General features: G+C 69.2%; 47 protein-coding genes, 1 pseudogene and 1 riboswitch (2 of these 49 only partly in view). Of the genes and pseudogenes, 27 read left to right on the top strand and 21 right to left on the bottom strand.

Annotation, left to right across the window (positions count from 1 at the left end):
• On the bottom strand, positions 1-334 hold the beginning of the coding sequence (locus J2851_RS13395) for a uroporphyrinogen-III synthase (RefSeq protein ID WP_209766772.1). Its footprint begins 485 nt before the window's first position; 334 of the gene's 819 nt are visible here — the first part of the coding sequence; it begins with the start codon at positions 332-334; its stop codon lies off the left edge, out of view.
• A 219-nt stretch (positions 335-553) separates the two neighbouring features.
• Here J2851_RS13395 and J2851_RS13390 point away from each other — a divergent pair, with 219 nt between their 5' ends.
• The 3 genes from J2851_RS13390 to J2851_RS13380 all read left to right on the top strand — a co-directional run bounded on the left by J2851_RS13390 (position 554) and on the right by J2851_RS13380 (position 4,914).
• A complete protein-coding gene (locus J2851_RS13390) occupies positions 554-856 on the top strand; it encodes a hypothetical protein (RefSeq protein WP_209766771.1) in 303 nt (100 codons plus the stop codon).
• A gap of 403 nt (positions 857-1,259) precedes the next feature.
• Positions 1,260-3,092 carry a DEAD/DEAH box helicase gene (locus J2851_RS13385; RefSeq protein WP_209766770.1) on the top strand — a complete coding sequence of 611 codons (1,833 nt, stop codon included), beginning with the start codon at positions 1,260-1,262 and terminating at the stop codon, positions 3,090-3,092.
• Between the two features lie 265 nt (positions 3,093-3,357).
• Entirely contained in the window at positions 3,358-4,914 is a 1,557-nt protein-coding gene (locus J2851_RS13380) for a methyl-accepting chemotaxis protein (protein WP_307420472.1), read from the top strand.
• A gap of 7 nt (positions 4,915-4,921) precedes the next feature.
• On the opposite strand, the gene J2851_RS13375 is transcribed toward J2851_RS13380, so the two are convergent.
• Positions 4,922-5,677, bottom strand: a complete 756-nt coding sequence (locus J2851_RS13375; protein ID WP_209766768.1) for an SDR family NAD(P)-dependent oxidoreductase — start codon at positions 5,675-5,677, stop codon at positions 4,922-4,924.
• 150 nt (positions 5,678-5,827) lie between these two features.
• Here J2851_RS13375 and J2851_RS13370 point away from each other — a divergent pair, with 150 nt between their 5' ends.
• The 10 genes and pseudogenes from J2851_RS13370 (at position 5,828) to J2851_RS13325 (ending at position 14,944) form a co-directional block, all read left to right on the top strand.
• Positions 5,828-6,688: a GntR family transcriptional regulator gene (locus J2851_RS13370; protein ID WP_209766767.1), complete on the top strand. Its 861-nt coding sequence runs from the start codon at positions 5,828-5,830 to the stop codon at positions 6,686-6,688.
• A gap of 61 nt (positions 6,689-6,749) precedes the next feature.
• Complete coding sequence (locus tag J2851_RS13365) at positions 6,750-7,913, top strand: ABC transporter substrate-binding protein (RefSeq protein ID WP_209766766.1); 1,164 nt, start codon at positions 6,750-6,752, stop codon at positions 7,911-7,913.
• 44 nt (positions 7,914-7,957) lie between these two features.
• Positions 7,958-8,911, top strand: coding sequence for a ferritin-like domain-containing protein (locus tag J2851_RS13360; protein ID WP_209766765.1), 954 nt, complete (start codon positions 7,958-7,960; stop codon positions 8,909-8,911).
• A 14-nt stretch (positions 8,912-8,925) separates the two neighbouring features.
• Positions 8,926-9,861 (top strand): hypothetical protein, encoded by a 936-nt coding sequence (locus tag J2851_RS13355; RefSeq protein ID WP_209766764.1) that lies wholly within the window; start codon positions 8,926-8,928, stop codon positions 9,859-9,861.
• 47 nt (positions 9,862-9,908) lie between these two features.
• The gene (locus tag J2851_RS13350; RefSeq protein ID WP_209766763.1) at positions 9,909-10,793 is read left to right on the top strand and encodes a branched-chain amino acid ABC transporter permease; all 885 of its coding nucleotides are present in this window, start codon (positions 9,909-9,911) and stop codon (positions 10,791-10,793) included.
• A 12-nt stretch (positions 10,794-10,805) separates the two neighbouring features.
• Positions 10,806-11,846 (top strand): branched-chain amino acid ABC transporter permease, encoded by a 1,041-nt coding sequence (locus J2851_RS13345; RefSeq protein ID WP_209766762.1) that lies wholly within the window; start codon positions 10,806-10,808, stop codon positions 11,844-11,846.
• Complete coding sequence (locus J2851_RS13340; RefSeq protein ID WP_209766761.1) at positions 11,843-12,613, top strand: ABC transporter ATP-binding protein; 771 nt, start codon at positions 11,843-11,845, stop codon at positions 12,611-12,613. The genes J2851_RS13345 and J2851_RS13340 overlap by 4 nt, the downstream gene beginning before the upstream one ends.
• A 386-nt stretch (positions 12,614-12,999) precedes the next feature.
• Positions 13,000-13,653, top strand: a pseudogene (locus tag J2851_RS13335) (ABC transporter ATP-binding protein); the annotation flags it as partial.
• Entirely contained in the window at positions 13,643-14,548 is a 906-nt protein-coding gene (locus tag J2851_RS13330; RefSeq protein WP_209766759.1) for an alpha/beta hydrolase, read from the top strand. The pseudogene J2851_RS13335 and the gene J2851_RS13330, both read left to right, overlap by 11 nt.
• Before the next feature lie 3 nt (positions 14,549-14,551).
• Positions 14,552-14,944, top strand: a complete 393-nt coding sequence (locus J2851_RS13325) for a RidA family protein (RefSeq protein WP_209766758.1) — start codon at positions 14,552-14,554, stop codon at positions 14,942-14,944.
• A 9-nt stretch (positions 14,945-14,953) separates the two neighbouring features.
• On the opposite strand, the gene J2851_RS13320 is transcribed toward J2851_RS13325, so the two are convergent.
• On the bottom strand, positions 14,954-17,353 hold the full coding sequence (locus J2851_RS13320; RefSeq protein ID WP_209766757.1) for an EAL domain-containing protein: 2,400 nt from the start codon (positions 17,351-17,353) through the stop codon (positions 14,954-14,956).
• Positions 17,354-17,559: 206 nt separating this feature from the next.
• On the opposite strand from J2851_RS13320, the gene J2851_RS13315 reads away from it, so the two are divergent.
• The 6 genes from J2851_RS13315 (at position 17,560) to J2851_RS13290 (ending at position 21,962) form a co-directional block, all read left to right on the top strand.
• Entirely contained in the window at positions 17,560-17,787 is a 228-nt protein-coding gene (locus J2851_RS13315; RefSeq protein ID WP_209766756.1) for a hypothetical protein, read from the top strand.
• A 182-nt stretch (positions 17,788-17,969) separates the two neighbouring features.
• Positions 17,970-18,452, top strand: coding sequence for an SRPBCC family protein (locus tag J2851_RS13310; RefSeq protein WP_209766755.1), 483 nt, complete (start codon positions 17,970-17,972; stop codon positions 18,450-18,452).
• A 14-nt stretch (positions 18,453-18,466) separates the two neighbouring features.
• Positions 18,467-19,858, top strand: a complete 1,392-nt coding sequence (locus J2851_RS13305; protein ID WP_209766754.1) for a GntP family permease — start codon at positions 18,467-18,469, stop codon at positions 19,856-19,858.
• Position 19,859: 1 nt separating this feature from the next.
• Positions 19,860-20,522 (top strand): CoA transferase subunit A, encoded by a 663-nt coding sequence (locus J2851_RS13300; RefSeq protein WP_209766753.1) that lies wholly within the window; start codon positions 19,860-19,862, stop codon positions 20,520-20,522.
• Positions 20,515-21,162, top strand: a complete 648-nt coding sequence (locus J2851_RS13295; RefSeq protein ID WP_209766752.1) for a 3-oxoacid CoA-transferase subunit B — start codon at positions 20,515-20,517, stop codon at positions 21,160-21,162. The genes J2851_RS13300 and J2851_RS13295 overlap by 8 nt, the downstream gene beginning before the upstream one ends.
• Before the next feature lie 17 nt (positions 21,163-21,179).
• Positions 21,180-21,962 (top strand): 3-hydroxybutyrate dehydrogenase, encoded by a 783-nt coding sequence (locus J2851_RS13290; RefSeq protein WP_209766751.1) that lies wholly within the window; start codon positions 21,180-21,182, stop codon positions 21,960-21,962.
• Positions 21,963-22,202: 240 nt separating this feature from the next.
• Here the strand turns inward: J2851_RS13290 and phbB are convergent, their stop codons facing one another.
• The 10 genes from phbB to J2851_RS13240 form a co-directional block, all read right to left on the bottom strand.
• A complete protein-coding gene (gene phbB / locus J2851_RS13285; protein ID WP_209766750.1) occupies positions 22,203-22,943 on the bottom strand; it encodes a beta-ketoacyl-ACP reductase in 741 nt (246 codons plus the stop codon).
• A gap of 276 nt (positions 22,944-23,219) precedes the next feature.
• Entirely contained in the window at positions 23,220-24,683 is a 1,464-nt protein-coding gene (locus tag J2851_RS13280; protein WP_246500628.1) for a sigma-54 interaction domain-containing protein, read from the bottom strand.
• A 68-nt stretch (positions 24,684-24,751) separates the two neighbouring features.
• On the bottom strand, positions 24,752-25,561 hold the full coding sequence (locus tag J2851_RS13275; protein ID WP_209766749.1) for a quinoprotein dehydrogenase-associated putative ABC transporter substrate-binding protein: 810 nt from the start codon (positions 25,559-25,561) through the stop codon (positions 24,752-24,754).
• A 1-nt stretch (position 25,562) separates the two neighbouring features.
• Complete coding sequence (locus J2851_RS13270) at positions 25,563-25,988, bottom strand: c-type cytochrome (protein ID WP_209766748.1); 426 nt, start codon at positions 25,986-25,988, stop codon at positions 25,563-25,565.
• A 19-nt stretch (positions 25,989-26,007) separates the two neighbouring features.
• On the bottom strand, positions 26,008-26,352 hold the full coding sequence (locus J2851_RS13265) for a hypothetical protein (RefSeq protein WP_209766747.1): 345 nt from the start codon (positions 26,350-26,352) through the stop codon (positions 26,008-26,010).
• Positions 26,353-26,369: 17 nt separating this feature from the next.
• The gene (locus J2851_RS13260) at positions 26,370-26,981 is read right to left on the bottom strand and encodes a cytochrome c oxidase subunit 3 (protein WP_209766746.1); all 612 of its coding nucleotides are present in this window, start codon (positions 26,979-26,981) and stop codon (positions 26,370-26,372) included.
• A gap of 10 nt (positions 26,982-26,991) precedes the next feature.
• Complete coding sequence (gene ctaD, locus J2851_RS13255) at positions 26,992-28,923, bottom strand: cytochrome c oxidase subunit I (RefSeq protein WP_209766745.1); 1,932 nt, start codon at positions 28,921-28,923, stop codon at positions 26,992-26,994.
• Positions 28,920-30,143: a cytochrome c oxidase subunit II gene (gene coxB, locus J2851_RS13250; protein WP_281416025.1), complete on the bottom strand. Its 1,224-nt coding sequence runs from the start codon at positions 30,141-30,143 to the stop codon at positions 28,920-28,922. Before coxB ends, ctaD begins: the two co-directional genes overlap by 4 nt.
• Positions 30,140-30,658, bottom strand: coding sequence for a c-type cytochrome (locus tag J2851_RS13245; RefSeq protein WP_246500627.1), 519 nt, complete (start codon positions 30,656-30,658; stop codon positions 30,140-30,142). Before J2851_RS13245 ends, coxB begins: the two co-directional genes overlap by 4 nt.
• A 19-nt stretch (positions 30,659-30,677) precedes the next feature.
• The gene (locus J2851_RS13240) at positions 30,678-32,507 is read right to left on the bottom strand and encodes a methanol/ethanol family PQQ-dependent dehydrogenase (protein ID WP_209766742.1); all 1,830 of its coding nucleotides are present in this window, start codon (positions 32,505-32,507) and stop codon (positions 30,678-30,680) included.
• A gap of 378 nt (positions 32,508-32,885) precedes the next feature.
• Between J2851_RS13240 and J2851_RS13235 the strand changes: the two genes are divergently transcribed.
• Positions 32,886-34,568 (top strand): tol-pal system YbgF family protein, encoded by a 1,683-nt coding sequence (locus J2851_RS13235; RefSeq protein WP_209766741.1) that lies wholly within the window; start codon positions 32,886-32,888, stop codon positions 34,566-34,568.
• 61 nt (positions 34,569-34,629) lie between these two features.
• On the top strand, positions 34,630-35,334 hold the full coding sequence (locus tag J2851_RS13230) for a class I SAM-dependent methyltransferase (protein WP_209766740.1): 705 nt from the start codon (positions 34,630-34,632) through the stop codon (positions 35,332-35,334).
• Positions 35,335-35,429: 95 nt separating this feature from the next.
• On the opposite strand, the gene J2851_RS13225 is transcribed toward J2851_RS13230, so the two are convergent.
• From J2851_RS13225 to J2851_RS13195, 7 genes are all read right to left on the bottom strand, one after another.
• Positions 35,430-36,293, bottom strand: a complete 864-nt coding sequence (locus J2851_RS13225; RefSeq protein ID WP_209766739.1) for a ParB/RepB/Spo0J family partition protein — start codon at positions 36,291-36,293, stop codon at positions 35,430-35,432.
• Positions 36,283-37,293, bottom strand: coding sequence for an AAA family ATPase (locus tag J2851_RS13220; RefSeq protein ID WP_209766738.1), 1,011 nt, complete (start codon positions 37,291-37,293; stop codon positions 36,283-36,285). Before J2851_RS13220 ends, J2851_RS13225 begins: the two co-directional genes overlap by 11 nt.
• A 254-nt stretch (positions 37,294-37,547) precedes the next feature.
• Positions 37,548-39,038, bottom strand: coding sequence for an efflux transporter outer membrane subunit (locus J2851_RS13215; RefSeq protein ID WP_209766737.1), 1,491 nt, complete (start codon positions 39,036-39,038; stop codon positions 37,548-37,550).
• A gap of 48 nt (positions 39,039-39,086) precedes the next feature.
• Entirely contained in the window at positions 39,087-42,341 is a 3,255-nt protein-coding gene (locus J2851_RS13210) for an efflux RND transporter permease subunit (protein WP_209766736.1), read from the bottom strand.
• On the bottom strand, positions 42,338-45,442 hold the full coding sequence (locus tag J2851_RS13205) for an MdtB/MuxB family multidrug efflux RND transporter permease subunit (RefSeq protein WP_209766735.1): 3,105 nt from the start codon (positions 45,440-45,442) through the stop codon (positions 42,338-42,340). The genes J2851_RS13210 and J2851_RS13205 overlap by 4 nt, the downstream gene beginning before the upstream one ends.
• 15 nt (positions 45,443-45,457) lie before the next feature.
• The gene (locus J2851_RS13200) at positions 45,458-46,873 is read right to left on the bottom strand and encodes an MdtA/MuxA family multidrug efflux RND transporter periplasmic adaptor subunit (protein WP_246500626.1); all 1,416 of its coding nucleotides are present in this window, start codon (positions 46,871-46,873) and stop codon (positions 45,458-45,460) included.
• Between the two features lie 172 nt (positions 46,874-47,045).
• The gene (locus tag J2851_RS13195; protein ID WP_209766734.1) at positions 47,046-47,417 is read right to left on the bottom strand and encodes a hypothetical protein; all 372 of its coding nucleotides are present in this window, start codon (positions 47,415-47,417) and stop codon (positions 47,046-47,048) included.
• Positions 47,418-47,573: 156 nt separating this feature from the next.
• Positions 47,574-47,700, top strand: a riboswitch (TPP riboswitch).
• Positions 47,701-47,772: 72 nt separating this feature from the next.
• On the opposite strand from J2851_RS13195, the gene J2851_RS13190 reads away from it, so the two are divergent.
• From J2851_RS13190 to J2851_RS13165, 6 genes are read left to right on the top strand one after another with little or no spacing between them, the layout of a single operon-like run.
• Entirely contained in the window at positions 47,773-48,858 is a 1,086-nt protein-coding gene (locus J2851_RS13190; RefSeq protein ID WP_307420480.1) for a LuxE/PaaK family acyltransferase, read from the top strand.
• A 4-nt stretch (positions 48,859-48,862) separates the two neighbouring features.
• On the top strand, positions 48,863-50,317 hold the full coding sequence (locus J2851_RS13185) for an acyl-CoA reductase (RefSeq protein WP_209766732.1): 1,455 nt from the start codon (positions 48,863-48,865) through the stop codon (positions 50,315-50,317).
• A 13-nt stretch (positions 50,318-50,330) separates the two neighbouring features.
• Complete coding sequence (locus J2851_RS13180; protein ID WP_209766731.1) at positions 50,331-51,104, top strand: ABC transporter ATP-binding protein; 774 nt, start codon at positions 50,331-50,333, stop codon at positions 51,102-51,104.
• The gene (locus J2851_RS13175) at positions 51,101-51,850 is read left to right on the top strand and encodes an ABC transporter permease (RefSeq protein ID WP_209766730.1); all 750 of its coding nucleotides are present in this window, start codon (positions 51,101-51,103) and stop codon (positions 51,848-51,850) included. Before J2851_RS13180 ends, J2851_RS13175 begins: the two co-directional genes overlap by 4 nt.
• 22 nt (positions 51,851-51,872) lie before the next feature.
• Entirely contained in the window at positions 51,873-52,871 is a 999-nt protein-coding gene (locus J2851_RS13170) for an ABC transporter substrate-binding protein (RefSeq protein WP_209766729.1), read from the top strand.
• An 18-nt stretch (positions 52,872-52,889) separates the two neighbouring features.
• Positions 52,890-53,657, top strand: a complete 768-nt coding sequence (locus tag J2851_RS13165; RefSeq protein ID WP_209766728.1) for a 3-oxoacyl-ACP reductase — start codon at positions 52,890-52,892, stop codon at positions 53,655-53,657.
• Here J2851_RS13165 and J2851_RS13160 read toward each other — a convergent pair.
• Positions 53,627-57,093, bottom strand: the 3' portion of a protein-coding gene (locus tag J2851_RS13160) for a hybrid sensor histidine kinase/response regulator (protein ID WP_209766727.1). It continues 598 nt past the right edge of the window; 3,467 of the gene's 4,065 nt are visible here — the last part of the coding sequence; its start codon lies beyond the right edge, outside the window; it ends in the stop codon at positions 53,627-53,629. The two genes, J2851_RS13165 and J2851_RS13160, sit on opposite strands and share 31 nt — an antisense overlap.

Here is a 57,093-nt window from a genome sequence, read left to right as displayed (position 1 = left end):
CCAGCTCCCGCAGGGCGCGGACCGGCTTCGGCCCGCGCGTCACGGTCCGCAGGCGCCCGATCGCCTCCACCACCCTGCCGTCGATCCCCATCCGCTTGGCGATGGGCATCAGGCGGCGCAGCCCTTCGCCCGTCAACAGGATCAGGTCGTCGAACCGACCCTCGGCCAGCCGCCGCAGCCAGGCTTCCACCGGGGCCGGGTCCTCCACGTCGCGCATGGCGACCAGCGGGCAGCGCACGGCTTCCGCCCCGTGCGCTTCCAGCATGGAGGCGAAGAGATCGAGTTCACGGCTTTCCGGCACCAGAACGCGTCGTCCGGCAAGGTCCCCGCTCATCACAACCCTCCTCGTTGATTGGCCGCCCAAGGTAACACAGCGGCGCGGGCGAATGGCCTGCGGACCTTCACGACGTCCATCACAGGATGGCACCACGTCCGGGCGGGGCGATTGGAAAATTCGGCTGAGCGCGATCCAATCCGGAACCCTTGGCATCGCGTTTGCTGCGCCCCGATGAAGTCTCGGGCCATCGCCCGAAGGACTGGAATGGAGGGCACCATGGCCGCACCCGGAATCAATGCTGGTTTGGTGATCACGGTCGCGCAGACCGCCGTCGATTTTCTATGGTCCCATTGGGACGGCTCCTCCAAGAGCGTCCGGTCGGCCCTGCTGGCGTCGGAATTCTGGACGATGCAGGCCTTCGGCCTCCATGGCTCCTGGGTTCAGGCCGTGACCCGCGACACCCTCGTGGAATTTCTCGGCAACTACATCGACCGGCGGCTGGACGTCGGCCAGAGCGAGGATCTCGCGGTGGCGACCGCCGTGTACCGCCTCACCGGGCAGCGGGTGGGCGCCGCCTGACCTGTTGGTCCAACAACAGGAGTGGTGGCCGGTCGCCGCACCTCTAACCATTTGCCCAAAATGTGTGCAGATGCGGATTGCCAACTGGTAACCAACCACCCTCCTCCCCGTCATCCCAGCGAAGGCTGGGATCCAGAACGTTCCCCATCGACGTGGTTGAGGAGCCCTGGATCCCAGCCTTCGCTGGGATGACGGGAAAGATACGGCTCCGCGTTCAAACGCATTCCTCGAAACAACCCGGCCACTATCCCAAATTGCGCATCGGTGCCGTACCGGAGCGGTGCCGCCTTCGGCTCAGCCATAACCCCAATGCCGGTAACAAACCTACGATTGAGTCCGTGATCCCGGGACTCCCGCCCATTTAGGCTTGCTCCTCCTTTGCGCTTGGGCATGACGGGGTGGGATGCCGCAGTTGAGAAGCCACCAGCGGTTGGTCGCGGGCATCGCCCAGGCCATCGCAAGGCAGGAGACCGGCGTCCGCGACGTGCTCGCGGCCGTCACGCCCGGCGGGGGCAAGTCGCTGCTGCCGGTCCTCATGGGGGCGAGGCTGTTCGACGCCGGGGTGATCGACCGGGTCTGCTGGATCGTTCCCCGCGACAGCTTGCGCCGGCAGGCGGAGGAGGCCTTCGTCGACCCGCTGTGGCGCGACGCGCTCGGCCACTCCATGGCCCTGCGCGCGGCGGAGAACGGGGCGGACCTGTGCCGCGGGCTCCAGGGCTACATCACCACCTATCAGGCCGTCGCTGCGGCGCCCGACCTCCACCTTCAGGAGTTCCAGCGGCACCGCTACCTGATCGCCATCGACGAGCTGCACCACCTGCCGGCGGTGGGCGACACCGACCAGCTGACCACCGGGCCTGAGGAAACCAGCTGGAGCCGGTCCATCCTGCCGCTCCTGGAAAGCGCGGCGGCGCGCCTGCTGATGAGCGGCACGCTGGAACGGGCCGACGGCCGCCCGATCCTCTGGCTGCCCTATCGGGCGCCGCACGGCGTGCGCAAGATGCGGGAGATCGACTTCAAGGCGCCGGGCTGGGCCATCGTCGGCTATTCCCGCCGGCAGGCGCTGGCCGAAAAGGCCATCCTGCCGGTGACCTTCGGCGCCATGGACGGCTCCGCCACATGGCTGGACGCGGAGCGCACCACCCGCTCCGTCGAGGCGCTGTCGCGGGCGGGGGAGAACAGCCGCGACGCCCTGTTCACCGCGCTGCGCACCGGCTTCGCCACAGCCATGCTGCGCGAGGCCTTCCGTTCCTGCCGGGAGCACCGGGCCAAGCGGCGGGCGGAGCTGAAACTGCCCGGTGGGTCGGACGGCAAGGGGCTGGGCAAGCTTCTGGTCATCGCCCCCGACCAGGACACGGCGCGTTCCTACTTGGACACGCTGCGCGGCTGGATGCCGGCGGAGCAGGCCGGGCGCATGGTCCGGCTCGCCATTTCCGAGAGCCGCGACGCCCACGAGGTGGTGGCCTCGTTCCGGCTGCGGCCCGTGCCGTCGATCCTGGTGTCGGTCGCCATGGCCTACGAGGGGCTGGACGCCCCCGCCATCACCCATGTGGCCTGCCTGACGCACATCCGCTCGCGCCCCTGGCTGGAGCAGGCCATCGCGCGGGCGACGCGGGTTGACCCGCATGCCGGCCCCTACGACCAGCAGCGGGCGCTGATCTACCACCCGGCCGACGAGCTGTTCGACCGGTTCCGCACGATGGTCGAGACCCAGCAGGGCATCCGCGCACTGGTGAAGACCCGGCGCCCGCAGCACGAACTGCCGCTGGAGCGCGCCACCGACCGCGAGCCGGAGGTGATCCCCCTGGAATCCAACGCGACGGCGCTCAGCTTCGCGGTGGTCGCCCCCGGGCCCGACTTCGGCGGTCCGGCGCGCGACCATGGGGAACCGCCGGTGACGCCGAGCGCCGCCGAACATTACCTGCGCCAGCGCATCGGCCAGCTCGTCGCCGCCCAGGTCATCGAGGACGAGGACAACAACCTCGTCGCCGACGGGCCGGTCGGCTACCACACCTACAACGCCGTCCTGAAGCGCCTGATGAACAAGGCGCGCTCGGCCATGAGCCTGTCGGAGCTTGAGGCGACCATCGGCTGGCTGGAGCGCAACCGGCTGTCGGACCACCTGCATCTGGTCGCCGAAGACCCGCAGTACCGCTGGTCGAGCCGGCGCCGCGGCTACGCCCCGCAGCGGCCGGCGCCGATGCCCGGAACGCCGCGGCGGCCTACTACACCTTAAGGTGGTGAATCCAGGGTCGGCGAAGAGCAGCTTGCGTCATAGTCCGTTCGGACAGTGGCAAACCTTATCAAAAGTCATGGGGCGTCTCAGATTGTAGTGAATGGCGATCATCGGTGTTAAGACTTCACAAGTCGTCGAGGTGAGGTCGTCCGTGAAGATCGCGCACAAGCTTGGCGTTGGCTTTGGAGTTCTGTGTCTGCTTGTCCTCCTGCCCTTGGTCTATCAAGCGCATCGCGTCGACACCGTTCTGGGCATTGCCGAAGAGGTGGCAAGCCACGATGTCGAGGCCACGGACCTGCTGAAGGAGATCGCCGGACTGCAGGCGGACATGCGCAGCCAGCGCGACCGCGCCATGGCGGAGGCGGTGGCCGCGAAGATGGAGGGGCGCCCCCCCAACGTCATCCCGATGCAGCAGCGCTACCTCGCGGAGGTGGACCAGGTCCAGGTGTTCGTCGACCAGCTGCGCACCCTTGCGGTGGACAGCGCCATCGATCCGATCTCGGCGGAGCGCGAGCGGCTCTGGAAGGATCTGGTGACGCGCGCGGACGGTTTGCGCGACGCCTTCCAGAACATCCGGCGGGAGGCCGGCGCGCAGTTCGAGCTGCTCCTGCAAGGGCGGGACGGCGACGCGCGCGCCCTGGAACCGCAGATCGAAGCGATTCGCGTCGCCATCGAAACGAACGTGCGGAACGGGGGCTACATCAGCCGCGCCCTGTCCCAGGCGGGGCAGGAGCGTGTCCGGCAATTGCGCCAGGACGTCATCTGGTCGGCGCTGATCGCCGGCGTCGTCGCCATCGCGGCGGCGGTCCTGATCGCGTTGTCGATCAGCCGGTCGATCACCGTCCGGCTCCGCAACGCCGTCGCGCTCACCGGCCGGGTGAGCGAGGGCGACCTGACGCAGCGGGTCGCGACGGAGGGCTCCGACGAGCTGGCGACGCTCGGCCGCTATCTCAACGACATGATCGCGAAGCTGCGCACCGTCGCCTCCTCCACCCGCGCGACGGCGGAGAACCTGCACGCGGCGACAGCGCAGATCCGCGCCTCCACCCAGCAGCAGGCGGCCAGCGTGGCGCAGCAGCTGGCCGCGGTGGAGGAAACCACGGCGACGCTGAGCGAGATCACCGAATCCGGCGCCCAGATCAACCGCCGCGCCCAGGACGTCGCGGAAAGCGCGCAGGCCGCGGCGGCGACCAGCGAGACTGGGCTGAAGGCGGTGGAGGACACCAACCATGCGATGGACGCGATCCGCGAGCAGGCCGAGGCGGTGGCGGAAAACATCGTCCTGCTGTCGGAGCGCACCCAGGCGATCGGCGAGATCATCCTGACCGTCAACGACATCGCCGAGCGTTCCCACCTGCTGGCGCTCAACGCCGCCATCGAGGCGGCGGCGGCCGGCGAGCACGGCCGCACCTTCGCGGTGGTGGCCAGCGAGATCAAGAGCCTGGCCGACCAGGCCAAGGAAGCCACATCCCAGGTCCGCTCCAACCTCAGCGAGATCCAGCACGGCATCAACGCGTCCGTCATGCTGACCGAGGAGGCGGTCAAGCGCGTCGGGGCCGGCAAGCGGCAGACCGACGCCACCCAGGCGACCATCCGCGACCTCGCCGAGAGCGTCCGCGAGAGCCTGCTCGCCTTCCAGCAGATCGTCGCCGGCACCAACCAGCAGCAGATCGGCCTGGAGCAGGTCACCCGCGCCATGCAGAACATCCGCGACGCCGGCACCCAGACCGCCGCCGGCACCCGCCAATTGGAAGGTGCCGCCGCCAACCTCAACGACCTGGGCCAAAGCCTGCTGGAGACGGTGCGCTTCTACCAGGTGTGAGGCCGGTTCAACTGGTCTGGCGGTGGATCTGGAAGCCGGCGAAGGACTGGCTGACCGGCATCAGCTCCAGCCGGTTGATGTTCAGGTGCGGCGGCAGCGTCGCGACCCAGTGCAGCGTCTCGGCGATGTCCTCCGCGGTCATCGGGTTGGCGCCGCGGTACATGGCGTCGGAGGCGTCCCGGTTGCCGTGGGTGCGCACCAGCGTGAACTCCGTCTCCACCATGCCCGGCTCGATGTTGGTGACGCGCACGCCCTTGCCGTGCAGGTCCGACCGCAGCCCCAGCGAGAACTGCTTCACGAAGGCCTTGGTCCCGCCATAGACGTTGCCGCCCGCGTAGGGGTAGGTGCCGGCGACCGATCCGATGTTGATGATGACCCCGCGCCGCTCGATCAGCACCGGCAGCAGCCGGTGGGTGATGGTGACGAGTGCGGTGATGTTCGTGTCGATCATCGTGCGCCAGTCCTCCAGCGAGGCCTCGGCCGCCGGCTTGGTGCCCAGCGCCAGCCCGGCGTTGTTGACCAGCACGTCGATGCCGCGGAACGGTTCCGGCAGCGCCGCCAGCGCCTCCTCCATCGCGGCCTCGTCGCGGACGTCGAAGACGGCGGCGTGGACGCGCTCCGCCCCGAAGGAATCCACCAGCCGCTCCAGCCGGTCGGCGCGGCGTCCGGTAACGACGACCCTCCAGCCCGCGCCGGCGAAACGGCGGGCGGTGGCCTCGCCCAGCCCGGCGGTGGCGCCGGTGACGAGAATGACCTTGTCCATGCTTCCTCCTTCATCGCGGTTCTGTCGATGCAGTGATGTAGGCCGCCGCCCCCGATGAATCATAGGAGCACAAAGTTTCGCCTTGCGGCCGTCCTCGATGAGTCATAATATCTAGCTTACTAGACAACTAGATGACTGGCGGACGGAGCGATGCACAAGCCTCAGCCGGCCGACCCTGGGACGGACAGCGTCGACGTCATCGACCGTTCCTCGCCGCTGCCCTTGTACGTGCAGATCAAGCGGCGGCTGTTGCAGATGATCGCGTCGTGGGACCGGGCCGACCAGCGGTTCCACACCGACGACGAGCTGTGCCAGCTCTTCAAGGTCAGCCGCATGACCGTGCGGCAGGCGGTCCAGGCGCTGGTCAACGAGGGGCACCTGACGCGCATCCGCGGCGTCGGCACCTTCGTCGGCACGGGCAAGGTGGACGAACGCTTCACACCCGACATGGACTTCATCGACCAATGGGCCGACAGCGGCCGGCCGCTGGTGATGACTCTGCGCCGCCTGGAACGGATGCCCTGCCCCGCCGCCTACCAGTCGGCCCTCGGCGTCGCGCCGGGCACCCCGGTCCTGTATCTGGAACGGCTGCGGTCGAGCGGCGGCATCCCGATCTCCATCGACTACCGCTACATCCTCGCCGATTACGCCTCCGTGTTCGACCGGGAGACGGTGGAGCGCTGCTCCCTGCTCGACCTGCTGAAGACCTGCGTCGAGCTGGACCGCGGCGTCATGCGCATCGAAGCGACCGCAGCGAACGCGGACGTCGCCGAAATCCTCCAGGTGCTGCCCAACGACCCGGTGCTGGGCCGCCATCTCGTCTATCTGGACGCCAACGAGCGGCCGGTCATGGCCGGCTATTCGATCTACCGCGCCGACCAGGCCCGCTATGTGGTGACGGTGCCGGTGTCCAAGGTCGAACCCACTGGGGCCGTTCCCGCCGGGCCGGCCAACATCGTCAGCTTTTCATCGGAACTGCGCGCCGACGGCGCCAAGACGACAAAGACGTAGGAAAACCAAAAACAAGAAAGTGCGCGGACGGATTCGCCCCGAAGAACAAGGAGGTGAGACAATGTCTGGTGCCTTTGCGAAGATCGCCGGCGCGGCCCTGGCCATCATGGCCGCCACGGGCGTTAGCGCTGCGAGTGCGCAGGAGACGATCAAGATCGGCTCCATCCTGTCGGTGACCGGCCCCGCCGCCTTCCTGGGCGAGGACATGAAGGCCGGGATGGAAATCGCGGTCGAGGAGATCAACGCGGCCGGCGGGATCAACGGCCGCAAGGTCGACTGGGTCTTCTACGACGCGGAGAGCCAGACCCAGAAGGCCATGAGCGCCACCCGCCGCCTGCTGACGCAGGACCGCGTGGACATGATCGTCGGCGGCGGCAGCATGAGCGGCATCGCGCTGGCCATGGCGCCGATGGCCGAGCAGGCCAAGGTCCCCTTCATCTCCACCGAAGGGGCCATGAACATCGTCCAGCCGGTCAGCGAGCGGAAATGGACCTTCAAGAGCACGGTCGACGACGACAGCGTGCTCGACCGCATCGCGGACTATCTCGCCAAGAAGGACATCAGGAAGGTCGCCCTTCTCGCCGATTCCAGCGGCTTCGGGCAGAGCGCCACCGAGCAGATGAAGCTTCTGGCGCCCAAGCGGCAGCTCGACGTCACGTATGAGGCCTTCAACCCCGCCGACACCGACATGACCGCCCAGCTCACCCGCATCCGCGACAGCGGGGCGCAGGCGATCATCTGCTGGACGGTGACCCCCGCGGGCGTGGTGTTCCTGAAGCAGGCGCAGCAACTCGGCCTCGGCGACCGGACTCTGGTCCACAGCTACGGCTTCGTGTCCCAGCGCTACATGGATCTGGCCGGCGACGCCGCGAAGAACCTGCTGCTGGTCAGCGTGAAGTTCCCGGTCGGCGACCAGCTTCCCGACAGCGACCCGCTGAAGCCGCGCGTGCAGGAGCTGATCCAGAAGTTCCAGAAGCGCTACGGCCGCCCGCCCAACCAGTATGTGGCGCAGACCTACGACGCCATCCAGCTCGCCCGCCTCGCCGTCGAGAAGGGCGGCAAGGACAAGGCCAAGCTGCGCGACGCGCTGGAGGCCATCGCCGGCTACAACGGCACCGGCGGCACCTTCACCTTCACGCCCGCGCGCCATTCCGGGCTGTCGAAGGACGACATCGTGATGCTGGACTGGAAGAACGGCCGCTTCAACCTGGCCGACTACCGCTGATTTTTGGCGCCCCATTCCGTCATTCTGAATCGCAGGAGCACGCGATGCCCCTCCACCGCGACATGACGCCCGAGCAGGCCGTGATGGCCGTCAACACGCTTCTCGACCTGCCGGAAGACAATTTCCCCCTGACCTTCGACAGCCAGATCCCGCGCATCCGCGAGCTGTTCCACAGCGCGACGAAGAACCAATGGGATCCGCGCACCGACATCGACTGGGACAAGCTGGACCTCTCCCCCTACAGCGAGGAGCAGATCTTCGCGGCCCGGCAATATTGGAGCCGCCGCGCCTGGAGCGAGTACGGCGCCATCTCCGAAAGCCCGGCGCTGCAAATCCGCTTCTGCGAGGAAAAGCGGCCGCCGGACATGCAGCTGTTCTTCACCATCCGCTCGCAGGAGGAGGCCCGCCATGCCGAGGTCTGCTTCATGATGGCGGAAAAGCTCGGCGGCTATCTGGAAAAGCCGGTGCAGGAGCTGTTCCAGGGCTCCGTCGCCACCCACGGCGTGCGCAAGGCCGCGCTCGATCCCGAGGTGCCGCTGGAGGCGATCATCGCCGCACTCGTCTGCGCGGCGGAGGAGATCGCCTTCGACGTCTTCCGGCATCTGGTGGAGATCACCCGCGACCCCGTGGCCCGGCAGATCTGCCGCGCCATCATGCGCGACGAGGTCCGGCACTGCGCCTTCGGCTGGCATTTCCTGGAGCATCAGGTGACCGGCATGACGCCGGAGCAGCGGAAGGTCGTCGAGACCGCGGTCATCACCATGATCGAGAAGGTCGAGCTGAACGGCTACCACAGCGCTTGGCTCGCCCCGGAGAATCCGGCGTCGCGCGCCGAGGTGGAGGCCGACCGCCTGACCTGGGAAGCCGGCCTCGGCGCCACGGTCGAGGAGGTGGAGAAGCCGGTCTTCGTCGCCTCCATCGTCCGCATCCGCGAGCGCATGCAGGCCCTGGGCATCACCCTGCCGACCTTCCACCACGACAAGATCGGCGCCTTCTGATCATGGAGCCCATCATGGACACCGCCACGCAGGCTCCGCCCAAGCCCACTCCGGCGCCGACGCCACTGTTCGTCGAGAAGCGCTTCCCGCTGCGCCTGTCGCCCAGCATCACCGGCATCCGCGACCTGTACCAGAACGGCAAGGCAAACCGCTGGGATCCGCAGCGGGACATTCCCTGGGCCGACCTCGACGCCGACCGGTACGATCCGGCCGTGCGGCTGGCGGCGCGCTGGACCTGGAGCCGGCGGCTGTGGATCGAGGCCATGGGGCTGAAGGAGACACCCTCCCTGCTCGTCCGCTTCTGCGTCGAGGACCAGCGGGAGTCCGACCCGAAGTTCTTCCTGACCGTGCGCGGCACGGAGGAGGCGTGGCACGTCGACTGCTTCGATCGCATCGCCGGCCGCTTCGGCGGGCGCATGGATCGGCCGGTCACCGCGGCCTACGAGGCGCTGTTCAACCGCAGCCTCCACCGCCGCGCGCTGAACGCGGAACGGTCGCTGGACGCCTACGTCGTCACCCACTGCGCCTTCGAGGACGGGCTGGAGCTGGAGCTGTTCCGTGCCTATCGCCGCAACGCCGCGGACCCGGTGATCGCCGCGGTGCTCGACCGCTGCATCGCCGACAAGGAGCGGCACGCCTCCTTCGGCTGGCTCTACGCGGAGGAACGCGCGCCGGGCTGGACCGACGAGGAACGCCGGACCATCACCGGCGAACTGGTGGACCACATGCGGACGGTGGAGCTGGCCGGCTATCACTGCCCCTGGCTGTCCAACGCCGCGGGGACGGAGGCTGCGGCCGACATGGTCTGCGCCACGGCCGGCCTGGGTGCGGCCACGGCCGACGGCGAAGCGGCGGTCCTGCGCGGCTATCTCGCGGCGGCGCGGCAGAAGCTGCGGTCGCTCGGCATCGAGCTGCCGGAGTTCCAGCACACGCTTCTCGGCACCGCCTGAATCGGCAGCCTCTGAACGCGTCCCGCGACTTTGCGGAGGACCCAACGATGGACAGCGCATCCACCGTTCTGCAGCTTCTCTTTTCCGGCATCGGGACGGGGGCCATCTACGCCCTGGTCGCCGTCGGCTTCAACGTCATCTTCAAGAGCACCGACGCGATCAACTTCTCCCAGGGCGAATGGGTCATGATGGGCGGCATGGTGGCCGCCGCGACGGTCACCGCGTCGTCATCGCCGGTGTGGCTCGCCTGCCTGTTCGCCGTGCTGGTGGTGACCGCGGTCGGGCTGGTGTCGGAACGGCTGGTGATCCTGCCCATCGCCAAGCCGACCCCGCTCCTGATCACGCTGATCAGCATCGGGCTCGCCATCTGCACCAAGAGTGCCGTGATGCTGACGCTGGGCAAGAACCCGGCGGGCTACCCGGGTTTCGCCGGCGACGCGCTGGTCACCGTGGCGGGCGCCACCGTCCATTCGCAGACCCTGTGGATCCTGGCGATCACCGCCGCCTTCATGGTGCTGGCGCATCTGTTCTTCGAGAAGACGGTGCTTGGCAAGGCGCTGCGCGCCGCCGCCGCGGACCGCGACGCGGCGGCGCTGGTCGGCATCAAGGCGCGCAGCACCGTCATGTGGTCCTTCGCCATCGCCGCCATGGCCGGCGCCATCGCCGGCACCATCATCACGCCGCTGACGCTGACCTCCTACGACGCCGGCACGATGCTGGGCTTCAAGGGCTTCAGCGCGGCCATGCTCGGCGGGCTCGGCAACCTCTACGGCTCGCTCCTCGGCGGGCTGCTGCTGGGTGTGCTGGAGGCCTTCGCCAGCGGCTACATCTCCTCGCACTTCAAGGACGCCATCGCCTTTGTCGTGCTTCTGCTCATCCTCTTCTGGCGCCCGGTCGGCCTCATCGGCAAGCCGGTCGTCGAGAAGGTCTGAGGGAGCGGACCGATGACTGGAATGAACGACGTCATGGACCGAAGCCGCGGCCGCGCCAAAGCCGCAGCACCCTCACGACGGGCGGTGCGCCGCTTCACCGGCGACCACGCGCTTCTGGGCGGAGTCTGGCTGCTGCTGGCCGCCTTCCCCTTCGTGGCGCCGAACGACTTCATGGTCTCGCTCGGCGTGCTGTTCTTCATCAACCTGATCCTGATCGCCAGCCTGAACACGCTGATGGGCTTCTGCGGGCAGATCTCGCTCAGCCACGGCGCCTTCTACGGGCTGGGCGCCTACACCAGCGGCATCCTGTCGGTGAAGCTGGGCGTCGATCCCTGGATCGGCGTGCCGGCCGGTATGTTGGTCGCGGCGCTGTCGGCCCTGATCATCGGGCTGCCGGCCCTGCGGCTGCGCGGGCATTACCTCGCCATGGCGACGCTGGGCTTCAACGCCATCCTGACCGTGCTGTTCAACGAGCTGGTCGGTCTGACCGGCGGGCCGAACGGGCTGCTGGGCGTGGCCCCCTTCAGCATCGGCGGCCTGGACATCGCCACCGACGACCGCGTCTTCTGGCTGGTCTGGGCCTGCGGCGGGCTGGTCATGCTGGCGATCCTGAACCTGGTCAAGTCCCGCGTCGGCCGGGCGCTGAGCGCGCTGGCGACCAGCGAGATCGGGGCCGACGCGCTGGGCGTGAACTGCTTCCGCTACAAGCTGGTGGTCTTCGTGTTGACGGCCGCCATGGCCGGCCTCGCCGGCGGGCTCTACGTGCATTACAACCAGTACGCCTCGCCGGAGACCTTCGGCTACTTCACCTCGGTGATGCTGGTGGTGATGGTGGCGCTCGGCGGCTGGGGCCGCTATTGGGGGCCGCTGTTCGGCGCCCTGCTCTACACCGCGGTGCCGGAGGCGCTGCGCTCGCTCGGCGACTTCGAGCTGTTCCTGTTCGGCCTGTGCATGATCCTGGTGCTGCTGTTCTTCCCCGGCGGCATAGCCGCGGCGGTCTCCACGCTCGGCAACCGCCTGTTCGGCAAGACCAAGGCGGGAGGCCGGGCATGAGCTTCCTCCACATCGCCGACCTCCAGCGCAATTTCGGCGGCCTGCGGGCGGTCAGCGACCTGACCTTCTCGGTCGCGCAAGGCGAGATCAAGGCGGTCATCGGCCCGAACGGCGCCGGCAAGACGACGCTGTTCAACCTGATCGCCGGCGTGACGCCGCCATCATCCGGCCAAATCACCCTGGACGGCGCCCGCATCGACCAACTGAAGCCCTACCAGCGGGTCGAGCGCGGCATCGCCCGCACCTTCCAGAACCTCCAGATCTTCAAGGACATGACGGTGCTGGAGAACGTCATGGTCGGCCGCCACGCGCGCACCCGCTGCGACGTGCTGCACGGGCTGCTCCGCACCCGCGCCGCCTTGCGGGAGGAGGAAGCGATCCGCGACTCCGCCACGCAGCAGCTGGAACGGCTGGGCCTCGCTCACCGCGCCGACGACCGCGCGGGCTCCCTCAGCTTCGGCGAATGCAAGGTGCTGGAGATCGCCCGCGCGCTGGCCGCCGAACCGAAGCTCCTGCTGCTCGACGAACCCACGGCCGGCCTGCCCCACGCGGAGACGGAGCGCATCACCGACACCATCCGCGCCCTGAACGCCGAAGGCGTCACCGTGCTGCTGGTGGAGCACAACATGCGCATGGTCATGCGGCTGAGCCACAGCATCCTGGTCCTGAACTACGGGCGCCGCATCGCCGAGGGCCCGGCCGAGGCCGTGCGCCGCGACCCCGCCGTCCTGGAAGCCTATCTCGGCGAGGAGGACGACGATGCGTGACGACGAGCAGTCGCCCGGCGGTCGCCGTTTAACCCTCTCCCCTCTGGGGAGAGGGCAGGGTGAGGGGGCTCCTCCACCTTGGCACGTCCAGCAACAGCGTAACCCCCTCACCCTAACCCTCTCCCCAGAGGGGAGAGGGGATTTCTAACGCAATCGCCCAGCTGTCCCCGCCCTGTTGCCTCATTTCCCCGGATCTTATAGGATAAAGATCCTACACCCCCGGGAGGGAGCCACCATGAAACACCATCGTCGTTCATGTTTCATGACGTTTCACAACGTTTCATTCGCTGGCACCCCACGTCCGATGGCCCTGATGGATGGCTCCGATGCTTGACGTCACCGGCCTCGACGCCGGCTACGGCGAAATCCAGATCCTGCGGGGCCTCTCCCTGACCGTGGAGCCCGGGGAGTGCGTCTGCCTCGTCGGCGCGAACGGGGCGGGCAAGACCACGCTGATGCGCAGCCTGTCCGGCCTGCTGCGTCCGGTCGGCGGCTCGATCCGCTTCGACGGGCAGGAGCTGGCGCGCCTGTCCGCGCACGACGTGGTCACCCGGGGTGTCGCCCTGGTGCCGGAGGGGCGCCGGGTCTTCGGCCCGCTGACCGTGCGCGACAACCTGGAGATGGGCGCCTTCCGCCACCTGTGGCCGCGCCGGAATGACGGCTTCGGCCGCGACCTGGACTTCGTCCTGACCCTGTTCCCGCGCCTGCGCGAACGGCTCCAGCAACCGGCGGGCACGCTGTCGGGCGGCGAACAGCAGATGCTCGCCATCGGGCGTGCCCTGATGACCCGGCCCAAGCTGCTGCTGCTCGACGAGCCGTCCATGGGCCTCGCCCCGCTCGTCGTGAAGGAGATCTTCGCCACCATCCGCGCCCTCAACGCCGAGGGGATGGCGATCCTGCTGGCCGAGCAGAACGCGCGCATGGCCCTGCGCACCGCCTCGCGCGGCTACGTGATCGCCGAGGGGCGCATCGTCAACAGCGCGGACACCGCCGCCCTCCAGCGCGATCCCGCCGTTCAGGAGGCCTATCTTGGCTTTTGACTTTCCCGCCGGCCATACCTGGGCGGACGGAGACCCCGCGCCCATCGACGAGGCCATGGAGCGGGAGTTCAACCTGCGCCCCCGCCATCCCGAACGCGAGGCCGTCTACGCCGACTTCGCCCGGCGCAGCGCGGCATTCCGGGAGGCGCACCCTGCCCTGTTGGACCAGCGTTACGGCCCCGGCCCGCGTGCCCGGCTGGACGTGTTCCCGGCCGGCGACGGCGCGCCTGTCTTCCTGTTCATCCACGGCGGCTACTGGCGCACGCTGGACAAGGACGTGTTCTCCTTCCTGGCCGCGTCCTTCGTGGACGCCGGGATCTCCGTGGTGATGCCGAATTACGACCTGGTCCCGTCGGTGCCGCTGGCGGACATCGTGGAGCAGATGCGCCAGGCGCTTGCCTGGGTTCGGGCGGAAGCCGCGTCCTTCGGGGCCGACGCGTCGCGCATCGTGCTGTCCGGCCATTCCGCGGGCGGGCACCTCGCCGCATATACGGCGCTCACGGACAGTATCGGCATCCGGGGAGTTCTTCCGGTCAGCGGGGTGTTCGAACTGGCGCGCCTGCTGCGGACCAGCATCAACCGCGACGCCCGGATGACCCCCGCCGTGGCCGACGCCCTTAGCCCGCACCGTCTGGCGGCGGAGATGACAAGCCTTCCGGCCGTGCCGCTGCTGTTGCTGGTTGGCGGGGAGGAGACGGCCGGCTTCCAGCAGCAGAGCCGCGACTTCCTGGAGGTGTGGCGGGGCCGCGGGCGGCCGGGCGCGATGGTGCTGGCGCCGGGACGGACGCACTTCACGGTTCTGGAAACGCTCGCCGACCCCCATGGCCCCGTCTTCAACGAGGTGCGGAGGATCCTCGGCACCCAACCGCAGCCATCCGAACACAAAGGACACTGAAGCATGGAAGCCATCAACCCGCCGGACATGGCCGGCCCGCTCGGCCACTACACCCAGGGGATCCTGGTGCCCCGGGACCATGACTGGCTCTGCATCTCCGGGCAGGTCGGCGTGTCGCCCGACGGGATCGTCCCCGACCGCTTCGACGAGCAGGCGCGGCTGTGCTGGGAGAACATCGGCGCGGTCCTGCGCGCCGCCGGGATGGGCGTCGAGCATCTGGTCAAGACGACGGTGTTCCTGACCGACGCCGCCGACCTGCCCGCCTTCGGTCCGGTCCGCACCGCCTTCCTCGGCACGCACAAGCCCGCCTCGACGCTGCTGATCGTCAAGGGGCTGGCGCGGCCCGAATGGAGGGTGGAAATCGAGGCCGTCGCCGCGCGCCCGGCCTCCCGCTGACCGGCTGCATCACCCGACCAATTCCGGAGCCGGCTCGGCGAGGCGGGCGCTGACATCGTCCGCCGGGGCCGGACGGCCGAGCAGGTAGCCCTGCACCTGGTTGCAGGACTCCGACCGCAGCAGGCGCAGCTGCTCCTCCGTTTCCACGCCTTCCGCGGTCACCGTGATGCGCAGGCTGCGGGCGAGCGCGATGATGGCGCGGACGATGGCGCGCGAGTCCTCGTTCGTCGGCATGTTGCCGATGAAGGACCGGTCGATCTTGATCTTGTCGAAGGGAAAGCTCTGCAAATAGCTGAGGCTGGAATAGCCGGTCCCGAAGTCGTCGAGCGAGATCCGGATGCCGGCGTCCTTCAGCGCCTTCAGGGTGGACAGCGCCCGGGCGCTGTCGTCGATCAGCACGCCTTCGGTGACCTCCAGCTCCAGCCGTTCCGGCGGCAGCCCCGTGTCCTTGAGGATGCCGATGACGCGCTCCGCCAAATCGGCGTGGCGGAACTGCACCGGCGACAGGTTCACGGCGACCCGGATGGAGGACGGCCAGCGCACGGCCTCCCGGCAGGCTTCCCGCAGGACCCACTCGCCCAGCGGCACGATCAGCCCGGTTTCCTCGGCCATCGGGATGAAGTCCGACGGCGCGACCAAGCCGCGCTCCGGGTGGTTCCAGCGCACCAGCGCCTCGAAGCCGACGATCTGTTGGGTGGTGCAGTCGCCCAGCGGCTGGAAATGCACGGTCAGCTGCTCGCCCAGCAGGGCCTGCTGCAGGTCGCGCTCCAGCCGGCGGCGTTCCTGAAGGCGCGCGTCCATCTCCGCCTCGAAGAAGCGGTAGGTGCCGCGGCCATCCGCCTTCGCGCGGTACAGCGCCGTGTCCGCATTGCGCAGAAGGGCTTCCCCGGCGCGGGCGTCCTGCGGATAAAGAGCGATGCCGATGCTGGTGCCGATCCGCACCGGCTGGCCGTCCAGGTCGAAGGGCGCGCCGAGTGCTGCCACCATGCGCTTGGCCACCGCCTCCGCGCCGGCCGGCTGGGCGACGCGCGTCTGGAGCACGACGAACTCGTCCCCGCTGAAGCGGGCGACGGTGTCCTGGTCGTTCGCCGCCCGGAGCAGGCGCTGCGCCACCTGCTGGAGCAGTGCGTCGCCCCCGTGATGGCCGAGCAGGTCGTTGACCGCCTTGAAGCGGTCGAGGTCCAGGCAGAGGACGGCCACCGCGCCGCCGTCCCGTTCGGCCAGCGCCAGCGCCTGTTCCAGCCGGTCGTTGAACAGGGCGCGGTTGGGCAACTGCGTCAGCAGGTCGTGGTGCGCCATGTGGCGCAGCCGTTCCTCGGCCTGCTTGCGCTCGCGCAGGTCGCGCACCGCGACGACCCAGGCGGGCCGCCCGTCATGCTCGATGGCTTCGCCCAGAACCTCGACGTCCACAAGGCTGCCGTCGGCGTGGAGCAGGGCGATCTCCCGCGGTTCGTGCGGGGTCGCGGCGGCGTGCACCAGACCCTCGCGGTGGCTCGGCGCGACGAAATCCAGCACCGGGAGGCCGATGAAATCCTCCGGCGCCCGGCCGAGCAGCCGCGCCATGGCCCGGTTGACGTCCAGGATCCGCCCGCCGGCGTGGATCACGATGCCTTCGAAGGTGACGTCCGCCAGCTGACGGAAGCGCGTCTCGCTGGCGCGCAGCCGCGCCGCCTCGCGCGCGGCGCGGGTGGCCAGGCGCTGGTCGACGATGGAGCCGGCAAGGCTGAGCACCAGGATCATCATCGTGATGGCGGCGACGGCCGCCGCCAGCCCCGTGGGGGCCGCCGGGGACGGGACCAGCAGCGCCTCCGTCGGGATCAGGCGGACGGCGGCCATGGCCGTGAAGTGAAGCCCGCAGATGCCCGCCGTCAACAGCCCCGCCGCCATCGCCCGCCGCTGGAGGCCGCTGCGCCCGGCGGTCAGGGCCAGGGCCGCCGCGGCCCCCGCCCCGCCGATGACGAGCGAGGCGGCGACGAAGCTGGGGTCGTAGGACAGGGTCGCCGGGGCGCGCACTGCGGCCATGCCGGTGTAGTGCATGGCCCCGATGGCCGCCCCCAGCAGTCCGCCGCCGCCCAGCGCCGGCAGAGTGCCGCCGCGCAGGTTGACGCCCAGCCCGACGCCGGTCAGCCCGACCGCCAGGGCCACCGACAGCGCGGTCACGCCAAGGTCGTAGCCGATCGGCACGTTGGGCTGAAAGGCCAGCATGGCGACGAAATGGGTCGCCCAGATGCCGCCGCCGGTCGCCAGGGCCCCCGCCGCGGTCCACAGCGGCCGCCCACGCCCGATGGCCGCGCGGGCACGGTCGGTCAGGCTGAGCGCCGTCCAGGCGGCAAACAGGCAGATCATCCCGGCGAGCGCAACCAGCCAAGGATTGTGCTGGTCGGTCAGGCAGGCGTAGACGTCGAACATCGAAACTCGCAAGATTTGGTTGTGTGCGCAGCCTTAACGGGCGACATTAAAATTGTTTTAAATTTAGCAGAGGCCGACGAAAAAACCTAGGGGTGTGGTCGGGTTTATACCCTGGTCAAGCTTCCTATGCCTTGCGGCGGGTTTGCCGCAGGGACCGCGGCAGCACAATTCATGATGATGGACGCCGCAAGCGGGGGGAGGAGCGCATGCTCGTCGCGGTCGCCTACTGGCTTTTCATCCTGCTCACCGCCTTGGGGAAGGTGGTGGCGTTCGTGGCGCTGGTGGTGTTCACCATCGCCTTGCCGCTCGCGCGCATCCAGACGGCGGAACGCTTCGGACGGGCGGTGCTGTCCGACATGGCCGTCATCGGCTTCGGCGTGCTGGGGGTGTTCCTGCTGCTGGAGAACGTGCGCATCTTCCTCGCCGCCGCCTGACCGGCCTGTCTCAAAAGTGAGACGATGTCTCGGATATGAGACATACGGCACGCTTTTTGTCTCGGTTCCGAGACTCCTTAGCTCTCCCCGCTCGCCAAATCCGCGAAGATCCTGGGCCGCGTACGATGGCATGACCTTTGCCTAAAGGGCCGTGTCGAATCCGAACGGCACAAGGTCCGCCGATGGCGCGCGTCACCATGAAAGCTCTCCTGCCGGTCTCCGCACCGCGGCTCTGGTCGCTGGTGCGGTGGGACGGCCGTCTGCTGGACTGGTACCCGGATGCCGTGGATCTGCGTGTGCACGGCCTGCACAAGGGCGCCCACCGCCATCTGCACCTGCGGAACGGCGCAACGCTCGTCCACCAGCTTGAGCACGCGAGCCGGATCGAGGACGCCTACACCTACTCCGTCGTCGACGGCCCTTACCCGGTCGCCGACTACCTGGCGCAGATCCGCGTGCTGCCGCACGGGGATGACCGCGCCACGCTGGTCTGGACGGCGAATTTCCGGCCGGCCGGCCTGTCGGAGGGAGAGGCCGAGTCCTTCATCCAGACGCTGTACCGGAGCGGTTTCGACACTCTTTCCACGCTCCTCGCCGGCCTTGCCGGACCGGGGGGCGCAACAACGGGGGCCGGGCCTCACACGGCCCCGACACTCCGCCCGTAGGAGGAAGTTCGTCCATGAGTTTTCTTGTTTGCGTGGGAGCGCTCGCGTTCCTGATGTTCGTCGCGTACCGCGGCTTCAGCGTCATCCTGTTCGCCCCCATCGCGGCGCTCGGCGCCGTCCTTCTCACCGACCCGTCCGCCGTGCCGCCGATCTTCACCGGCCTGTTCATGGACAAGATGGTCGGCTTCGTGAAGCTGTACTTCCCGGTCTTCCTGCTGGGCGCGGTGTTCGGCAAGGTGATCGAGCTGTCCGGCTTCTCCAAGTCGATCGTCTCCGCCGTGATCAAGCTGGTCGGGCGTGAGCGGGCGATGATGTCCATCGTGCTGGTCTGCATGCTGCTGACCTACGGCGGCGTGTCGCTGTTCGTCGTGGTCTTCGCCGTCTACCCCTTCGCGGCCGAGATGTTCCGCCAGGGCGGCATTCCGAAGCGCCTGATCCCCGGCACCATCGCGCTGGGCGCCTTCACGGTGACGATGGACAGCCTGCCCGGCACGCCGCAGATCCAGAACATCATCCCGACCACCTTCTTCAAGACCGACGCCTTCGCCGCCCCGTGGCTGGGCACCATCGGCGCGATCTTCATCCTGATCGTCGGCATGGCCTACCTGGAATGGCGCCGCAAGGTCGCCGCCGCGGCCGGCGAGGGCTATGGCGAGGGCCACATCAACGAGCCGGAGGCCATCCACGCCGAGGTGCTGCCCAACCCGGTGATCGCGCTGCTGCCGCTGGTCATGGTCGGCGTGCTGAACAAGGTCTTCACCATGCTGATCCCGACCGTCTACGGGACCAGCAACCAGGTGGCGCTGACCGAGGGCGCCAAGCCGCTGGTCACCCAGGTCTCCGCCGTCGCCGGCATCTGGGCGGTCGAGGGCGCGCTGCTCGCCGGCATCCTGACCGTCATGGCGTTTGCCTGGAAGCCGGTGTCCCAGCGCTTCGCCGAGGGCACCAAGACGGCCATCGGCGGTTCGCTGCTCGCCTCCATGAACACGGCGTCGGAATACGGCTTCGGCGCGGTGATCGCGGCGCTGCCGGGCTTCCTGGTGATCGCCGGCGGTCTGAAGGCCATCCCGAACCCGCTGGTCAACGAGGCCATCACCGTCACCACGCTGGCCGGCGTCACCGGCTCCGCGTCGGGCGGCATGAGCATCGCGCTGGCCGCCATGGCCGACCAGTTCATCGCCGCCGCCAACGCCACCGGCATCCCGATGGAAGTCCTGCACCGCGTCGCCTCCATGGCCAGCGGCGGCATGGACACATTGCCGCACAACGGCGCCGTCATCACTCTGCTGGGCGTGACGGGCTTGACGCACCGCCAATCCTACGGCGACATCTTCGCGATCACCTGCATCAAGACGCTCGCGGTCTTCGTCGTGATCGCCGTCTACTACCTGACCGGGATCGTCTGACATGAAGAAACTCATCGCACTGGCCGACGCCGTGGCACTCATTCCCGACGGCGCGGTCCTGATGGTCGGCGGCTTCATGGGGGTGGGCACGCCCCCCCGCCTGATCGACGAGCTGGTCCGTCAGGGCAAGCGCGACCTGACCCTGATCTGCAACGACACCGCCCTGCCGGGCAAGGGCGTCGGCAAGCTGATCGGCGCCAAGGCGTTCCGCCGCGTCATCGCCAGCCACATCGGCCTGAACCCCGAGACGCAGCGCCAGATGATCGCCGGCGAGACGGAGGTGGAACTGGTCCCCCAGGGCACCCTGGCCGAGCGCGTGCGCGCCGCCGGCTTCGGCCTGGGCGGCGTGCTGACACCGACCGGCGTCGGCACCGTGGTGGAAGAGGGCAAGCAGACCGTGGAGGTCGACGGCAAGGTCTTCCTGCTGGAAAAGCCGCTGAAGGCCGATTTCGCCCTGATCAACGCCAAGCGCGCCGATTACTACGGCAACCTCGAATACGCGCTGACCGCGCGCAACTTCAACCCGCTGATGGCCATGGCGGCGGAGACCGTCATCGCCGAGGCGGAGGACATCGTGCCCGTCGGCGTCATCCCGCCCGACGCCGTCGCCACCCCCAACGTGCTGGTCGACTACATCGTCGCCAAGGAGCGCCGCCATGGATGAGAAGACCCTGATCGCCAAGCGCGTGGCGCTGGAACTGGCCGATGGCAATCTCGTCAACCTGGGCATCGGACTGCCGACGCTGGTGGCGCGCTACATCCCCGCCGGCCGGCATGTCTTCTTCCAGTCGGAGAACGGCATCATCGGCATGTCCGGCCCCATCGCGGGGGCTGAGAACCCGGACCTGACCGACGCCGGCGGCAACCCGATCAGCGCCCTGCCCGGCGCGGCGGCCTTCGACAGCGCCATGTCGTTCGGCCTGATCCGCGGCGGCCACCTGGACATCACCGTCCTGGGCGGCTTGCAGGTGGACGAGGAAGGCCGGCTGGCCAATTGGATGGTGCCGGGCAAGATGGTGCCGGGCATGGGCGGGGCGATGGACCTCGTCTCCGGCGCCAAGCGCGTGATCGTCGCCATGCAGCACGTCGCCAAGGGCGAGTCCAAGATCGTCAAGCGCTGCACCCTGCCGCTGACCTCCGTCCGCCGCGTCGATCTGGTGGTCACCGACCTCGCGGTCATCGAGCCGACCGACAAGGGGCTGGTCCTGAAGGAAACGGCCCCCGGCGTGACCGTGGAGCAGGTGCTGGCATCGACGGCCTGCGAACTGATCGTGCCGGCCGACGTGCCGGCGATGGCGCTGTGAGCGGGAGGACAAGGAACATGCTGAAGGGCAAATCGGCCATCGTCACCGGCTCCACCAGCGGCATTGGTCTGGGCATCGCGCGTTGCCTCGCAGCACAAGGCGCCGACGTCCTGCTGAACGGCTTCGGCGACCGCGGCGAGATCGCCGCCCTGTGCGAAAGCCTGGGCCGGGAGTTCGGCGTGCGCGTCGCCTACGACGGCGCGGACATGAGCAAGCCGGCCGAGATCAAGGCGATGGTCGCCAACGCGGAGCAGGCGTTCGGCAAGGTCGACATCCTGGTCAACAACGCCGGCATCCAGCACGTCGCCCCGGTGGAGGACTTCCCCGAGGACGCGTGGGAGCGCGTGATCTCCATCAACCTGTCGGCGGTCTTCTACGGCACGCGCTATGCGCTGCCGGGCATGAAGGCGCGCAACTGGGGCCGCATCATCAACATCGCCTCGGCGCACGGCCTCGTCGCCTCGGCCAACAAGTCGGCCTATGTGGCGGCCAAGCACGGCGTGGTCGGGCTGACCAAGACGGTGGCGCTGGAAACCGCGCTGACCAACGTGACCTGCAACGCCATCTGCCCGGGCTGGGTGCTGACCCCGCTGGTGCAGAAGCAGATCGACGCCCTGGCCGAGAAGAACGGCTGGAGCAACGAGCAGGCCGGCCGCGAGTTGCTGCGCGAGAAGCAGCCGTCGGAAACCTTCGTGACGCCCGAACAACTGGGCGAGCTGGCGGTCTTCCTGTCGTCGGAGGCCGCGTCGAACATGCGCGGCGCCGCGATCAACATGGACGGCGGCTGGCTGGCGCGCTGAACGGACGGCATCCTGCCAAGGAAAAAGGGCCTTTCCCGTGTGGGAAAGGCCCTTTTCTTATCGTCCGGCGGAGCCGGATGGGCGCTGACGTTGGCCGTCGAGAGCCCTTCCAACCGAAGTCCACACTTCCCCACCGTCATCCCAGCGAAGGCTGGGATCCAGGGCACCCCGACGAGTGTCCGAACAGCCCTGGATTCCCGCCTTCGCGGGAATGACGGAAAAGAGGCGCTCGGCGGCGCCTTACTGGTAGTTCAGGCCGCCGTTGATGTTCAGGGTCGAGCCGGTGACGTAGCCGGCGATCTCGGAGGCGAGGTAGGACACCGCGCCGCCGATCTCGTCCGGACGGCCCAGGCGCTTCATCGGGACGCTGTCGGTGATGGCCTGGCGGATGTCCTCGCGGATCGCCATGACCATCTCGGTGCCGATGTAGCCCGGGGCGATGGCGTTGACGGTGACGCCCTTGGTCGCCAGCTCGGCGGCCAGCGCCTTGGTGAAGCCGATCACGCCGGCCTTGGCGGCCGAGTAGTTGGTCTGGCCGGCCTGGCCCTTGACGCCGTTCACCGAGGAGATGTTGATGATGCGGCCCCAGCCGCGCTCCGCCATCTTCGCCGACACCTGCTGGGTCACGTTGAACAGGCTGCTGAGGTTGGTGGCGATCACCGCATCCCACTGCGCCTTTTCCATCTTGGCGAAGAACTTGTCGCGCGTGATGCCCGCGTTGTTCACCAGGACGTCGACCGGGCCCAGGTCGGCCTCGATCTTGGCGACCATCGCCTTGCAGCTCTCGAAGTCGGACACGTCGCCTTCGGCCACGTAGAACTTGAAGCCGAGGGCTTCCTGCTCGCCCAGCCACTTCGCGGCAGGCTCGAAGTTGGGCAGGCAGTTGGCCGCCACGAGGAAGCCATCCTTGGCCAGCGCCTGGCAGATGGCGGTGCCGAGGCCACCCATGGCACCGGTGACAAGCGCGATCTTCTGAGACATCACAATCGCTCCAGCATTGATACGGCGCGCCCCAGGGAAGGCGAGCCGGCAGGTGTTTCCGGAAAACAGCAGGTTGCTTTCTCTGCTGGTCGCTGCCGTGTTGCTCGCTTATGCGCCAGGAACATCAACCACAGCGGCGCGCGCACCATAGACCAAGATCGTTCGCGCGCCAATGCGCTGCAACATCGCACCGCAGCGTGAACCGCATTTTTCACAAGATTGACAAGAAAAAAGCCCCGCCCGGAGGGTTGCCGCAGCGCGGCATCGGCCCCCGCCCTACCCTTTCGCCCGCAAGCCCGCGCGGGCGAGCTTCTTGTAGAAGGCGGCCCGTGAGATGCCGAGGCGCTTGGCCGCCTCCGCAGCCCTTTGGCCGGAGTCCTCCAGCGCCCGTTGCAGCAGCGCGCGCTCGAACGCGGCGAAGGCGTCGTCGTAGGACGGCAAGGGCGCTTCCGGCGGCACCGCCAACGGCGCGGCCGCGGAGGAGGACGGCGGCGGGACGGGGGCTTCCGCCGAACCGTCCACCGGCAACGCCTCCGCCAGATCCGCGACGGTCAGGTTGCGGTTGTCGGTCAGCATGCACACGCGCTCCAGCACGTTGCGCAGTTCGCGGACGTTGCCCGGCCAGGAATGGCGGCCGAGCGCCGCCACGGCCTCGGGCGTCAGCACCCGGCTCGGCATGCCGGTGCGCAGCGCGATTTCCTGGAGGATCGCTTCGGCGATCGCCTCCAGCCCGTGCCCCATCTCCGTCAGCGACGGCAGGCGGATGCACAGCACGTTCAGCCGGTAATAGAGGTCGGCGCGGAAGCGCCCGTCGCGGATGCGCTGTTCCAGGTCCACGTTCGTCGCCGCGATGACCCGCACGTCCACCTTGACCGGCCGGTCGGATCCCAGCGGTTCGATCTCCTGCTCCTGCAAGGCGCGCAGCAGCTTGGCCTGAAGGGCGAGCGGCATGTCCCCGATCTCGTCCAGGAACAGAGTGCCGCCGTCCGCCGTCTTGAAGCGCCCTTCCCGCCCCCGCCGGTCCACACCGGTGTAGGCGCCGGGCACCGTTCCGAAGAATTCGGCTTCCAGCAGCGTGTCGGGAATGGCCGCCACGTTGACCCCGACGAAGGGTTTCGCCGACCGCGCCGACAGTCCGTGGATGGCCTGGGCGATCAGCTCCTTCCCCGTCCCGGTCTCCCCCAGCAGCAGGATCGGCGAATCATGGCGCGCGGCGAGCCGGGCCCGGCGCTTGACGTCCAGGCAGATGGGGCTGTCGCCGACGTAGCTTTGCAGCGTGTGGCGCGGTTGCCGGCGTTCGTTGAGGTGGCGCTTCGCCGCCTCCAGCTCCGCCTCCAGCCGGGCGAGTTCGCCGAGCAGGGGCTTCAGCCGGTGCAGGCTGTCGTAGAAGACATAGCCCACGGCCCCGATCACCGTACCGTCGTCGTCGGTCAGCGGGAAACGGGAAACAACCAAACGTTGAGGTCCGAAGCTCATGACGTCGAGCAGGATCGGCCGCCCGCTCTTCACGACCTGGCGCAGCTGGCTGTTGGGGATGACCGCCTCCACCTCCCGCCCGATGGCGGAGGCCGGATCGCTGATGCCCAGCATCTTGGCGTATTTGGCGTTGATCCAGACGATGCGCCCATTCCGGTCGATGGCGACCGTGCCTTCGGATTGCGTTTCCAGCGCCTCGAACAGGGACGGCATGGCCCGCCGCCGCAGGATCTCGGCCTGGCCGCCGGGGTCATCGTCAAACAAGGGCGCATCACTCCGGAAACTTCGGCGCGAGTGTAGCGGAAGGTTGCGAAGGACTGCAAACGGCGCCGTCAGGGTGCGCGCGGCGGATCGACCCTGGGCACGCCGTAGTCCGCCAGGATGGCGTCGATTGCTGCCGCGTTGCGGCCCAGCGCGTCGTCCAGGCGTTCGCGAAGGGCCGTGTCCTCGCGACGGGTTCCCATGGAGATGTCGAAGATCATCGGGCGGATCGGCCCGTCGATGCTCGGCGAAACCGGGGTGAGCGTCAGCGGCACCGGCTGACGCCGGGCGAAGAAGCCGGCCTGCGGCCCCCAAACGACGGCGACGTCGACGTCCCCCCGCGTCACCGCCTCCACGATCTGGGCGGTCGGGTTCGGCTGGGTGTAGTCGCCGTAGACGAGGTAGCCGCGCACGTTCTGCACGATGCCGCGGCGGCTCAGCGCGTGGGCCGGCGGGGCGTTGGAAAAGTCGTCGCCGATCATCTGCACCCCGACGCGCAGCGTGCGCAGCCGATCGTCGTCGAAGCTGCGGATGTCCAGCCCGCGCCCGGCGACGGTGACGAAGACGTAGGTGGAGCGGTAGTAGGGCCGCGTCACCGCCAGCATCGGCAGCCCCATCGGCACCCCGGCGACCACGTCGCACAGGCCGGCTTTCACCGTGTTCCGGATGAAGCCGCGGCGCTGGGCCCACCACGTGTAATCGACGATCATGCCGAGGTCGCGGGCCAGCAGCTCGACAATGCGGTTCTCGAAGCCTTCGCCGCGGTCGTTGCTGTAGGGCAGGTTGTTAGGATCGGCGCAGACACGCAGGGCCTCCGCCCCGGCGGGCGCGGCACTCGTCCACAGGGCGAGAAGCAGGACCCAGGCAGTCAGGCGCCGCATGTCACCAGCTCCCGTCGGTGAGGGTGTAGAGGTAGGCGGTGATGTCCCGGGCGTCGCGGTCGCTGACGCCGAGGTTGGGCATCGCCGTCTTCGGCGAGATGCCGGGGGGATCCTTCACCCAGCTCATCACGTTCTCCGGCGTGTTGTAGAGCACGCCGCCGACATAGACCCGGCTGCCGAAATTGCTGAGCGGCGGGCCGACCAGTCCGCGGGCGCGGGTCACCCCGGGGATGGTGTGGCAGCTGCCGCAGCCGTAGCGCAGCACCGCCTCCTGCCCCGCGTGGGGATCGCCGCCGGTGATCGCGGCGGCCCGGCGCCAGGTCTTGTCCTGCTCCCGCCGGCTCTCCCAGGCGAGGCCGGCCCCGCCCGCAACGACGGTGAGCGCGAGTGCCGCCAGCGCGATCCGTCTGCTCCGCCCGAAGGACATGGCGAACCCTCCCCATCCGTCACCCGCAGCCGCGCAGGATCAGCCCGGCCATCGTCTGCCCGGCGATGGCGACCAGCACGATCAGCACGACCAGCACGCCCACCATGCCGATGAAGCGCTGGCTCCCCCAGTGGGGCTCCACAGTCTCGCCCGACCCGACGTCGCGCACCGCCCGCCAGGACAGCCAGCCGCCGCCCAGCGCCACCAGCGCGCCGACCACGCCCAGCGTCACCACCAGCGAGGGCTGGCCCAGCGTGCAGTTCCAGAACACCGTGTTGGAGCCGCCCTGGTGCTGGATGATCCAGCCCAGCGGCCCGGCCAGCCAGCCGGCCCAGGGCGTCCATGACGTGCGCCGCCCCATCATCTTAGATTCCTGCCATGTCAGACCAGCCTCGGCACGACGTAGAGCAGCGCCCAGAGCGGCACCCAGGCGGCGACCACGAAGTTCCAGTAGACGCAGTTGTCGGTGACGTCGGTGAAGCGGCGCGGCTCGACATGTTTGGTGAACATCAGCACGGTCAGGACCAGCGTGTCGCCGACGTCGGTGATCAGGTGCACGGCGTGCAGCCCCAGCAGCACCCAGACCATGGAGCCGTAGGCGTTGTCGTCCCAGCGGCAGTTCAGGGCGCCGAACTCGAAGGCGCGGACCACCAAGGTCAGCAGCCCGACGGCCGACATGACGACCAGCCCGATGCGCACCTTGCGCAGGTCGTCGGCGTGGGCGACGCGGTCGGTCCACCAGTTCGGCCACAGGCTGGCCAGCATCAGGACAAGCTGGAGCGTCCCCCACAGCCAGTCCGGCGGCGACTGGCCCGGCGGCCAGGTCTCCGTCTGGCCCATCAGGTAGAAGTACGCCGCAGCGGCCAGCGCGAAGCCGGTCGCCTCGATCAGGATGAAGCCCAGCGTCCCCCACCATGTGGTCGCGCGCGGCCCATGCGCGCTGGTCGGCAGGTGGGCGAGGTCGGCGGCGAAGCGGGGTGCCCCGTTGTTCATTCGATCACCATCACTCGATCACCGGTTCGGGAGTGTCGGGCGCCGATTTCGGCCAGAACCAGCCGATCAGCCCGACCGCCAGCGGGATGGAGCCCCAGACCACCGCCCAGGGCGTGAAGATCGATCCGATGAACAGGATCGTGACGGCGAGCGCCGACAGCAGCGGCCAGATGGACGGCTCGGGCGAGGGCTCCCGCACCTCGGGGGCCGCGTCCACCACGCTGGTCAGCAGCAGCTCCCGCTGGTCCACGCGCAGGCCGCTCACCACGGGCAGGCCGTCGGCTTCCTCCCACAGGGGATTGCTGCCGGTCACCACGGGGATGTGGACGAAATTGAAGCTCGGCGGTGGGGAGGCGGTGGCCCACTCCAGCGTCGCGGCCCCCCACGGGTTGTCATCGGCGACGAGGCCGTGTTTCAGGCTGTGCCAGACATTGCCCAGGAAGACCAGCACCCCGGCCGCCAGGATCACCGCGCCCGCCGTCGACAGCAGGTTCAGGTCGTCCCAGCCCAGCCCCGCGGGGTAGCTGTAGACCCGGCGCGGCATCCCGATCAGCCCGAGGATGTGCATGGGGAAGAAGGCGATGTTGAAGCCGACGAAGAACAGCCCGAAGTTCCAGGCCCCCGCCCGTTCCGACAGCATCCGCCCGGTGAATTTCGGAAACCAGTAGTAGATGGCCCCGAACAGCGGGAACACCGCCCCGCCGATCAGCACATAGTGGAAGTGCGCGACGACGAAGTAGGTGTCGTGCACCTGGCTGTCGATGGGCACCGATGCCAGCATGATCCCGCTGAGGCCGCCCAGCACGAAGATGACGATGAAGCCGATGACGAACAGCAGCGGCGTCGCGAAGCGCGGCCGGCCGTCCCACAGGGTGGCGAGCCAGCAGAAGATCTGGATGCCGCTGGGGATGGCGATGGCCATGCTGGCCGCCGTGTAGAAGCTGTTGCCCAGGTGCGGCAGCCCGGTCGCGAACATGTGGTGCACCCACAGGCCAAAGCCCAGGAACCCCGTGGCGACCAGCGCCAGCACCAGCGCCGTGTAGCCGAAGATCGGCCGCCGCGCGAAGGTCGGCAGGATCGAGGACACGAAGCCGGTCGCCGGCAGGAAGATAATGTAGACCTCCGGATGGCCGAAGAACCAGAACAGGTGCTGCCACAGCAGGGCGTCGCCGCCCTCCGCTGGGTTGAAGAAATGCGTGCCGATCAGCCGGTCCATGATCAGCATGCTGCTGGACACCATCACCGCCGGCATGGCGAAGACGACCATGAAGGAGGTGACCAGCTGCCCCCAGACGAACAGCGGGATGCGGTTCAGCGACATCCCCGGCGCCCGCTGCTTGAGCACGGTCACGATGATCTCCACCGCAACGGCCAGCGCCGCGACCTCCGTAAAGGTCACCATCTGCGCCCAGAAGTCGGCGCGCTTTCCGGGGCTGAACTGCGGCCCAGACAGGGGGACGTAGCTGAACCAGCCGACGTCCGGCCCGACGTTCAGGATGAAGGCCACCCACAGCATCACCCCGCCGGCCAGATAGACCCAGTAGCTGAAGGCGTTCAGCCGCGGGAAGGCGATGGCCCGCGTGCCGACCATCAGCGGCACCAGATAGATGGCGAAGGCCTCCATCACCGGCACGGCGAACAGGAACATCATCGTCGTGCCGTGCATGGTGAAGATCTGGTTGTAGCGGTCGGGCGTCAGCAGCGTCTGGTTCGGCCCCGCCAGCTGCATCCGCATGGCGAGCGCCAGCAGCCCGGCCAGCAGGAAGAAGACGAAGGCGGTGACGATGTAGCGCCGGCCGACCTGCTTATGGTCCACACTGGACAGCCAACCCCACAGGCCGGGCGGCGTCGCCCAGGTCCGTTCCAGCCGGGCGTGGGTCTCCGCCTCCCCCAGCGAGGGGCCGTCGCGCCGGATGAAACGAGATGCGTCGCGAGCGCTCATTTCAGGCCGTCCAGGTAGGCGAGCACGCTTTGCAGCTGGTCGGCGGACAGGCCGACCACCGGCATCTGGCTGCCCGGCTTGATGCGTTGCGGGTCGGCGATCCAGCCCGCGAGGTTTCCCTTGCTGTAGGGCAGCGTCCCGGCCGCGATGGACGGGCGCGCGGCGACGTGGGTCAGATCCGGCCCGACCCGGCTGGCCGCCGTCGTGCCGCGGACGGTGTGGCACATGACGCAGGCCGAGGTCAGGAAGACGCGCTGGCCCTCCCGGCTCCGCTCGTCGGACGGGGCGACGGCGGGGGCCAGTTGGGATTCCCGCCACGCCTCGAACTGGTCGCGCGGCATCGCCACGACGTCCAGCGCCATGTTGGCGTGCTGGAAACCGCAGAACTCCGCGCATTGCCCGCGGTAGCGCCCCTCGCGGTCGGCGACGATCACCGTCTCGTTGACCCGGCCGGGGATCAGGTCGGTCTTGCCGTGCAGGTTCGGGACCCAGAAGCTGTGGATGACGTCCTGCGCCTTCAGGACGACGCGCACCGGCACGCCGACCGGCAGGCGGATCTCGTTGGCCGTTTCGAAGCTGCGGTTCGGCACGGGATCGTCGTATCTCACCTGCCACCACCATTGCTTGGCCGTGACCTCGATGGTCAGCTCCGCCCGGTGGCCGAGGGCGAGGATGTCGCGGTCCACGGCGTAGCTGAACCCGGTCAGCGTCAGGACGATGGCGGCGGTGCCGACCGCCCAGGCGGTGAGGCCGCGGGTCAGCCGGCGCTCGATCGGCTCCTCCGGACGGAAGGCGGGCCCGGGCGGCAGGCGCCGGCGGCGGCGCGGCCGGATCGCCGCGACCAGCAGCAGGACCAGGACGACCGCGTAGACCGCGGCCAGCACCGCCAGGAACAGCCACCACAGCCCGGCGATCCGCCCGGCTTGCTGCCCGACGGGGTCGAGTGCCGACTGGATGCCGTGCTGGACCCGCTCGCAGGCCGTCAGCGCGAACAGGCACAGGACCAGGGCGGCGCGGTGCCAGGGCCATTGCCTGGATGAAGCGCTGCGCGCAACCCCCTCGCCCGCCCCCGGCGGGAGAGGGAGGGGCCCGCGCCGAAGACGTGGGAGGGTGAGGGCAAGGTTTCTCGGGATGACCGAGCCCTCACCCTCCCATGCTCCGCATGGGTCCCTCCCTCTCCCTGCGGAGCAGGGCGAGGGGATTGGTAGCCGCGCCGTCATTGCCGGCCCTCCACCTGCGGTCCGCCGGGGGTGGATTGCTTGGGTTCCGCCTTCGGCGTGCGCTGCTCGGCCGGCTTGGCGTTCAGGCTGTCGTTGCGCCCGGGGGAGGCCGCGGTCGGCGTCTGGCCGCTCATCGACCGGACATAGGCGGCGATCTCCCAAATTTGGGTTTCCGGGATCTTGTTGCGGAAGGACGGCATGCCGTTCGGCCGCCCCTGGACGATGGTGGCGAAGATGTTCTCCAGGCTGTCGCCGTAGATCCAGCTGTCGTCCATCAGCGGCGGGCCGATGTCGCCGCCGCCGTTGGCGTGGCAGGTGCCGCAATTGAACCAGACGTACAACTGCTTGCCCTGCGCGAGGTGGTAGGCGTTGCCCTCATACTCCTGCCGGCGCGGGTCGGGTGGCGAGGGTTCGCCGGCGTAGAGGGTGCCTTGCGCGATGGCGCCCGGTCCGCTTTCGCCCACCGGGGCGCCGCGCGGCTCCCGTTCCTCCCGGTCGCAGGCGGCGAGCGCCAAAACGGCCAGAACCGCCAGACTAGCGCTTCGACGGCAGGGCGAAGACATAGAGCGTTCCCCCCTTGGTCGTCTTGTCCTTCAGGTCGGCGACGGCGTTGACGAAGCCCTTGGCCGCCGTGGCATCGCGCGGGTCGAGGTTGCCGACCACCACCGCCCCGGCCCAGCCGCCCACGCCGGACAGCACGGCCACATACTCCCGCCCGTCCGGCCCGCGGTAGGCGATCGGCTGGCCGATGATCCCGGAGCCGGTCTTGAACCGCCACAGCTCCTCCCCCGTGCGGGCGTCCAGCGCCTTGAACCAGCCCTCCATGGTCCCGTAGAAGACGAGGTCGCCGGCGGTGGACAGCGTGCCGCTCCACAGCGGGAAATCCTCCTTCACGCTCCAGGCCTTGGCGCGCTTGACCGGGTCCCAGGCCGACAGCTCGCCCCTATGCCCGCCGGGGCCGGCGAACATGCGCACCTCCGCCCCGATGTAGGGCGTGCCGGCGATGTAGTTGGCCTCCGCACTCTGCCAGTCCATGCACAGGTTCATGTGCGGGATGTAGAGAAGCCCGGTCCGCGGCGAGAAGGAGGACGGGTTCCAGTCCTTCGACCCCGGCGCCGTCGGGCAGATGTCGCGGACGACCTTGCCCATCTTCGGCGCCTTGGCCTCCACCATCGCCAGCTCGCCCGTCTTCAGGTCCACGCCGGTGGAGGAGTTAATATTGGCGTACGGGTCGGCCGACAGCACCTCCCCCGTCGCGCGGTCGAGTACGTAGACGTAGCCGTTGCGCTCCGGCCGGACGACCGTCTTGCGCATGGTGCCGTTCACGGGCAGGTCGAGCAGGATCAGCTCGTTGATGGCGTCGTGGTCGTACAGGTCGTGAGGCACCACCTGGTAGAACCAGCGGGCCTGCCCGCTGTCCGGGTTGCGGGCGAAGATGCCGCCGGTCCATTTGTTGTCGCCCGGCCGCTGCTCCGGGTTCCAGGGGCCGGGGTTGGCGGTGCCGTGGTAGATCAGGTCAAGCTCCGGATCGTAGGAAATCCACCCCCACACCGTGCCGCCGCCGATTTCCCACGCGTTGGGCGGCCATGTGGTCACGCCCAGGTCCTTACCCTTCTCCTTGTCGTAGAAGGGCTTGTAGTCCGCGCCGATCAGCACGTCGCTGTCGGGGCCGGTGTTGTAGGCCTTCCACACGATCTTGCCGGTGCCGGCGTCCAGCGCGGTCAGCCAGCCGCGGACCCCGAACTCCCCGCCCGAATTGCCGACCAGCACCTTTCCCTTCACCACCAGGGGGGCCATGGTGATGGTCTCCCCCTTGTTGATGTCGCCGAGCTTGGTCCGCCAGACCTCCCGCCCCGTGCCGGCCTCCACGGCGATGGTCTGGCCGTCCAGCGTGTTCATGAACACCCGGCCGTCGGCAAAGGCCACGCCCCGGTTCACGTAGTCGCAGCAGGCGACCCCTTGCGCCGAGGCGGCCGGCTTCGGGTCGAACGTCCACTTTAACGGAGCGCCCGGCTGCGTGAGGTCGAGCGCGAAGAGGCGGTTCGGATAGGGGGTCACGATGTACATCGTGTTGCCCACGACCAGCGGCGCCGCCTCCTGCCCCCGGTCGACGCCGGTGGAAAAGGTGAAGGCGACCTGGAGATCGCGGACGGTGCCAGTGTTGATCTCGTCCAGTTCGCTGTAGCGGGTGCTGGCGTAGTTCTTCGCCGGCATCGCCCATTCGCCGTCGTCCGGCGGTGAGGCGGAGGCTGCGGGAACGGCCTTCGCCGGTGCGGCGTCCTGGGCATGCGCGGGGGCAGCCGCCGGGAGGGCCAGGGCCAGGGCAAAAACGGCACCGGTTCGGCGGACCCTCGTCACGTCCATTTCCGCGCTCCCGCTGGAATGCCGGAAAGGGAACCAACCGGCGCGCGGCGGAGTTCCGGGTTATGTCTTCGGATATGCGCCTGTGTTGGCGGAGCGAATTGGCGGAACCATCACTTCAGCCGACACAGCACGGCCGTCCTGTGGTAGAGTGCCGGACCATTCCAGCAAAAACCGGCCTTGAAAATCCCGCGCGAAACCCGCGAACACACAGCGCGCGGTCGCGGAAGTCTTTCCCGGGTTTGGTATCACCGCCCCATCGCACGCCCAGTTCCGCCGCGCGTTTCAGCACGCTTGTCAGGGGATGAAAACTCGGGCAGTCATTCCCGTCTGCGGTGATGCGGTCGCCGGCGGATGGGCCAGCGGATAAGAAAGGCGTTCATGGCAACGGTCGAAGAAGCCATCGACATCGGGCTGAAGCATCTGGACGATGGACGCCTCGGCGACGCGGAGGCCGTCTTCCAGGCGGTCGTGAACGCCGTCCCCGACCACGCGACCGCCCTGTACCTTCTGGCCTCCGTCCAGGCGCAGTCGGGCAAGCTCGACGACGCGGTGCGCCATATGGGCCTGTGCGTCGCGGCCAACCCGACGGTCGTGTCCTTCCAGTGCCTGCTCGGCGACCTGTTCCGCGCGCTGGGCCGCTTTGACGACGCCGTGCGCGCCTACCGGCGCGCGCTAGCCATCGACTGCGCCACGATCCAGGCCGTCCTTGGATTGGCCGAAGCCTTCCGCGGGGCGCGCCAGCCGGTGGAGGCGGCGCAGGCCTTCCGCCGCGCCCTGCGCCTGGACCCCACGCGCCCCGACGCGATCCGCGGCCTGTCCGCCAGCCTGGAGGCGCTGGGCCAGGGGCGGGAGCAGGCGCGGCTTCTCCGCTTGCCCGTGATGCTGGACCCGGGATCGGCCGAGGCCCTGACCGAACTCGGGGTCGCGCAGCTGTTCTGCAGCCACACGGCCCACGCCATCCGGCTTCTGCGGTGCGCGGCGGCGGTCGATCCGGCCAGCGAGCGGGCGCGCTATTTCCTGTGTCTCGCCCTGTGGTGCGGTGGATACCTCACGGAAGCCTGCCGGCGCGCGCCGGAATTGCTGGGCGTGGACGACCGTTACGGCGGGCACCTGTCCGCCCTGGGCGTGGCGCGGTATGAACAGGGCTACGCCGAGGTGATCCACATCACCGGCTGCATGGCGGAGCCGGAGCGGGAATTCCCGCCGACCGTGGTGACCGCCTTCTGCGACCCGCGGAAATGGGCGCTCAACTGGCAGCTCCATTCCCTGTTCCTGTCCTACCTGGACCTGGATTGCGCCGCCCTCGATTTCCTGGTGACCATCCCGCCGGGCACCCGGCACCTGATCGACCCGCGCATCCCCTGCCGGATCATGGAGCCGGTCGAGGGCCGCTACGACCACCCGAACTTCGCGGCGGTCACGACGTTCGAGGGGACGCGCTACCCCTACTGCAACCATTATCTCGCGGCGCTGGATCTGCCCGACGGGCACCGCTACGCCCTGCTGACCGACGTCGACACCATCCTGATGCCGGCCTTCAAGACCTTCCACCCGCGGCGCTTCGCCATCGGCAGCGGCGGCTACGCGTCGGAAGGAAGCCTCCGCCGGCTGGCCGATTTCGCCCAGCGCCGCGGCTTCCGCTATGGCCGCTACCGCAACCTGGGGCCGACCTGGTACGGGGAGGCCGCGCTGCTCGACCGCTGCGCCCGCAAGTCCCTGGAGGTCGCCAGCCTGTTGCTGGAGGAGGACTGGCGGGGCATGTCCTGGCCGGACTGGTGGATCGGCGTGCTGACCATGTACGCGTCGGAGGTCGCCATCAACGACCTGGTCGACGACCTGACGCTGCTGGACGGCGTGATCGAAGGCCACATGCCGGCCGGGCCCGGGCGGGGGCAGGAAATCCACCTGCACATGTGGACGCCGGAAGACCCCATGCAGCACTTCGGCAAGGCCTCCTTCGACGCGGGTCTCTACGACGGCGTGCAGTTGGAAGGGTTGGCCGGAACCGCCCTCGATTACGCCCGCCGCGGGGTCGCGCTGGCCCGCCGCACTTTTTCCTAAAGCCCTTTGATTGCGCCCCGGGTCCGGGCCATCATCCCGGACCCCTCTGGAGACACAGCCGATGCCCATCAGCACCATCCTCGGAAAGTCCGTCACCGCGCTGGCGATCAACCGCTTCAACGCCCGCCACGCGGTGTCGCACGTGCTCGACATCGGGCCGGGGGTGGGCACCTACGCGCGGCTCCTCCGCCCGATCCTGCCGAAGGCCCGCTTCACCGCGGTGGAGGTGTGGGCCCCCTACGTCAAGGAATACGGGCTGGAGGCGGTCTATGACGAGGTCCATGTGGCCGACGCCCGCCGCTTCGACTACGGCGCGCTGCCCCGCGGGGGCATTGCGCTGCTGGGCGACGTGATCGAGCACATGACCCGCGACGAGGCGCAGCAGTTGGTGATGAAGATCCTGCTGGTCTGCGACGCGGTCTACATCGCCATCCCCATCGGCGAATGGCCGCAGGGCGAGTATGAGGGGAACCCGTGGGAGGCGCACATCGGCTCCTACAGCACGGAGGACATGCACCGCGTCTTCCCCTTCGTCGGGTGCGAGATGATGTTCAAGACCCGCGGCGACGACGGCACTGGCCTGTTCGTGCTGGCGCGTCGGGAGGACATCCGGGCGCAGGCCTGCCAAGCCTTCTTGGAGGCCGCGAACGTCGTGCAGGCCAACGAGGGACTGGTGAACTGCGGCCTGCCCGGCCTTCCGCAATTCAACGACCCATCGGTGGTCGAGACCTTCCACGCCGCGGTCTCTCCCCACCTCGTCCCCTGAACCGATCAGTGTTGGCGCATGTGGGACGTCCCACACGCGCCACTCTCACTCCATCAATGTGGGACGTCCCACATCACGACACCTCAAGACGGCTGCTACGCGTCGTCCAGAATGGCGTCGATTTCCGCGCGCAGCTGGAGCAGGCGTTCCCGATGCGCCCGGTCCAGCAGGTGCCGCTGCTCCCGCACCACGGCGACATCGCGCATGATGCGCTTCACGCTGGCCTGGAGCGTCCGCTCCGGGTCGTGCGGGCCGGCCTCGCGGGCGCTCTGCCCCTGCGCGTGGTCGCGCTTGGCCTGCCGCACGGCCTTGACGGACGCCCCCTCCTTGGCCTGCTCCCACAGCGCGGGCTGAAGCTCGTCCGCCGCCGCGGCGATCTCGATCAGCACCGACCGCGACACATGGGTGAAGGAGGACGCGTATTCCTCCAGCATCGGTGCGGGCAGCGACAGGATGGCCAGCAGCTTGGTGATGTCGGTGCGGTCCTTGCCGACGACCGCGGCCAGCTCGTCGTGGGTGTAGCCGTGCTTCTCGGCCAGGCGGGCGAGGGCGGTCGCGTATTCCACCGCGTTCAGGTCCACGCGCTGGACGTTGTCGATCAGCCCGATCTCGTCCGGATCGCCGGAGGTGAGAATGGCGAAGATCGTCTTCCGGCCCAGGATCTGATGGGCGCGGATGCGGCGCTCGCCGCCGATCAGCAGGTAATCGCCCTGGGGAAGCGGGCGGACCAGGATCGGGTTCTGCAGCCCATGCCGCTCGATGGAGGCCGCCAGGCTGTTAAGCTCCGCCTCATCGAAATGCCGGCGCGGCTGGTCGGGGTTGCGGTGGACCTGATCCAGGTCCAGCTCCACCACATGCGGGAACCCGGCCGAGGTGCCGAACAGCTTGTCCGTGCCGACGGTCAGAGTGGGGGTGCCGCCCAGCAGTTCCTTCGTCTTGCGCTCGAACTTACGCGACATGGGCGGTCTCCCGCTTCGCGGCGTAGGCCCGGATTTGCCGCGCCACCTCGCGGAAGGTCTCCGCACCCGGCGCGTTGGGGTCGCCGGCGAGCGTGATCATGCCGGCCGCCGCGGCCTTGCCGTACACCGTGGCGCGGGGGATCGGGGGGAACACCGGGACCTGCTCGGCGTAGGACTCGCGCAGCTCCTGCAGCGTGGCGCGGTCCTGGGTCAGGCGTTCGTTGTACATGGTGGGGATGATGCCGGCGATCCTCAGCCCGGGGTTCACGCGCCGGCGGATTCGCGTGATGGTGTCCACCAGCCGCTTCACGCCCAGCAAGGCCAGCGCCTCCGTCTGCACCGGCACGATGACCAGCTCAGCCGCCGACAGCGCGTTGGCCGTCACCAGCCCGAGGTTCGGCGCGCAGTCCATGACCACGAAATCGTAGGAGGAGCGGACCTCGTCCAGCTTCTCGCGCAGCACGAGGCCGCCGGTGGAGTCGGCCGCCAGCTCGACGTCGGCGTCGGCCAGCGACAGGCCGGCCGGGGCGAGGTCGAGCCCCCGCTCGCCGGTCGGCAGGATGACCGAAGACAGGGGATCGTCCGAGCGCAGCACGAAGTAGAGCGTCTTGCGACAGCGCTCCAGCTCCACGATGGACGCGTTGCCGACGCCGACATGGACCGTTGCGTTGCTCTGCGAGTCGCAGTCGATCAGCAGGACGCGCGCCCCGCCCTCGGTCAGGGCGTAGGCGAGGTTCACCGCGGTCGCCGTCTTGCCGACACCGCCCTTCTGGTTGGCGACGGCCAGGAAGGTGGCCGACCGGGGGCGGTCGTCGGGCGTCTGGCCGGCCAGGAAGTCCGCCAGCTGCTGCGGGATCCGCTCCGCCCCGCTCTCCCACCGGCTGATCTTCGCCTTCGTGTAGCTGCGGCCCAGCTGGTCGTTCAGCCAGTCCGCGAACTGCGTCTGGTTCTCCCCGCGGCGTTCGCGCAGCTGGCGCATGTCGTCCCCACCATGCGGCATCGATATCCCCTTCGATTGGTTTAGGGGATTCTGCGCAAGTTGCCGGAACTTTGTCAACGGACGCCCGCGAAGTTGCTGGAACAGAACCGGGCAACCCCGATTTCCCTCTTCCGTCATCCCAGCGAAGGCTGGGATCCAGGGCTCTTCCACCACGTCGATGCGGAGCGTTCTGGATCCCAGCCTTCGCTGGGATGACGATGGGGATAGTGGTTTCCGCCCCCTTACGTCAGGGCCATGCGTAGGCTCCCGGGAATCTACATCCGCCCGCCGAGCGCCTGGAGCAGCGACACCGCGGCGAGCAGCCGGCTCTGCTGGACGGCCAGCGCGTTTTCCTCGTCGGACAGCGTGGCCGTTTGGGCGGTCAGCACGCTGGAATAAGGCAGGGTGCCGGCCCGGTACTGATTCAGCGTCAGCCGTTCCGCCTCGCGCGCCAGCCGCACGGCGTCGGCCTGCACCGCGGCCTGCTGCGCCAGGATGCGCTGGGCGGCCAGCTGGTCCTCCACCTCCTGGAAGGCGGTCAGCACGGTCTGCCGGTAGAGCGCGACGCTCTGGTCGAAGGACGCGCGGCGGAAATTCACCACCGCGTCGCGGGCGCCGCCGTCGAACAGCGTCTCCGCGATCTGCGCACCGAAGGCCCAGAGCGCGGTGGGCGCCTGGAACAGCTTGGGAATGATCGCGGCGGTGTTGCTGATGGAGCCGTTGATCAGGATGTCCGGGTAATAGGCGGACTCCGCCACGCCGATCAGGGCGTTGGTCTGGGCCATCTGCCGCTCCGCCGCCGCGATGTCCGGGCGCCGCTCCAGCAGGGCGGAAGGGATGCCGGGCGGGATCGCCGGGATGGCCGCCCTCAGCGGCTCCGGCGCCAGGGAGACGTCGGCCGGCGGCTTGCCGATCAGCACGGCGATGGCGTGCTCCAACTGGGCGCGCTGCACGCCGAGCGCGATCAGCTGGGATTCGGTGCTGCGGACCTGCGTTTCCGCGGTGAAAACATCGGCCAGCGTCGCCGTGCCGGCGGCGTGGCGGTTCTGGGCGATCTCCAGCGACCGGCGGAAGGCGGCGATGGACGCCTCCAGCAGCTTCTTGCGCTCGTCCGCGATGCGGAGCTGCACGTAGGCCGACGCCAGCTGCGCCTGCGCCGACAGCCGGGCCGCCGCAAGGTCGGCCGCGCTGGCCTGCACGGCGGCCTCGTCGCTTTCCACCGTGCGGCGGATGCGCCCCCACACGTCGGGCGCCCAGCTCGCGTCCAGCGATGCGTCGTAGATGGTCCGCGCCCCACTGCTCGACGACGTGCGGGTGGAGGAGGTCCGGCCGGAGCCCACGGGCCCCGACCGCTGGCCGGCGCCGCTGATCGACAGGGTCGGGAAGAAGGAGGCGCGCGACTCCTCCACAAGGGCCTGCGCTTGGCGGTAGGCGGCCTCCGACGCCTTCAGCGTCTGGTTCGACACCTCCACCTGCCGCATCAGCCCGTCCAGGACCGGGTCGTTGAAAACGGACCACCAGGGGTCCAGCCCCGCCTGCTGCGGGTTGGCCGGCCGCCATCCGTCCGCGCGCGGCGCGGCGGTGAGGGCGGCCTGGATCACCTTGGCATCTTGTCCGCTGGGCTGACCGGCCTCCTTGAAGATCGTCGGCACCGGGGCGGACGGCCGTTCATAGTCCGGGCCGACCGTGCAGGCGGCCAGCAAGGACAGGGAGACAAGCGTGGTTCCCGCGGTAGGAAGGGATCGCCCGCGTTTCTTGGTCGTCATGGTTCGTCCGTCGGTGGATCCGGTGCCAGCTCTCATTCGGCCGGGCCCTCATTCGGCCGGGGTATGCGCGACGCCGCGCCGTGGACGGTTCCACAGGCGCCGGCACCACAGCCGGAAGCGGTCAAGATACAGGTAGGTGACCGGTGTCGTGTAGAGGGTCAGCATCTGGCTGACCACCAGCCCGCCGACGATGGCGATGCCCAGCGGCCGGCGCAGCTCCGCCCCCTCGCCCATGCCGATGGCGAGCGGCAGGGCGCCGAGCAGGGCGGCCAGCGTCGTCATCATGATCGGGCGGAAGCGCAGCAGGCAGGCGCGGTGGATCGCCGTGCGCGGGTCCAGCCCCTCGCTCCGCTCCGCCTCCAGCGCCACGTCGATCATCATGATGGCGTTCTTCTTCACGATGCCGATCAGCAGGATGACGCCGATCAGCGCGATGATGCTGAGTTCCATGTTCAGCGCCATCAGCGCCAGAAGCGCGCCGACGCCGGCCGACGGCAGGGTCGACAGGATGGTCAGCGGGTGGACGTAGCTCTCGTAGAGGACGCCCAGCACGATGTAGACCGCCAGCAGCGCCGTGATGATCAGGATCGGCTGGTCGGACGCCGACTGCTGGAACACGCGGGCCGTGCCCTGGAAGCTGCCCTGGATGCTCGTCGGCATGCCGATGCTGTCCATGGTGTGGCGGATCGCCGCCACCGCGTCGGCCAGGGCCACGCCGGGGGCCAGGTTGAAGGAGATCGTCGTGGCGACGAACGGCCCCTGGTGGTTGACCGACAGCGGCGTGTTCTCCATCCCGACGCTGGCGAAGGCCGACAGGGGAATGACGGTCGACGCTTGCGTGCTGACCGCCGCCCCGGTGGAGGCGCTGCCGCGCCCGGTGTTGGCGATCTGGTTGGTGCGCTGGTTGGTCACGCCGGTGGTGTCGGCGTTCGCGGCCCCGGCGATGGCGCTGGTCGCCTGCGTGCCGCTGACCGACCCGCCCGACGTGCTGATGAAGATGTCCTTCAGCATCTCCGGGTTCTCGCGGTACTGCGGCGCCACCTCCATGACCACGCGGTACTGGTTCAGCGGGTTGTAGATGGTGGAGACCTGCCGCTGGCCGAAGGCGTCGTACAGCGTGTTGTTGATCTGGCTGGGCGTCAGGCCCAGGCGGCGGGCGGCGTCGCGGTCGATGGTGACGCCGATCGCCAGCCCCTTCTGCTGCTGGTCGGAGTTCACCTCCGTCAACTCCGGCACCTGCTGCAGCGCCTGCGCCAGCTTCGGCGCCCAGGTCTGGAGTTCGTCCAGCGTGTCGCCCTGCAGGGTGAACTGGTACTGCGCGTTGCTCTGCCGCCCGCCGACGCGGATGTCCTGCACCGCCTGGAGGTAGAGGTTGGCCCCCGCCACCCGGGACAGCTTGCCGCGCAGCCGCCCGATCACTTGGTCGGCCGAGACGTCGCGCTCCGCCAGCGGCTTCAGCGAGACGGACATGAAGCCGGAGTTCGTCCGTCCGCCGCCGGTGTAGCCCACCACCGTGTCCACCGCCGGGTCCGACTTCACCAGCTCCACGAACTGCGTCAGCTTCTGCCGCATCAGCTGGAACGACGTGCTCTGGTCGGCGTCGATGAAGCCGATCAGGCGGCCGGTGTCCTGCTGCGGGAAGAAGCCCTTCGGGATGGTGACGAACAGATGGACGCTGAGCGCCACGGTCGCCAGGAACACGACCATGGTCAGCAGGCTGTTGTCCAATGCCGCGGTCAGGCTGCGGTCGTAGAGGCGCAGCACCCAGGCGCCCAGCCCTTTCACCATGCGCGACACCCGTCCCGGCGGCCGTTCGGCCCGGCGCGGCTCCCGCAACAATGCTGCGCACATCATCGGCGTGGTGGTCAGCGAGATCACCATCGACACGAGGATGGCGACCGACAGCGTCATGGCGAATTCGCGGAACAGCCGGCCGACGATGCCGCCCATCAGCAGGATGGGGATGAAGACGGCGATCAGCGACACGCTCATGGACAGGACGGTGAAGCCCACCTCCTTCGCCCCGCGCAGCGCCGCTTGCGTGCGGGACATGCCGTTCTCGACGTGGCGGGCGATGTTCTCCAGCACCACGATGGCGTCGTCCACGACGAAGCCGGTCGCGATGGTCAGCGCCATCAGCGACAGGTTGTTCAGGCTGTAGCCCAGCAGGTACATCGCCCCGAAGGTGCCGACCAGCGACACCGGCACCACGACGGTCGGGATCAGGCTGGCCCGTGCGTTGCGCAGGAACAGGAACACCACCATGATCACCAGCGCGATGGCGACCAGCAGCGTGTGCTCCACATCCGCCAGGGACGCGCGGATGGTTGTGGTGCGGTCGTTGGCGACGGTCAGGTCGATGTCCGCGGGGATGGAGGCCCGCAGCGTCGGCAGCAGGGCCTTCACGCGGTCCACCGTCTCGATGATGTTGGCCCCCGGCGCCCGGTTCAGGATGACCAGCACCGACGGCTTGCCGTTCGACAACCCTTGGTTGCGCAAATCCTCGACGCTGTCGGTCACCTCCGCCACGTCGGACAGGCGCACGGCGGCGTTGTTGCGGTAGGCGATGACGAGGTTGCGGTATTCCGACGCCTTGCGCGCCTGGTCGTTGGTGTAGATCTGGAAGCGGCGGTCGCCGTCCTCGATCGCCCCCTTGGGCGCGTTGGCGTTGGCCGACGCGATGGCCGCGCGCACGTCCTCCAGCCCGATGCGGTACTGGAACAGCGCCTGCGGGTTCAGCTCCACCCGCACGGCGGGCAGGGAGCTGCCGCCGATGCTGACCTGCCCGACGCCATCGATCTGCGACAGCTTCTGCTGGAGGACCGTCGCCGCGCTGTCGTACAGCTGCCCCTGGCTCAACGTCTGGGAGGTCAGGGCCAGGATCAGCACCGGCGCGTCGGCCGGGTTGACCTTGCGGTAGGTCGGGTTGCTCTTCAGGTTCGTGGGCAGGTCGGCGCGGGCCGCGTTGATCGCTGCCTGCACGTCGCGCGCCGCCCCGTCAATGTCGCGGTTCAGCCCGAACTGCAGCGTGATGCGCGTCGACCCGACGGAGCTGGAGGAGGTCATCTCCGACACGTCGGCGATTTGGCCCAGGTGGCGCTCCAGCGGCGTGGCGACGCTGGCCGCCATCGTCTCCGGGCTGGCGCCGGGCATGCTGGCCGTGACGGAGATGGTCGGGAAATCCACCTGCGGCAGCGGCGACACCGGCAGGCCGAGGAAGGCCATGGCCCCGGCGAGCGCCAGCCCCAGCGTCAGCAGGGTGGTGGCGACCGGCCGGCGGATGAAGGGCGCCGACAGGTTCATGACGCCGTCCCTTCCTCGCCCAGCTTGTCAGACTGGCTGCGAAACCGCGCCGCCAGCCGGTCGAAGGCCAGGTAGATCACCGGCGTGGTGTAGAGGGTGAGCAGCTGGCTCAGCACCAGCCCGCCGACGATGGAGACGCCCAGCGGCTGGCGCAGCTCCGCCCCCGTCCCGCTGCTCAGCATCAGCGGCAGGGCGCCCAACAGGGCCGCCATGGTCGTCATCAGGATCGGGCGGAAGCGCAGCAGGCAGGCCTGGAAGATCGCCTCGCGCGGGGACTTGCCCTCCTGCCGTTCGGCGTCCAGCGCGAAGTCGATCATCATGATCGCGTTCTTCTTCACGATGCCGATCAGAAGGATGATGGCGATGATGGCGATGATGCTGAGATCCTTGCCCGCCAGCATCAGCGCGATCAGCGCGCCCACGCCGGCCGAGGGCAGGGTGGACAGGATCGTGATGGGGTGGATGTAGCTCTCGTAGAGGACGCCCAGCACGATGTACATCGTGACGATGGCCGCCAGGATCAGCATCAGCTGGTTGCCGAGCGAGGCCTGGAAGGCCAGCGCGGCACCCTGGAAATGGGTCATCATGCTGGCCGGCAGCCCGACCTCCTGCTCCGCCTGCTTGATCGCCTCCACCGCGGCACCCAGCGAGGCGCCATGGGCCAGGTTGAAGGAGATGGTGACCGCCGGGAACTGGCCGATGTGGTTGACCTGCAACGGCGCGCTGCGCTCCTCCAGCCGCGCGAAGGCGGCCAGCGGCACCTGCCCGCCGCCCGACGAGGGCAGGTGGATGGAGGTCAGCAGGTCGGCCAGCGACATCTGGGCCGGGTCGACCTCCAGGATCACGCGGAACTGGTTCGCCTGGGTGAAGATGGTGGAGACGATGCGCTGGCCGAAGGCGTCGTACAGCGCGTTGTCCACCGCCGCCGTGGTGATGCCGTAGCGCGCGGCGGTGTCGCGGTCGATGGTGATGGCGGCGGCCAGCCCCTTGTCCTGCATGTTGCTGGCGACGTCCTCGATCTCCGGCACCTGATGGAGGCGGTCGAGCAGCTTCGGCACCCAGACCTTGAACTCGTCCGGGTTCGCGTCCTCCAGCACGAACTGGTACTGGGTGCGGCTGACCGACGCGTCGATGGTCAGGTCCTGCACCGGCTGCATGAACAGCGAGATGCCAGGGACGTGGGCGGTGTTGCGCTGAAGCCGCCGGATGATGTCGCTGACGTGGGTGGTGCGCTCGTCCTTCGGCTTCAGGTTGATCAGGAAGCGGCCGGTGTTCAGGGTGGTGTTGGACCCGTCCACCCCGATGAAGGACGACAGGCTCTGCACGTCCGGGTCCTTCAGCACCTCCGCCGCCAGCGCGTTCTGCCGCTCCGCCATGGCGGCGTAGGAGACGGACTGCGTCGCCTCCGACACGCCCTGAATCAGGCCGGTGTCCTGGATCGGGAAGAAGCCCTTGGGGATGACGACGTAGAGCGCCGCGGTCAGCCCCAGCGTCAGGACCGCCACCGCCAGCGTCGCCCCCTGTCGGTCCAGAACCCAGCGCAGCGTGCGGCCATAGCCGGCGATCAGCCCGTCGAACCACGCTTCCGTCTTGCGGCCGATGGCGGAGCGCTCCCGCGGCTCGTGGTGGCGCAGCAGCTTGGCGCACAGCATCGGCACCAGCGTCAGCGACACCACGGCGGAGATCAGGATGGTGACCGTCAGCGTGATGGCGAACTCGCGGAACAGCCGGCCGACCACGTCGCCCATGAACAGCAGCGGGATCAGCACCGCGACCAGCGAGATGGTCAGCGACACGATGGTGAAGCCGATCTGCTTCGACCCGATCAGCGCGGCGCGCAGCGGGCTCTCCCCCTTTTCCACGTAGCGGGAGATGTTCTCGATCATCACGATGGCGTCGTCCACGACGAAGCCGGTCGCGATGGTCAGCGCCATCAGGGACAGGTTGTTCAGGCTGAAGCCCGCCAGATACATCACGCCGAAGGTTCCGACCAGCGACAGCGGCACCGACAGGCTGGGGATGATCGTGGCGGGGATGTTGCGCAGGAACAGGAAGATCACCAGCACGACCAGCGCCACGGCCAGCGCCAGCTCCATCTGCACGTCGGCGACGGAGGCGCGGATGGTCGTGGTCCGGTCGGTCAGCACCGCCACGTCGACGGAGGAGGGGAGGGCGGCGGTCAGCTGCGGCAGCAGCGCCTTCACACGGTCCACCACCTCGATCACGTTGGCGCCGGGCTGGCGCTGGATGTTCAGGATGATCGCCGGGACCGTGTTCATCCAGGCGCCGAGCTTGGTGTTCTCCGCGCTGTCCACCACGTCGGCCACGTCGGACAGCTTGACCGGCGCGCCGTTGCGGTAGGCGATGACGATGTCGTTGTACTCGCTGGCCTTGCGCAGCTGGTCGTTGGCGTTGATGGTGTAGGCCCGCGTCGGCCCGTCGATGTTGCCCTTGGGCGTGTTGACGTTGGCCGTGTTGATGGTGCTGCGCAGGTCGTCGATGTTCAGGCCATAGGCGGCGAGCGCCCTGGGGTTGGCGCGGATGCGCACCGCAGGGCGCTGCCCGCCGCTGAGGCTGACCAGCCCGACGCCCGGCAGCTGCGACAGCTTCTGCGCGAAGCGGCTGTCGGCGAAGTCCTGCACCTGGGTCAGCGGCAGCGTCTTGGAGGTCAGCGCCAGCGTCAGGATCGGCGCGTCGGCCGGGTTGACCTTGGCGTAGATGGGCGGGGCGGGCAGGTCCGACGGCAGCAGGTTGCCGGCCGCGTTGATGGCCGCCTGCACCTCCTGCTCCGCGATGTCGATGCCGAGATCCAGCCCGAACTGGAGCGTGAGGACCGACGCCCCGGCCGAGCTGACCGAGGACATCTGCGTCAGGCCGGGCATCTGGCCCAGCTGCCGCTCCAGGGGGGCGGTGATGGAGGACGTCATCACCTCCGGGCTGGCGCCGGGGTAGAAGGTCTGGACCTGGATCGTCGGGTATTCGACCGCCGGCAGCGCCGACAAGGGCAGGAAGCGGTAGGCGACCGCCCCCACCAGCAGGATCGCCAGCATCAGCAGCGACGTGGCGACCGGGCGGACGACGAAGGGGTGCGAGATGTTCATGGGGGCACTCGCGTCTTACGACGCGTTCCGCGGACGGCGGTGCTGGCCGCGCTCGCCCTCGCCGGGCGGCGGCCCGCCCGCCGCGGGTGCGCCGCCTTCCGGCGGCAGCAGGACCTTGGCGCCTTCGCGCAGCTTGTCCGCCCCCTCGGTCACCACGAGGTCGCCGGGCTTCAGCCCCTTCTCGACCACCGTCCTGGTGCCGTCGCTGGGGCCCAGCGTGATCGGGCGCACCGCCACCGTGCTGTCCTGCCGGTTGGCGACATAGACGAAGGTGCCCGGCGCGCCGCGCTGGACGGCGGCGACGGGGACGAGCGGCACGCCGGACAGCGTGTCGACCAGAAGCTGCACGTTGACGAACTGGTTCGGGAACAGCGTCTGGTCCGCGTTGTCGAAGCGCGCGCGCAGCTTCACCGTGCCCGTGGTGACGTCGATCTGGTTGTCCACCGTCTCCAGCGTGCCGGTGGCCAGCGTCTTGGCCCGCGTCCGGTCGAAGGCCGTGACCGGCAGCGTGGCCCCGCCGCGCAGCCGCGCCATGATCGCGGGAATGTTGTCCTCCGGCAGGGTGAACAGGACGGAGATGGGCTGGATCTGCGTGATGACCACGATGCCCGTGGTCTGCCCGGCGGTGACGTAGTTGCCGGTGTCGACCAGCCGCAGGCCGACGCGGCCCGAGACCGGCGCCGTGATGCGGCTGTAGGACAGGTTCAGCTTCGCGTTGTCGACCGCGACCTGGTCGGATTTGACGGTGCCCTCATATTGCTGGACCAGGGCCTCCTGCGTGTCGCGCTGCTGCTTGGCGATGGAGTCCTGCTTCACCAGCGTGCGGTAGCGCTCCAGGTCGAGTTGCGCGTTCTTCAGCTGCGCCTGGTCGCGCATCAGCTGCGCCTGCGCCTGATCGACGGCCAGCTGGAAGGGGCGCGGGTCCACCTCCGCCAGGAAGTCGCCCTTCTTGACCATCTGCCCTTCGGTGAAGGCGATCTGGGTCAGCTGGCCGCTGACCTGCGGGCGCACCGTCACGGTGGCGAGCGCGGAAACGGTGCCCAGCCCGTTCAGCCGGATCGGCAGGTCGCCCTTCTCCACCACCGCGGTGACGACCGGCATGGGCGGCCGTTCCCCGCCGAAGCGGCCGGACCGCGCCGCCTGTTCCGTCGTGGGGCGGGTGGCGAACCACCAGCCGCCGCCCGCGATCAGGCCCAGCACCACCAGCCAGGCAATCACACGGCCCAGCGCCGACCGGCGCCGCCCCTCCGTCCGCCGCTCGTAAGGGGGCGCCAGGGCGTCCGGGTCGGCTCCGGGCGATTTCGACTCCGGCGGAAGTTTGACGGGCGTATCCAAGTCCATGCTGTCCTTCATTGCGGCGTGCATGCCGTCGAGGCGAGGCCCGCCGAGGCGTGGCGTGTCCGCGCCATGCGCCACGGCGGTGCCTTCCATGACATCGTTCCTGCTGGCACCGGTGTCGATGGTTCCCGGACGGGAAGGCGGCGTTCTTCCGCCGCGGTGAAAAGGTCTTCTGCGTTCGGCTTGAACGCTACCACGCACGCCGTTGCAAATTATGTCCACCGTCGGGCTGTTTTGTAACAGTCCGTAACAGCCGGGTGCGGCCTCAGCAGGACCCCACCGTCGGCGCCCGCGCCAGATCGAAGGCGTCCGCCGTGGCACGGGGCCACCCATCTTGCTGCCCCTGCCCGACGAACTGTGCGGCGGCGTGGGCGCAGACCTGCGCGATTTCCCGATGCGCCTCCTCCTCGTCCGTGGGGTAGGAACGGTCCTCCGGCGCGGTGATCATGGTCCAATCCCGGTCGCCGATCATCCGCATCCAGGTGCCCCGCCCATCCTCGCCGGAGCGGAACTCGGCCGCGGCCGTGCAGGTGTCGTCGTCTTCGCTGGTCAGCAGCATCGTCCACGTCCAACCGGCCCGGCCATAGCGGGCGATCGACAACCGAACGCTGACGTGACGGGTCGTTTCTTCACTCACCGGATGCTCCTGGCCTGATTCGGCCGGGATTTTGGCGTAAGGCCGGTTAACATTGGATTGGGATGGGGGAATTGGGAACGGCTTCGGCCGCCGGCCCGCCGTGGTATTCCTGATGCTGGTATTCTTGACAGCGTGCCGGCCGCTCCCCTAGGCTGCCCCCGTTCCCTGGGGTGCCTCGTTAGGAGGCTGAGACTCCGCCGGCCCGGACCCGTCCGGGCAACGCGGTGACCCACCGAACCTGATCCGGGTCATGCCGGCGTAGGGATGTGGGACATCGGGCCGACCTATGCCCCTTTTCCGTCCTGATACCCGTGACCCGAACCCTTGGGTTCCGTCGCGAAAGGTGTGTCAGGACGTGTCAGACGGTCGTGCTTCCGAATCCCGCGTCATCGAGGAGTTGCTGGCCTTCATCGGTGCGGACGGCGCTGATGAGGACGCGTTCAACCGCATGGCGCTGGCGGTCTTCGCCCACCAGTTCGAACACAACCAGCCCTACCGCCGCTTCGCCGTGCAGCGGGGCCGGACGGCGCGCACGGTCAAGAGCTGGCGCGATGTTCCCGCCGTCCCGATCAGCGCCTTCAAGGAACTGACCCTGACATGCCGGCCGCCGGAGGCGTGCGAACGGGTCTTCATGACCAGCGGCACGACCCAGGGCGTGCGCGGCAAGAGCCACCACCCGACCATGGCGGTCTGGGACCGCTCGATGACCCTGAACTTCCGCCGCCGCTTCATGCAAGACCGGGAGCGGCTGCGCATGGGCATCCTGTTCCCGACGGAGGAGGCGATGCCCAACTCCTCCCTGGCCCGCTATCTGGCGCTGGCCATGCGGACCTTCGGGGCGGAGGGCAGCCGCAATTTCCTCGGGGACGGCGGCCTCGACATTGCCGCGGTGACCGAGGACCTGGCGCGGGCGGAGCAGGCGGGGGAGCCCTACTCCCTGCTGGGAGCCAGCTACAGCTTCGTCCACCTGATGGACGCGCTGGATGGGCGGCGCTTCGCCCTTCCCGAAGGCAGCCGCATCCTGGACACCGGCGGTTTCAAGGGCCAGTCGCGGGAGATGGAGGCCGACGCCTTCTACGACCAGCTCTCCGCCACCTTCGGCGTGCCGCGCCGCTCCTGCATCAACATGTACGGCATGACGGAGTTGAGCAGCCAGTTCTACGACGACGGCAACGAGGCCTGCCCGTCCGTGAAGTCGGGCCCGCACTGGATCCGCAGCCGCGTCGTGAACCCGCTGACGGGGGAGGAGGTGCCGAAGGGAACTGTCGGCGTCCTGGTGCACCATGACCTTGCGCATTTCAACTGCGCCTCGGCCATCCTGACGGAGGATGCGGGGATCGCGGTGGAAGGCGGCTTCCGCCTGCTCGGCCGGGCCGACGGCGCGGACGCCAAGGGCTGCTCCCTGGCGGTCGAGGAGTTCCTGAAGGCCGCGCGGGTCTGACGTGATGGAACGGGAGGTCGCCGGATACCTGCCGGGGTTGCCCGCCGACCAGGTCGACTGGCGGACCCTGACCTTCGCCCGCGGCAACGAGGCGCTGGAGGTCGCGGTCCCGGTGCTGACCGACGCGCAGGTCGCAGCACTCGCCGCCCGCGTCCGGGACGCCGCCCGCCGCACGCTGAAAACCCGGATGGTCGCCGACATCGCCGCGACCATCGACCGCGCGGTGGCGCGGCTGCTCGACCGCGACGATCCCTGGCGCCGGAAGGCCGAACGGCTCCTGCCGCTCGTCACCGGCTACGACGCGGAGATGGTCCGGCTGGGCCTCACCGGCTATTTGAAGACCTTCCGCCGGCCGGAGTTGCAGAAATTCCTGGTGGAGGACTTCGCCAACCCCTCCATCCTCGACGACTTCCAGCCCATGCCGAAGGGTGGCTTCGCCAAGGCCTTCGGGCCGGAACTGCTGCTGCACGTCTGGGCCGGCAATGTGCCGGGCCTGCCGTTGTGGAGCCTGATCTCCGGCCTGTTGGTCAAGGCCGGCACGGTCGGCAAGGTCCCCACCGCCGAACCCCTGTTTGCCGGCTGGTTCGCGCAAATCCTGGCGGAGGTCGACCCGGACCTCGCCGATTGCCTTGCCATCGTCTGGTGGAAGGGCGGCGACGAGGCGCAGGAGCTGATATGGCTCGCCCAGGCGGACACCGTCGTCGCCTACGGCGGCAACGACGCGCTGGCGGCGATCCGCGGCCGCGTGCCGATCACCACGCGCTTCCTGCCCTACGGGCACAAGATCAGCTTCGGGATGGTGGCGCGCGCGGCGCTCGACGCCGGGAAGGCTTCCATGGTCGCGAACCGGGCGGCCTACGACGTGGTCCGCTACGACCAGCAGGGCTGCTACTCGCCGCAGCTGTTCTTCGTAGAGCGCGGCGGGCGGGTGTCGCCGCGGGAGTTCGCCGGCTACCTCGCCAGCGAACTGGCGGCCTATGAGACCCGCTTCCCCCGCCGCGCCCTGTCCATGGCGGAGGCCGGCAGCGTCGCGTCCTGGCGCAACGTGGAGGAAATGAAGTCCTTCGCCCAGCCCACCCGCACCCTGCTCGGCGACCCCGCCGGCGCCTGGAGCGTGGCCTACGCCGACGCGCCGGAAGGCCTCTCCCCCTGCGGCCTAAACCGCACCGTTACCGTCGTCGCCGTGGACCGGCTGGAGGACGCCGTCCCCGGCCTCGCCCCCCACCGCGCCTTCCTCCAGACCGTCGGCGTCGCCGCGTCGCCGGAAGAGCTGCACCGGCTGGCCGGGCTGCTGGGCGCGGTCGGGGTGACGCGGATCTGCGCGCTCGGCCGCATGACGGCGCCGGAGGCCGGCTGGCACCACGACGGCCGCTTCAACCTGCTCGACCTCGTCACCCTGACGGAGATCGAACAGTCGGCGGAGCAGGCGGCCGACGCCTTCGCCCGCTACGTCGATTGAGGGGGCCGGCACCATGAGCTTCGTGTCGATCGACAGCGCCAGCTACGACGTCCAGCCGGGCCAATCCATCGTCGACCGCATCGACTGGACCATCCCGGCGGGCGAGTTCCATTGCCTCGTCGGGCGCAGCGGCTGCGGGAAGACGACCCTTCTGAAGCTCGCCGCCGGCCTGCTGCAACCGACCGCGGGCGCCATCCGCATCCGGGGCAACACGGTGCGGGAACCGAGCCCGGAGGTGGGCTTCGTCTTCCAGACGCCGACCCTGCTGGAGTGGCATACGGCGCTCGACAACGTCCTGCTGCCCCTGTCGCTGAAGCGCCGCCCGCGGCCGGAGGACCGGCGCAAGGCCGAGGAATTGCTGGATCTCGTCGGCCTGTCCGGCCTGGAAGGGCGCCACCCGCGTGCCCTGTCCGGCGGGCAGCAGAGCCGCGTCGCCATCGCCCGCGCGCTGATCACCGAACCCGCGCTGCTCCTGCTCGACGAGCCCTTCGCGGCGCTCGACGCCATCACGCGGGAGGAGTTGCAGGACGACCTGCTGCGCCTCTGTGCGCTCCGCGGCACCACGGTACTGTTCGTCACCCACGACATCGCGGAGGCCATCTACCTCGCCGACCGCGTCGCGGTGATGGAGGCCGGGCGCCTGCACCACACCCTGGCCGTCGACCTGCCCCGGCCGCGCGGGCGCGAGGCCCGCTACAGCCCGCGCTTCACCGCCCTGTGCCGGGAGCTTCGCCGGGCCATGGACGGCGCTCCGGTGCAGCCCGTGCCCCTGGACGCCGCGTCATGACCGCCCGCATCGGATCGGCGCTCCTTCTCGTTCTGCTGCTTGGCGGGTGGGAGCTGTACGGGCGCCTGTCCGGCATCCCGTCGCTGGTCGTGCCCCTGCCGTCCGCCGTCCTGCAAACCCTGTGGGACGGTCTCGCGACCGGTTTCCTTCTGCCGCACATCGCCATGACCAGCGCGGAAATGACGCTCGGCCTCGCCATCGGCTGCGCGGTGGGGTTCCTGGCCGGCGTGCTGCTGGCGGAGGTGGAGGGGCTGCGCCGCCTGCTCTACCCCTACATCATCGCCAGCCAAGTGGTGCCGAAGCTGGCGCTGGGGCCGCTCTTCATCGTCTGGTTCGGCTTCGGCATGACCTCCACCGTGGTGATCACGGCGCTGATCTGCTTCTTCCCGCTGCTGGAAAACACCATAACCGGCCTCGGCCAGGTCGACCCCAACAAGCGGGAGCTGTTCCGCATGCTGCGGGCGACGCGCCTGCAAACCCTGCTGCGGCTGAAGATCCCCGCCGGGCTGCCGGTGATCCTGGCCGGCGTGCGCGTATCCGTCGTGCTGGCGCTGGTCGGCGCAGTGGTCGGGGAGTTCATCGGCGGGCGCACGGGCCTCGGCGCCTCCATCATCGCCGCACAGGGCATGATGGATTCCACCCTGATGTTCGCCCTGTTCATCGTCATCACGGCGCTGGGCATGGCCTTCTACCAGGCCGCCGCCGCGATCGAGCGGTGGCTGCTGCGCCGCCATTGGACCAACTGACAGGGCTGAAAGGCCGACGACCATGAAGACACGCTTTTCCGGACTGCTGCGTTCCCTCGGCATGGTCGCCTTGGCCGGCGTGATCGGCTTGGCCGGGGCGGGTAGAGCGCTGGCCCAGGACAAAGTGACGGTCGCCGGCTGGAGCCAGCCGATCAGCGAGATCACCAACCTGCTGGCCGAACCGGACAAGGGCTTTTTCAAGGCCAAGGGGATCGCGTTGGACTATGTGCCGGGCAACGGCGGCGGGGCGGCGATCCAGAACATGCTGACGGGGCAGGCCGACGTCGCCTTCACCGACCCGGCCTCCTTCTTCCTGGCGCTGGACAAGGGGCAGAAGCTGGTCGCCATCTACAACATCTACCCGCAGAACGTCTTCAACGTGGTGTCGCCGAAGGAGCGCAACATCACCAAGCCGGCGGACCTGAAGGGCAAGAAGATCGGCGTCTACAGCCTGTCCAGCGGCACCTACCAGAACCTCCAGGTGCTGCTGCATCAGGTCGGCCTGTCGGAAAAGGACGTGACCATCGAGGTGGCCGGCCTGCTGAACTTCGCCCCCGTGATCCAGGGTCAGGTGGACGCCACCGCGGCGACCGACACCGGCCTCTACGTCGGCCTCCAGAAGGGGCTGAAGGACGTCAACGTCATCGAGGTGAAGGACACGCTGAACCTGCCCAGCGATATCTTCGTGGTGACGGAGGACACCTACCGGACGAAGAAGGACGTGCTGAAGCGCTTCCTCGCCGCCTACCGCGACAGCGCCGCCTGGATGATCGCCCAGCCGGAGGAGGCCGCCCGCATCGCCGTCACCCGCGCCATCAACGGCCGCGACGAGGCGACCAACCTCGCCATCATCAAGCTGCGCAACGCCTCCAGCCAGTCGGACACGACGAAGGCCAAGGGCCTCGGCGTCTTCGAACCGGAGCTGATGCAGAAGGGCGCCGACACCTTCAAGCAGCTGGGCCTGATCACGAAGGATTTGGACATGTCCAAGCTGGTCGTGACCGACCTCATCCCGCAATAACGGCAACGGCGCGGATCCATGGACTTCCGGGAAAAGACCGTCCTCGTCACCGGCGCCAGCCGCGGCATCGGCGCCGCCATCGCCAAGGCCTTCGCGGCGGAAGGGGCGATGGTCGTCGTCAACTACCTGCGCAACGCGGACGCTGCGGAGCGGGTGGCGGAGGACTGCCGCGCCCTGGGCGGCGACGGCTGGGCCGTCCAGGCCGACGTGACCGACGAGGGTGCCGTGCGCGCCATGGTGGAGCGTGTGGGGGAGGAGGTCGGTCCCCTCGACGCCGTGGTCAACAACGCCTTCCGGCCCTACGCCTTCGACCCGGACAAGCGGACCCTGTTCTGGGACGCGGCCTGGGCCGATTACCAAGGGCAGGTCGACGGCGCCCTGCGGGGCACCTTCAACGTCTGCCAGGCTGTGCTGCCGCTGATGCGCCGGCGCGCGCGGGGCAGCATCGTCAACATGACGACCGACCTCGTCGCCCGCCCGACGGTGCCCTACCACGACTACGCCACCGCCAAGTCCGCCTTGGTCGGCTTCAGCCGCAACCTGGCGACGGAACTCGGGCCGCTCGGCATCCGCGTGAACTGCGTGGCGCCGGGGCTGGTCTACCCGACCGACGCCAGCCGGACGACGAAGGAGGGCGTGAAGGACATGATCATCGCCCAGACCCCGCTGCGCCGGATCGCGACCCCCGACGACGTCACGGGGCCGGTCCTGTTCCTGGCCTCGGACTGGAGCCGCTTCATGACCGGCCAGACGCTCTACGTCGACGGCGGGCTGGTGATGGGGTAGGCCACACCTTCAACCTGCTGAATCCGCGCCGCCCTGAACAGCGCCTTGAAGGATCCCGCGCGCAAGGCGCGCAGGCTGGCGATCCGGTCCCAGTCCAGCTCCGCGCCTCCGCCCGTGCGTGCCTCGATGGCACCGGCGGCGGCGCACAACCGCGTGAGGCCGAGGACTCCGGCGGCGCCGCGCAGCCGGTGCGCCTCGGCGCGCACGGCCTCCGCGTCGCCCGCCGCTGCCGCGGCCTCCAGGGCGGCCAGGGTCCGGCGCGACGTCCGGGCGAACAGACGGCCCAGCCGGATCAGGCCGGCGAATCCCAGACTGTCCATCTGGACGCGCAGGAACGCGAGGTCCAGCCACGCCTCCACCGCCCCATCATCCGAAAGGGCGTTGCGCACGGCGTCGAGGTGGAGCGGCTTGGACACCACCCGCTCCACGCCCGCCCGCCGGCACCGCTCCCGCGTTTCCGCGGTCATGTCGGCCGTCATGACGACGACGCGCAGTGTGTCGGGATGGCCGTCCCGCAGCGCGCGCAGGCGCCGGATCGCCTCGATCCCGTCCATCTCCGGCATGTGCATGTCCATCAGGACGACGTCGAAACGCTTCACGGACGCGGCCTCGGCCGCGGCGGCCCCGCCGTCGACGGCCGTCACCCGATGTCCCAGCTTGCCGATCAGCGCCTGGCCGACCAGCCGGTTCACCGGGTCGTCGTCGACCAGCAGGATGTCGAGGGGCGCCGCCTCCTTCCCCGCCGGCGTTTCGTCGGCGTGCACGGGTTCCTCCGCCACGGCCTCCACCGGCACCGTCAGGCGGAAGGTGCTGCCGACGCCCACCGTGCTCTCCACCGTCAGGGTGCCGCCCAGCGTCGTCGCGATCCGCCGGCAGACCGCCAGCCCCAGCCCGGTTCCGCCGAAGCGCCGCGTGATGGAATCGTCCGCCTGCACGAAGTCCTGGAAAATCGCTTCCCGAAGGTCCGGGGCGATGCCGATCCCGGTGTCCGCGACGCTGAGGCGCAGGTCGCCGCGCGTGTTGCCGGCTTGCGGCGCGAAGTCGAGCGAGATGGTGATCCGGCCCTGTGCCGTGAACTTGACGGCGTTGCCGAGCAGGTTGTGCAGGACGCGGGTCAGCCGGACCCGGGCGCACCGGATCGCCGGCGGCACCCGCGCGCCGATGGACACGTCAACGCGCACGCCGTTGCCGGCCGCCTGGACGGCGAACAGGTCCGCAGCACTGGTGACGAGGTGCCGCGGGTCGACGACGCCCAGTTCAACCCCGTCCTCCTCGGCCTCGCTACGCCCGTATTCCAGGACGCTTTCGACCAGGCTGGCCAGCAGGTTGCCCGACGTCTTAGCGATCTCCAGGTAGCGGCGCTGCTCGCCGTCCATCGCCTTCGGGTCGAGCAGCTGGAGCATCCCCAGCACGCCGTTCAGGGGCGTGCGGATTTCGTGGCTGACCACGGCCAGGAACCGCGATTTCGCCCGGTTGGCCGCCTCGGCCTCCTCCATCGCGCGGCGCGCGCCGGCCTCCCCGGCCAGGGCGCGGGCGCGCTCGGTCTCGACCTCCGCGGTGCGTTGCGCGACCTGACGCTCCAACTCCCGCTGGCGGCGGCGGAGCAGGGCGGTCCACCCCTGCACGGCGCCGACCAGGATCGACAGGCCGGCGATTGCGGCGGCGGTCCGGAACCACAGGGTCTGGTACCAGGCCGGCAGCACCTGGAGCGGGATGGACAGCGTGTGGCCGCTCCACACCCCGTCGCGGTTCGTTCCGCGGATGCTGAGCGTGTAGCGGCCCGGGGACAGGTTGGTGTAGGTCGCCGTCCGGTTGCCGGCGTCCGTTTCGGTCCAGCGGTCGTCGAACGGCTCCAGCCGGTAGGCGTAGCGGTTGCGCTCCGGCGCGGAGAAGTCCAGGGCGGCGAACTCCACCCTCACGCTGCGGTCGTCGGGCGTGACGACGATGGGTGATGAGGGCGGGACCGTCCGGCCGCCGACGCGGATGTCCGTCGCCACCAGCGGCGGCTGGAACTCCCACTGCGGCCGGCGACCGGGCTTGACCACGGTCATCCCGCCGAACCCGCCGAACAGCAGCGTGCCGTCGGGCAGCCGGGCGCCCGACCCGACCCAATGGGTGCGGATTCCGGCGCCGTCCATCGGGCCGAAGTTGCGGATGGTCAGGGTCTGCGGATCGATCGTGGCGAGACGGTCGCCGCCGGCGGCCCAAATCCGCCCGTCGTCGCCTTCCTGGAGCACCGTGACCGTGTCGTGCGGCAGCCCGTTCGCGGCGTTGAGCGTCCGGAAGCGGGCACGGCCGCTGTCGAACGGTTCCTCGGAAGGGTCGAGAATGCCGATGCCGCCGGCCGTGCCGACCCAAAGCCGTCCCTGGCCGTCCTCCAGCAGCGTGTGGACGATGTCGTTGGGCAGGCTGGTCAGGTCGTCCTGGTCGTGCAGGAACCGGCGGAAGGCCCCCCGCGCCGGATCGAACAGGTTCAGGCCCCGCTGGGTGCCCACCCAGAGCCGTCCCGCACCGTCGCGCAGCAGGCTCTGCACGCTGTTGTCGCTGAGGCTGTCCGGCCGGTCGGCCTGGTGCTTGAACAGCTCCACGGTCCCGCGTTGCGGGTCGATGCGCGCCAGCCCCATGCTGCCCCCGGCCCACAGCGTGGGCCCGTCGGCCATCAGGGACAGGATGTTGGCCATGCCCAGCGGCCGGAAGACGGACGCCGTCCCGCCAGACGATGGTCCAATGGCGGCCTGGACCCGGTACAGGCCGCCGGTCGTTCCGGCCCAGACCTCGGCGTTCTCGGGGCCGCCTTCGGGCGTGGCGATGGCCTGGATCATGGTGCCGGGCAGACCGTTGCCCGGTTCCTCCGACGGGGCGATGACCTGTTCGATGCGGCCCGCGGCGGGGTCGAGCAGGGCGATCCCCTTGTCGCGGAACGCCAGCCAGACCTTGCCGTCGGCGCGGACCGTCATGCTGCGCACATATTTGCCCGGCAGTCCGGACGGTTTGCCGGGAAGGACGGTCAGGATACCGCGGTCGTGCGGGTCGTGGCGGTCCACCCCGCCCAGCCCGCTCGCCCACACAAGGCCCGACCGGTCGACCAGGAGGCCGAGGATGGAATCGTCGGCGATGCTGGTCGGGCTGGCCGGATCGTTGCGGAAGGAGCGGACGGCGCCGGTCGCCACGTCCAGTTCCCGGATGCCCCCGCCGAACTCCGCGATCCACAGCGTTCCGGGCTCGGGCTCGACGATGGCGGACACCCGCTGCCCCGACGGGGCCATGGCCTCCACCAAGCGCGCCTCGGTCCCGACGATGCTGCCGAACCGACCGGCCGCCGTGCCGAAGCGGATCGTGCCGGAGGAGTCCTCGAATAGGGCCGTGGCGACGACGGAGCCCGCAGGGCCGTCCACCGCGCGGAAACGCTCCTCGCCGGCGGCGCGGCGCCGCAGCC

It is taken from the genome of Azospirillum rugosum, from assembly GCF_017876155.1.
GTDB classification, from domain to species: Bacteria; Pseudomonadota; Alphaproteobacteria; order Azospirillales; family Azospirillaceae; genus Azospirillum; species Azospirillum rugosum.
Note: the sequence above shows the minus strand (reverse complement) of the source record. Positions and strands in the feature narration are given on the sequence as shown.

What these genes read in the sequence shown, in the direction of transcription:
- J2851_RS13370 (WP_209766767.1), top strand. Translation starts at nt 5,828, where the DNA reads ATGCACAAGCCTCAGCCGGCCGACCCTGGGACGGACAGCGTCGACGTC.
- J2851_RS13325 (WP_209766758.1), top strand. Translation starts at nt 14,552, where the DNA reads ATGGAAGCCATCAACCCGCCGGACATGGCCGGCCCGCTCGGCCACTAC.
- J2851_RS13360 (WP_209766765.1), top strand. Translation starts at nt 7,958, where the DNA reads ATGCCCCTCCACCGCGACATGACGCCCGAGCAGGCCGTGATGGCCGTC.
- J2851_RS13230 (WP_209766740.1), top strand. Translation starts at nt 34,630, where the DNA reads ATGCCCATCAGCACCATCCTCGGAAAGTCCGTCACCGCGCTGGCGATC.
- J2851_RS13215 (WP_209766737.1), bottom strand. Translation starts at nt 39,038, where the DNA reads ATGACGACCAAGAAACGCGGGCGATCCCTTCCTACCGCGGGAACCACG.
- J2851_RS13290 (WP_209766751.1), top strand. Translation starts at nt 21,180, where the DNA reads ATGCTGAAGGGCAAATCGGCCATCGTCACCGGCTCCACCAGCGGCATT.
- J2851_RS13350 (WP_209766763.1), top strand. Translation starts at nt 9,909, where the DNA reads ATGGACAGCGCATCCACCGTTCTGCAGCTTCTCTTTTCCGGCATCGGG.
- phbB (WP_209766750.1), bottom strand. Translation starts at nt 22,943, where the DNA reads ATGTCTCAGAAGATCGCGCTTGTCACCGGTGCCATGGGTGGCCTCGGC.
- J2851_RS13220 (WP_209766738.1), bottom strand. Translation starts at nt 37,293, where the DNA reads ATGCCGCATGGTGGGGACGACATGCGCCAGCTGCGCGAACGCCGCGGG.
- J2851_RS13310 (WP_209766755.1), top strand. Translation starts at nt 17,970, where the DNA reads ATGGCGCGCGTCACCATGAAAGCTCTCCTGCCGGTCTCCGCACCGCGG.
- J2851_RS13320 (WP_209766757.1), bottom strand. Translation starts at nt 17,353, where the DNA reads ATGTTCGACGTCTACGCCTGCCTGACCGACCAGCACAATCCTTGGCTG.
- J2851_RS13265 (WP_209766747.1), bottom strand. Translation starts at nt 26,352, where the DNA reads ATGATGGGGCGGCGCACGTCATGGACGCCCTGGGCCGGCTGGCTGGCC.
- J2851_RS13175 (WP_209766730.1), top strand. Translation starts at nt 51,101, where the DNA reads ATGACCGCCCGCATCGGATCGGCGCTCCTTCTCGTTCTGCTGCTTGGC.
- J2851_RS13200 (WP_246500626.1), bottom strand. Translation starts at nt 46,873, where the DNA reads ATGGAAGGCACCGCCGTGGCGCATGGCGCGGACACGCCACGCCTCGGC.
- J2851_RS13165 (WP_209766728.1), top strand. Translation starts at nt 52,890, where the DNA reads ATGGACTTCCGGGAAAAGACCGTCCTCGTCACCGGCGCCAGCCGCGGC.
- J2851_RS13295 (WP_209766752.1), top strand. Translation starts at nt 20,515, where the DNA reads ATGGATGAGAAGACCCTGATCGCCAAGCGCGTGGCGCTGGAACTGGCC.
- coxB (WP_281416025.1), bottom strand. Translation starts at nt 30,143, where the DNA reads ATGACGGCGCGGCTACCAATCCCCTCGCCCTGCTCCGCAGGGAGAGGG.
- J2851_RS13375 (WP_209766768.1), bottom strand. Translation starts at nt 5,677, where the DNA reads ATGGACAAGGTCATTCTCGTCACCGGCGCCACCGCCGGGCTGGGCGAG.
- J2851_RS13385 (WP_209766770.1), top strand. Translation starts at nt 1,260, where the DNA reads ATGCCGCAGTTGAGAAGCCACCAGCGGTTGGTCGCGGGCATCGCCCAG.
- J2851_RS13260 (WP_209766746.1), bottom strand. Translation starts at nt 26,981, where the DNA reads ATGAACAACGGGGCACCCCGCTTCGCCGCCGACCTCGCCCACCTGCCG.
- J2851_RS13340 (WP_209766761.1), top strand. Translation starts at nt 11,843, where the DNA reads ATGAGCTTCCTCCACATCGCCGACCTCCAGCGCAATTTCGGCGGCCTG.
- J2851_RS13185 (WP_209766732.1), top strand. Translation starts at nt 48,863, where the DNA reads ATGGAACGGGAGGTCGCCGGATACCTGCCGGGGTTGCCCGCCGACCAG.
- J2851_RS13240 (WP_209766742.1), bottom strand. Translation starts at nt 32,507, where the DNA reads ATGGACGTGACGAGGGTCCGCCGAACCGGTGCCGTTTTTGCCCTGGCC.
- J2851_RS13275 (WP_209766749.1), bottom strand. Translation starts at nt 25,561, where the DNA reads ATGCGGCGCCTGACTGCCTGGGTCCTGCTTCTCGCCCTGTGGACGAGT.
- J2851_RS13390 (WP_209766771.1), top strand. Translation starts at nt 554, where the DNA reads ATGGCCGCACCCGGAATCAATGCTGGTTTGGTGATCACGGTCGCGCAG.
- J2851_RS13365 (WP_209766766.1), top strand. Translation starts at nt 6,750, where the DNA reads ATGTCTGGTGCCTTTGCGAAGATCGCCGGCGCGGCCCTGGCCATCATG.
- J2851_RS13205 (WP_209766735.1), bottom strand. Translation starts at nt 45,442, where the DNA reads ATGAACATCTCGCACCCCTTCGTCGTCCGCCCGGTCGCCACGTCGCTG.
- J2851_RS13345 (WP_209766762.1), top strand. Translation starts at nt 10,806, where the DNA reads ATGACTGGAATGAACGACGTCATGGACCGAAGCCGCGGCCGCGCCAAA.
- J2851_RS13235 (WP_209766741.1), top strand. Translation starts at nt 32,886, where the DNA reads ATGGCAACGGTCGAAGAAGCCATCGACATCGGGCTGAAGCATCTGGAC.
- J2851_RS13315 (WP_209766756.1), top strand. Translation starts at nt 17,560, where the DNA reads ATGCTCGTCGCGGTCGCCTACTGGCTTTTCATCCTGCTCACCGCCTTG.
- J2851_RS13170 (WP_209766729.1), top strand. Translation starts at nt 51,873, where the DNA reads ATGAAGACACGCTTTTCCGGACTGCTGCGTTCCCTCGGCATGGTCGCC.
- J2851_RS13355 (WP_209766764.1), top strand. Translation starts at nt 8,926, where the DNA reads ATGGACACCGCCACGCAGGCTCCGCCCAAGCCCACTCCGGCGCCGACG.
- J2851_RS13180 (WP_209766731.1), top strand. Translation starts at nt 50,331, where the DNA reads ATGAGCTTCGTGTCGATCGACAGCGCCAGCTACGACGTCCAGCCGGGC.
- J2851_RS13225 (WP_209766739.1), bottom strand. Translation starts at nt 36,293, where the DNA reads ATGTCGCGTAAGTTCGAGCGCAAGACGAAGGAACTGCTGGGCGGCACC.
- J2851_RS13210 (WP_209766736.1), bottom strand. Translation starts at nt 42,341, where the DNA reads ATGAACCTGTCGGCGCCCTTCATCCGCCGGCCGGTCGCCACCACCCTG.
- J2851_RS13270 (WP_209766748.1), bottom strand. Translation starts at nt 25,988, where the DNA reads ATGTCCTTCGGGCGGAGCAGACGGATCGCGCTGGCGGCACTCGCGCTC.
- J2851_RS13305 (WP_209766754.1), top strand. Translation starts at nt 18,467, where the DNA reads ATGAGTTTTCTTGTTTGCGTGGGAGCGCTCGCGTTCCTGATGTTCGTC.
- J2851_RS13300 (WP_209766753.1), top strand. Translation starts at nt 19,860, where the DNA reads ATGAAGAAACTCATCGCACTGGCCGACGCCGTGGCACTCATTCCCGAC.
- ctaD (WP_209766745.1), bottom strand. Translation starts at nt 28,923, where the DNA reads ATGAGCGCTCGCGACGCATCTCGTTTCATCCGGCGCGACGGCCCCTCG.